The organism is Stieleria bergensis (assembly GCA_007745635.1).
GTDB classification, from domain to species: domain Bacteria; phylum Planctomycetota; class Planctomycetia; order Pirellulales; family Pirellulaceae; genus Stieleria; species Stieleria bergensis.
The window spans coordinates 5,931,159-5,988,829 of record CP036272.1 but is presented as its reverse complement, the minus strand read 5'-3'; the positions used below and the strand labels follow the sequence as shown (position 1 = coordinate 5,988,829).

The window sequence follows — 57,671 nt, the reverse complement described above, 5'->3', positions numbered from 1 at the left end:
CAATAACGATACAGAGATCGCTCTGCCTGGACGACAGGCTGCAACTGGCTTTCGGGTCAATCCGGTTTCCAGGGTCGATCCCGGCCCTGACCAACAACTGTCTAGACCTGGCAGTAAACAGTCTGGGGTCGTGAGTCAGCAGCCGGTCGTCAGGCGTGCCACCTCACAGACGCGGCAAGATTTATTGACCGGTGATTGGACGATCTTCGCCACCTGTCGTGATGAACGTCCCAATGATTATGCGTCCATTGAACAGATCGAAAGTTCTGCTCAACAGGGGCGAGATTCAAAGCAGCAGTCAGATCCGAGCTGCCCTTTCTGTTATGGAAGCGAAAATCAGACACCCCAGGCGGTTTGGTCGGCCAGGATCGATCAGTCGGATCGTCGCGCTGAAAACGCTGGTGTCTTCGGTGTCGACACTCGGCTTTCACGCCCAGTGTTGAACGTGTTTGACGGTGAACAGGTCGGTTGGGACGTGCGAGTTGTTCCCAACAAGTTTCCTGCCGTCAGTGCGATGTTCGAAGGTTCGGGAGCCGTGGCGGATTCCAATCCGTTGTTCCCACGCAAGGCGGTCGTCGGCGCTCACGAAGTCATCATCGAGAATGCCTGCCACTCGGGTTCGTTGCTAGATGTTGATGCGTCGGCTGTCTTTGCAACGCTGGTTGCTTATCGACAACGAATCTCCCACTGGCACGGGCACCCCGGCATTCAGTACCTGAGTGTGTTCAAAAACTGTGGCCGTGAAGCTGGTGCTTCGTTGCGACACAACCATAGCCAGTTAGTTGCCACGAGTTTTGTTCCCAGCCGAATCGCTGCTCAGTTAGCCATTGCCCAACGCCATCACGCTCGGACCGGTTGTTGCCTGGGTTGCGACTTGGTCCGCGCCGAATTGCAGGAAGGCGATCGCATCATTGATCAGACTGATTCATTGCTCGCGTTCTGTCCTTATGCCAGCAAGCATGCGGGCATGATTCGCATCACGAGCCGAAAGCATCAGCCACACTTTGAATCCTTTGATGATTCCGAGTTAGATCATCTTGGAAGCTTTCTGCAGCGCGTCTTGCATTGGGTGGAATCAGCCTTTCCAGGCAAAGGTTATAACTACCTGCTCAACACCTGTCCGGCTGCCTCCACACAGCCCGAAGCGTTCCAATGGTCGCTGGATGTCTTTCCACGGCTGACCAAGGTTGCCGGCTTCGAATGGGCTAGCGATTGCATGATCAATTCGCTGCTGCCCGAAGTTGCCGCCGCTCAATATCGGCATCTTGCTAAGCAGGAAGACCCCCGCTCTTTCTAACGCCTTGGCGGGTTGAGAATCGACTCCAATGGCTGCCGGGTGTTGTTGCGCACTTTGGGGGGTCTGCTTCGCCTGGCCGGCTTTGGCGGTGAACTGATGGTGCGTGCGGGTGTTCCGCAGCCAGCATGATCTCGGTTGAAATGTTGGTGCCTGCCAGAGTGTCCTCCGCCGGGAGGCAAAATCGTGGCCTGATGCTGGCTGCCTGGGCTGGCTCGGATACCGCTCGCAGGTGAGGTTGGCGCGCGTTGGAACTGGAGATCCGGGGGCACTGCGTAAACTGCGAAGACTATGTGGTCGGGGGTTCATCATTTGCTGGTGTTAACCTGCAGATTCCCACCGTAATGACCACTCGGCAACTGCCTTTGGTTTCGTACAATTCCAGTCAAAGACTTCTAGACATTTCCTGTCTTTCATTCGACGAAGATTGCTTCACTATGTCCCCCTACGTACACCTTTGCTTGGTTCTCCATAACCACCAGCCAGTTGGTAACTTTGACGGCGTTTTTGAGCAGGCCTACCAGGACAGCTACCTACCTTTCCTGGACGTGTTTGAGCCTTTTGAGAAGCTGGCGATTTCGCTGCACACTTCCGGCCCGTTGATGACTTGGTTGGCGGAGCGGCATCCCGAGTACCTGCATCGTTTGCGTTTGTTGGTCGAAGCGGGACGGGTTGAGATTGTCGGTGGGCCGTTGTCGGAGCCCATCATGACGATGTTGCCCAGTCGCGATCGTGTGGGACAGATTCAAACTTACAGTCGCTGGCTGGAACAGCACCTGGGAGTGCGGCCGGCGGGGATGTGGATGCCGGAGCGCGTCTGGGAGTCGGCGCTGACTCGTGATGTGGTTGATGCGGGCATGGGTTACACCATCTTGGATGACTATCACTTCCGCGCAGCCGGTTTGGAAAACGAACAGCTCACGGGCTATTACATTGCCGAAGATGAAGGCCGCATGCTACGAATCTTTCCTGGATCGGAGCATCTGCGATACACCATTCCATTCCAGCCTGTGGCGGCGACGATTGATTACTGTCGTCAAGTGGCCGAGCGCGCGCCCGGTGCCGTGTTGACCTTTGGTGACGATGGCGAAAAGTTTGGTACCTGGCCCGATACCAAAGCACACGTTTACGATGATGGTTGGTTGCAATCTTTGTTTGAAGCATTGACGGACAATGCAGAGTGGTTGAACACGACGACGATTTCAAACGCGATTGAGAAGACACCACCGGTCGGCAAGGTTTACCTGCCCGATTGCAGCTATCGAGAAATGACTGAGTGGTCGCTGCCGGTTTCCGCGCAGGTGTTGCTTGATGATGTCAGTCATGAAATGGGATCCCACGCTCGCTGGGAAGACCTGAAACGGTTCGTCAGTGGTGGTTACTGGCGTAACTTCAAAATTAAATACGATGAAGCCAACGAGATGTACGCTCGGATGATGGACGTCAGTCGACGTTTGTCGGAGGCCGAGGCGTCTGGAGTGCCCACGCACCAGCTGGAGCCGATTCGTGACCAGCTTTACAACGGCCAGTGCAATTGCCCGTATTGGCATGGCGCCTTTGGTGGGATCTATTTGCCACACCTGCGCAATGCCATTTACCATCACTTGATCACCGCCGACAACTTGCTTTCCGAGTTGCATCTCAATGGTGACTTTGCGTCCACCGTTCATGCCACTGCGGATGACTACAACTTTGATGGGCTCCAGGAAGTGCGGTTAAGCAACAACAAGCTTTGCCTCTGGATCGCGCCCGGTCGTGGTGGGCGAATTTACGAGATGGATGTGCGTCAGATTAGCCATAATCTGCTGGCCACGTTGCAACGTCGTCCTGAAAGCTATCACGAAAAGGTCAAGACAGGCCCCAGCAATGATGGTGACGACGTGGCTAGCATTCACGATCGTGTGGTCTTCAAGCAAGAGGGCTTGGATCAGCGTTTGCAGTATGATCGCTATGCTCGCAAAAGCTTGATGGATCATTTTTACGACAACGAGGCAACGCTGGCAGACGCGGCTGATGGCAAGGCCATCGAGCGAGGTGATTTTGTTGAACTGCCATTCGAAACAAAGCTACGACGTGGCAACGATCGCGTGCAAATCCAAATGCGACGCGAAGGCAACGCCTGGGGCCAGCCAATCGTGTTGACCAAAGCGGTCACGATGGTTGCTGGAAGCGAGACCATTGAAGTCACTTACATGCTTGAAAATTTGCCTCAGGATCAGCAGTTCCATTTTGGCATTGAGCTAAACTTTGCGGGCTTGCCGTCTGGTGCCGATGATCGATACTTCAGTGATCAGGATGGTCAAGTGCTTGGCCAACTGGGCACGCGGTTGGATCTCAAGCAAGTCCAGAAGCTTTCGCTTTCTGATCGTTGGTTGGGAATTGATGTTGGTTTGTCAATCGATCAGCCAAGTGATCTCTGGGCCTTCCCCGTCGAGACCGTTAGCCAAAGTGAAGGTGGCTTTGAACTCGTTCACCAAAGCGTTTGCGTTCAACCTCACTGGTTGATTCAAGGTGATAAAGAAGGTCGCTGGGGCGTCAAACTGGAGATTCAATCCAGCTGCGTCAAAGACTCTGAGGTCGTAGAAGAGCAGGAAGTCCTGCAGTTGTAACGCTGGTCCTGTGAGTCACGGCTGCGTCACCGATTGCTGCGGTTTCATTCGCGGTAATGCTCTTTCGCTTTGCGTTTGTGTCAATGGCCTGCAGGGGAGCGTTGTCTTTGCAGTTGCCTGCGGTTGGCGTAGCCAACCCCTTTCACCCTCACCTCGCTTAGGCTCGACTCTCCCGCAAGCGGGAGAGTTCAGTCACCGTTCTTATTAGCTGCTTTAGCGATTGCTGCGGTTCTTGCTAGGTCGCGGTTGATGCATCATGGCAGGTCCAAATACTGGGCGGCTTCATCGGCCCAGTTGGATTCTGGAGCGAGGTCGGCGATGCGTTTCCAGTGCTTCAAGGCGTCTTCTGATTCGCCACTGCGTTGCAACGTTCTGGCTAAGGTGTAGTGCACATCGACGTAGTCTTCGTGCAACGACAGGGCGCCACGCAAGGCGGCGACGGCGAGGTGAGTTTGCCCGAGTTCAGCCAGCACGGCACCTAAGCTTGCGCGTGCTTCGACAAAGTCGGGATCAAGTTCGATCGCTTGATAGTAGCGTTCTCTTGCGGCCACCAAATGATTCATGCGGTATAGCAGTTCGCCGATTTGGAAACTGATGTCAGCTCGTGCTCCATCGCGGCTCAGGATCGTGTGATAGATTTCAATGGCCGTTTCCAAGTCGTCATCATCTTCTGCGTCATAGGCAGCGATCATCAACGGATCTTGGGGAATGCTTGGCTGTTGGATTAGCATCGGCGGGCTCCCTGGCGGAGGGAATGCCAGCACGTTGTACTGGCCCGCTGTTTCGGCGAACCGTTCCCGATCGCCTTCGCTTGGCGGTAGCATGGCTTCAAAGTCAAACCGTAACTGACCGCCCGTTTCGACCAGTCCGTCGCCATGCCTTAGCAGCACCTCTTTGCCTTCGATCAAAATCGATAACTGATCCAACGGGCGCTGAATATCAGGCAGGACGTCGACCAGTTCAGACAAGCGGCGTTCAATCGTCCGAGCATCGGCGCCGGATTGAATCCAGGTTGCCAAGCGTTTGGCGGTGGCGACTTCGGTGTAGTCGTAATAGGCCAGTTTGTGCAGCATGGCTGCCGGTGTGATCAGTCCCAGCCGATGCCAACGACGGATCACGCGGACGGACACGCCCAAGAGATCCGCCAACATCGCGGGCGTTTGGTAGCGACGGACTTGGCAGTCAATGTCGACCAATCCTAGTCGCTGCCAGAGCTCGGCTTCTTGTAACAGTTGAATGTCGCCGCGTCCGGCAGCTTCAATCACGTCTTGCGGCAGGAGCTCTTGCTGGCTGATCAGCGGTTGATCGGCGCCAACGACAACCCAGTCAAGGCAATCGGCCCACGTGTTCATGGCGCGTTGGCCGGGCGTGTTTGTTGTGTCGCTTGATGCTTCCAGCGTTGGTGGCTCAGCGTGATGGTGGGTTGGGGGTGTTTGCGTTTCAGGGGATGCGGTTGAGGGTTGCTTCGCCAAGGGTTTTCGAGTGACTTTGCGTGGAAGTTCCACCACTTCCATCTGAAAGGAACGCAGCACGTTGGCAGCCTGCGTTTGGTTCATGCCACCAAACCGTCCCACCAACGCAACACGCAGGCCGGTGAAGTCTGACGCTTGAGTGGCCGCTGTTGGGTCACTGGATCGTGCATCGGTATCGATGTTCTCATGATCATCCGCTTGTAGATCAGTCCAGAGTGGATCGTGATCAGGATTGCCAGCCATTATGGGGAAAACAGAGCGATGCGATTCGGATTCAGTGGTACGAGACGTTGAACGGTGATTGGTCGCCCGGTCGTGATCCGATGGCAAGTCCGCTCCGGCGAAGGGAACCGTTGGAACGGTGCGCTCATCCGCTGTTTGGACTTCGTTAGGGTCTTGAGGATCGGACAAGTTTTGGCTCGGGCAGTTGCGGCGTTGGTTGTCGGGCGTCGATGCAAGCAGGTTCTCAGTGCGGCCATGGCGTGACTGCGTTGGACCGTCTTCGCCAGCACGCGTCGATGACTCACCCCTTTGGGCTGGCTCCTGTCATCTCAGGCCCCAATTATCTCAGGCGAGAAAGCAGTCGCACAGCGAAAACCCCAAGGATTCCTCACGAAAGCAACTAAAATGCCATCGATGGATGGTGCATTTGCCTTTCGTTTGCTTGAACGGGTGAACGAATGTCTTGCCGCTTTCGTAGCATGAGATCGGCGGGGTGTGTCTCCCTCGATTGTGTGGCTCTATCGCCGCTGGTTTCCAGGTTTGTTTCACTGCTGCCTTCTCTTTGCAATGCTAGAAGTTCAATCGCTCACCAAGCATTTTCAGGTCGGTGACACCACCATGACAGCAGTCGATGGTGTCTCGTTCAATATTGCTAGGGGGGAGGTCTTCGGGTTGCTTGGTCCCAATGGGGCTGGCAAAACGACCACGGTGCGGATGATTTTGGGTTTGCTTGATCCCGATGGCGGATGGGCATCTGTCGACGGCTTTCGTACCGCTGATCAACCCATTGCGGTAAAAAGCCGGTTAGGATTCGTTTCCGCCAGCGATGGAATTTACCCTTGGCTGACCGTTCGCGAGATGCTGCTCTATTTCGCCGATCTCTACGGCGTTGATGCAGCGCTGGCCAGTGAGCGCTGTGAACACCTCGCCGACAGAATGGACATTCAGCATTTGTTGGACCGCCGCGCGGGCGTCTTGAGCACCGGGCAGCGCCAACGGGTGACGCTGGTGCGTGGGCTGATTCATGATCCCCCGGTGATGTTGCTCGATGAGCCAACGCGGGGGTTGGACGTTGTGGGTGTGCAAACGATTTTTGAATACATGGAAATCCTTCGCGACGCTGGTAAAGCAGTCGTCGTTTGCACGCACCGGTTAGACGAAGCGGAGCGTTTGTGTGATCGGTTTGGTCTGTTGCACAACGGTCAGTTGAAGCACTGTGGATCAATGCAGCAACTGCGCGATGAAACCGGACGTCAGAACCTAGTAGATATCTTTGTGGACTTAATCGGGGACGGAGCAGGTAGTGTCGCAGTCGAGTGAACCCAATACTGATCAGACTTCTGATTCCTCTCCGTCTTTCGAATCCACGTCGGTTTCCAAAACAAGTGTCTCGCTGCGATCAAGCAGACGCCTGCTGCGGATGTGCAAAAAAGAGATGTTGGAAACGCTGCGCGATCGTCGCACGATGATCACGTTGGTGATGATGCCATTGCTGTTGTATCCGTTGCTGGGGATGGCGTTCAATCGGTTTTTGTACAACTACGCCGCTGGCGCTTCAGAAGAAACAGCGTATCGGATCGGCGTTGATACCGAGGCCGAAGGCGAAACATTATTGCGTTGGTTGGAGGATCCACGCAGTCAGCCACCAGAAGAGATTTTAAATGCCAGCGATGGGAAGCTGGCAAAGTTTAAGGTTTTGTTTTCCGGTGAAGCTGGCAACGATACACTCCAGAGTTTGAAAAACAACGAGATCGATCTGGCGGCGAAGGTCACCGCTGGTCAGCCTCCGCTACTGGAGCTAACCAGTTACGAAGGCGATGCGGGCAGTGCAGGAGCGCGTCGGATTCTTGTTGAGCGGTTGGAATGGCTGCGTCTGGCGTTGGCGGAGGAAGTCGCCAAGCAGGCCCAGGAGCAGTATCAACCGCCTGCTCAAGTCACGCTCGCTTCGATCGGCGAGCCAGCTGCTCCCTCTGCTCTGGGAACGGTGATTCCACTGGTGTTGGTTTTGATGACCATTACCGGTGCTGTTTATCCCGCGATCGATTTGACCGCAGGCGAGCGAGAGCGAGGCACGATGGAAGCGTTGATGGCGTCCCCCGTGCCGCGATCGTCTATCTTGCTGTCAAAGTACGTTGCGGTGGTAACGGTGGCCTTGCTGACGGCACTGGCAAACTTGGTTGCGATGTTCATGACGCTTTGGGCGTCGCAATTGTTGCCACTTGTGACGGGCCAAGAGGATGGGTTGCCATGGCTGGCGATGGTGCAAATCTTGGGCTTGTTGGTGCTCTTCAGTGGCTTCTTTGCCGCGGTGTTGTTGTCCTTGACCAGCTATGCTCGATCCTTCAAGGAAGCTCAGGCTTACTTGATTCCGATCATGTTGCTCTCCTTGACTCCCGGTGTCTTGTCGCTGATGCCGGGCGTGACATTAAGTGGCCCAATGGCGATTGCACCGCTGGTCAACATCGTGCTGCTCGCTCGCGAAGTCTTGCAAGGCACCGCTCAGGCTGGGCCCGCGATGCTGACGGTGATTTCCACGGTGGGTTACGCGTTTGCAGCGATTTCGATCGCGGCGAAACTGTTTGGCGGTGACGCCGTGAGCCGGACCAGTGGTGCCAGTATCGCGGGTTTGTTCACGCGTCCCGCTAACATGAAGTTGGTGCCGACAACCCAAGCTGCTGCGATGACACTGGCGTTGCTGGTCCCTCTGTATTACTTGTCCAGCAACTTCTTGGTGCAATTTGGTACGACCTTGGAATTGTCGTTGGCTAATAAACTGCTGCTCAGTGCGTTGGCGTTGATCTTGGCGTTTGGTTTGTTTCCTTGGTTGGTTGCTCGCTTCAATCGATGTCAGTTATCAACCACTTACCAGCTCAAGTCACCCTCGGCACTCTCCATCGTGGGTGCTGTTTTGGTTGGTATTGGTGCTTGGGGCGTGATGCAGGAGTTGTTTTTGCTGGCTGATGCGATGGGCATCCGTGGCTTGGATGACGAGAAGATCGCTCAGGCCAAGGAAACCGCCCGTCAGCTACAAGATGTGCCGCTGGTCATTTTATTGTTTGCCATGGCTTTGACGCCAGCGGTTGTGGAGGAGTTTTGTTTTCGTGGATTTTTATTCACCGCTCTGAAGCGTTTGATGACTCCATGGCGATTGATTTTTGTCACCGCTTTGGTGTTCGGTTTGTTCCATGTTGTCACTGGGAACATGCTATTGCCCGAGCGTTTTCTGCCCACCACAGCGATGGGCGTTATTCTCGGCTGGATTGCTTGGAAGACGCAGAGCATTTGGCCGGGAATCGTTGCTCACTTCTCGTACAACGGCTTGCTGATGACGATCGGCAAGTATCGTGACCAGCTCGATTGGCTGGGGTCCACCGACGGTGAAAGCAAGCACTTGCCAATGAGTTGGCTGATCCCGTTAGTGATTGTCACGATCGTTGGATTGCTGATCGTGCATGTCGCTTCAGTAGTCAAGTCCGACGCTGTCACACAGGAAGTTCATCCAGGGGCGTGATGCCTTGACCAGGCCAATGATCGTCTCGGTAAGGTCGCTGCCGGTGACTTGATCAAAGCTAAGAGGGCTCACCGCGATGAAGTCCTTTCGCCGTAAGTCCTCGATCAGCGGATGGTCTTTGGGGTAACCGCGAGGAGCCGTCTTCAGAGACTCGCCCACGATGGTGAAGGCATCGCGGAATCGCTTGGCATTCTTGGCTCGTTTCCAAACCGCAGGGTTGTTGACGATCGCTTCGCGAATCTGACGCAGTGGCTGTGCCGATGGCCGCCACAATCCAGCGCCGAAGAAGCATTCATTGACTTCCAGGTGGATGTAAAGTCCCGGTGCATGGATGTCAGCGGCAGACTCGTGACGAAGTGAGATGCCGACATTTGTTTTGTAGGGATTCTTGTTGCCTCCGAATCGCGTGTCTCGGTAAACACGCATGATCGATCCACCGTATCCTTTTGCTTTGACAACGATCAATGGGGCTGCTTTAGCAAGTGGCTTTTGCAGCGTTTCAAGCCAGGCGACGGCCGGATCAATGATCTGCTCACGGTAACGCGGCTTGTTTTCATTGAACCAGGGCCGGTTGTTGTTGTCTTCTAGCTCCGCCAGGAACTGAAACAGATCTTCACTAAAGTAGGGTGTCTTCATGGAGTTTGGCGCGGTTGCGTTAATGATTCATCCGTCATGAGTGTTTGCACCATGGCGCTTCCTATTTGCCGCTGGCCATGGATCGATTGACGCAATGGTTGCCGTTCTAGATCCATCCACAGCACCGAGCCAGCGTTTCTTTTGCAACCTTCATCGCGTTAGTCGTCATAGGGTTCGTACAAACGCGCGGCTTCTTGATGAGGCGCATCCCAGCCGAGTTCCTTCAGCAGGTCACGCCGCTTTTTTATATACCACTTGGCGTCAATGTAGTCTCGATTCGCCTCCAATAATTCTAACGCGCGGCCTCGATCGCCTGCGCGGCGCAGCATGCGATCATCGATCAGGATGAATTCATGGCGCTGTTTTTTGGTGATCTCGATCAGGCGTTGATAGGCAGCCTGCAATTGAGATTCGTAACGCTGTTGATGTTGGATTGGCCACCGATCGATGACATCGGGCAGTTCGCGATAGGCGAGTGCACGCGTTAGCCGATAGCGCGTGAAGGCCAGCGACCAACCGGCCTCCGTTTCAAGCGTCTGAAGTTCCGGCGAGAGTTTTCGAGACAGCAGGCCGTCGAGTTCATTGGCCAGCGGGATCGTCCGCTGCAAGTTCTCCTTGCGCAGCTCTCGTGTGTCAATGGCCAGCAATCGCGTTTGCAATTCGATCGCTTGCAACCAGTCATTGGCGGCAAATCCAGCGGGTCTTGGCAGCTTGCGAAGTCGCGGTTCTTCCTGAAGTTGATCGCGTTTGGATTGCTCAGCGCGAACACTCTGCATCTGTCCCGGTTTCCAGTCGGTCAGCCAGTTTCGGCGAGCCAGGATTTCCGCACGACCGGATGCCGTGGTCTCTCCGGCAAGTCGTTGTGTGAGCGCACTTAGCCGGTTGTGTCGCCATGCCTCAGCAGATTCCGGTGGGGGTTGTGACCACACGGAGGTCGGCGCACAGGCGATCCAAAGCAATATCCCCGACCACAAGAGCGTCTGCTTCAGGGAGTTTGGCTTCCTGCTTTGAACATGTTTGCATTTTGGTTGATGTTGCGTTTCCCCGGGTTTTCTCTGGGCAATCGCGATTTCATCGAACCGGGACTGGGTCCGTAGGGTGCCGTGCTTGCACGCGCCACTGAAATCGCAGCCCACCTTTGGGCCGCAATCACGTGGATTTTCCGCCTCCGCACCACCGGACTCAAAGATCTTCAAAGCAGTGGAGTTTAGATGCACCGGTTTCTGATTCACGTCGATCATTGATTGCCAAGTGATGGAAAAGCAGTTTCGTGCGTCTTTTGCAAGCCTGGTTAGGCGAGCTTGTAATAGCTTTCCCATCCCTTGCGTGGCGGATGCCCCTTCAGCAGTTCGTTGGCGCGAGCGTTGTTGGTGATCTGTCTGGTCTTGGTATCGAATTTTAAGTCATCGCCCAGACGCTGGGCGATGCAACCGAGCATGAAGACCTGCGTCAAAGGCCCGGAGATTGCAAACGATGAATTGCAGTACGGGTCTAATCCGGCGGCGGCCTTCAGGAAGTTGTCCATGTGATTGGTCGACGTTTCGCTGGTGGCGGACTTGGGCAAGTTCGCACTGGCTTCGGCTTGCTTTTTGCCGCCGACGATTTTCAGCGACCCCGAGTGAGTGCCGCCGACGAAGGTCAGGTCATCGCTATAAATGGCTTTTCCACAAGCAGGGATATTTACTCCCTCTTCGGTCGGTGGACGATTCTTTACGCCGTCGTACCAATTGATCGTCATCTCAGGCATGTTGGGGCCGCGTTCGGCAAAGTCGAATGCGATGGTTGTTCCATGCGGATAGATGTAGTCGTTTGGCTTTTCGATCTTTTCGGCACGAATCGTATGCGGCAAGCCAAGTTCAAGGAAGCGATGAATGGTGTCCAGGGTGTGTGGCCCCCAGTCACCGAATGCTCCGTTGCCGTAGTCATACCAGCCGCGCCAGTTGCCTGGATCGTATTTTCCGCTGTAGGCTCGTTTGGGCGCCGTTGCCGCCCAGACGTCCCAATTCATTCCCGCAGGCATGTTCTCAGCTTGGGGGAAGTCTTTGATGTCGCCCCAAGGATGCCAGCGCCGTCCCTTATTCATGCAAGCATCAACGCGGCGAACATTCTTGATCACCCCATTCTCGACCCACGATTGAAATTGCAAACGCTGACCGCTGGAGTGTCCCTGATTACCCATTTGGCACTTCACGCCATACTTCTTTTCAGCGGCAATCAACAACTCGCACTCTTCGAAGGTATGAGCCAGTGGTTTTTCCACATAGACATGAATGCCCATCGACATGGCTAACATCGCGATCGGAAAGTGAGCGTGATCAGGAACGCCAATCGTACAGGCGTCGATCTGATCGCCCATTTTCTCAAACAGTTCGCGAAAGTCATCAAAGATCACTGCATCATCGCATTGACCTTTCATCTTGCCTTTGAAGCCTTCGGCGCGAGACGGAACGACATCACACAAGGCGACACACTGAGTCAATTCATGACGAACGGCTTCTGATCCAATCGCCGCACCACGGTTTGCACAACCAATGACAGCAAGATTCAGTTTGTCGTTGGCAGCCACGGCGCCCTGTGCCGTCGCTGGCAGTATCGCCAGCGCCGACGATGCGACGGCGGCACGTTTGATCACTTGGCGACGATTCGTTGATGTGTTGGCAATGGGTTCGATCATGGTAGGCAGGTGTGAGAGGGGTAGGTGTGAGAGGGGTAGATTGTAGTTGAAATGAGTTCTGTGATCCGGTCGGTTTTCACCAGGTGAGGGAGTTGCACGCTGGCGATCAAGCGTGAGTGGCTGGGATTCACGGCTTGTCGAGTGATTCCCATTGGGGACCGGTCAGTTTTTCGTCGCGGGGCAGTTTGGCTCGTGGGCCGAGCGCCCGATAAATGGCTTTCATGGTGGCCGGGTCGGGTTTGACGGAACCTGGACGCTGGCCCATGGCAATCAGCATCGGCGTCCAGCCGTACTTGTTTTTACGATCCCAGATCTCTGGATCGGCGCCAAGTTCTGTTACCAGTGAAACCATTTCCGGAGACAAGCGATACGCGGCGGCGTGCATGATCGATTCACCATTGTCATCGACATGATTAATTTGCAGTCCCAAATCATGGAGCGAGAGGACGGTTTGGCGAATTTCCGCGGCGGTGCCTGGATGTTCTCCAACGTGATGATTTCCAATCCCGGCCGCCGCCAGCAATGCCGTGCAGCCGTCTGCATTGGTCAGGGTTGGATCCGCACCAAGTTTTAGCAGTGTTTTCATCAGCGGCAGGTCGCAGGTCTGGCTGGCCAGTAAGAACGGCGTTGCACCTCGGGTGCCAAGTCGTCCCTTGGGCGTGCTGCCTCGTTTCACTGGTAGATTGACAGAGGCGCCCTTGTCGACCAATGCCTTGACAAATTGCAACGCAGAGAGATCGCCTGTGACTCGCGGAGGTGGGTCGCCTTCAGGGTTGTCACCTTTTTGTGGCCGGCGAACCCAGGCGAGTGCATGGAGCGGCGCGAATCCACTGGATTGATCATTGGGGTCGGCACCTTGTTCGACCAGTTTGAGGGCCAGTTCGTAATGTGCGCTTTCGACCGCCAGCATCAACGGCGTCATGCCTTTGCGTGGGTTGCGACCAGACGAATTCTTGGGCTTCATCGGTTGATTGACATCGACGCCCAAATCACAGAACAACATCGCCGTTTCCGTGCAGCCTTGTCGGCAGGCAAAATGAAAGGCAGTGAAGCCGGAGCCGGTGGTCACAGAGAGATCTGCTCCGTGTTTGGCAAGTCGGCCGACCGCGTCCGCATTGCCGTATGCCGCCGCCCACATGATGGCCGTTTGACCGCTGCGTTGTTGTGCATCAAGATCACTGCCCTGTTCAACCAGCTTGTCGATCAAATCAGCACTGCCCTGCTTGGCTGCCAGCATCAAATAGGTCACGTTGCCAACATGCGTTCGTTCAACGTCTGCACCGGAACGCAGCAGTTCAGCGGCGATCGATGTGTGCCCTTGCGAGCAGGCAATCCAAAGCGGCGTGATGCCATACTCGGTCGCGGCGTCAACCGGGGCTCCTGCAGCCAGTAAACGCTTGGCCCAATGGATGTCTCCGTGTTGCACGGCCCAGTGCAAAGCCGTCATGCCGTCGGCTTGCTTTTGTTGAAGCAGTTGTTTCGCATCGCTTTGCTGCAAGAAGCGGTTTGCTAACGCATGGTCTTGCTGTTCAATGGCGTCCGCCAGGGGACTGATTGAACCAGTGTTCGAGATGGTCTGCTGTGCATCACAACAGAGGGTTGTCAATGATGCCTGTGAAAGGATGGCTAGGCATAGGCCAAGCCAAACGGTGATCCACCAGCGGCGAGTGTTCATGTGCGTCTTCATCGCAGGGAGGCTACCGCTAGAGAGAAACCGGGTCAAACAACTGATCCACGGTTCCTGTGCTGTCGGCAAAGGTTTCCAGTGGAACACCCACTTTGTTCAAGAGTGTTAAGTGCAGGTTGGCCAGTGGCTCCGGCGAATCGTATCGAATGTGTCGTCCGCCTCGCAGGTTGCCAGCTGCACCACCGGCAACAATCACAGGCAGGTTGCTGTGGTCGTGCCGGTCAGGGTCACCCATGCCACTGCCGTACATTAGCAAGGAGTGATCCAGTAGGTTGCCGTCGGCCTCGGGAGTGTTTTGCAGCTTCTGCAGAAACTCAGCAAACAAGGAAACGTGGTACTGGTTGATTTTCGCGACCTTTTCTAGCTTGGTCGGATTGTTGCCATGATGAGTCACCGGATGGTGGGGATCAGCGACTCCGATTTCAGGATAGCTTCGCGTGCTGGCTTCACGTGCAAGTTGAAATGTCGTGATCCGTGTGATGTCACCTTGAAAGGCAAGCAGTTGTAAGTCGAACATCAGCCGCGCGTGGTCGCGATACGCGGCAGGCACGCCGACCGGTCGATCGAGGTCCGGCAGCGGATGATCCATGGCGTTGGCTTCGGCTTTGGCAATCCGTTGCTCGACTTGACGGACGCTTTCTAAGTAACGATCGATTCGCTCACGGTCCTGTGAACCCACACGAGACTTTAAACGCTTGATTTCACCGACCACGGAATCCAACAGGCTGGCGCGGTCACGCAAGCTGGCGGCGCGTTGCTGTGGAGTTCCCCCGTCACCGAAGAGGGTTTCAAAGACCAATCGCGGATGCGCTTCGGCAGGCAGTGGCGTCGTAGGTGAAGACCAGGAAAGATTGTTTTGGTACACGCAGGCATAGCCATTGTCGCACTGGCCGACGGTCGAAAGCATGTCCATCGACAGTTCCAAAGAAGGTAGCTGGGTGTGCTGGCCGATCTGTTTGGCAGCAATCTGATCGACCGTGGTGCCCAGTCGGTAATCGCTGCTCTCGGTCAGCTTTGCTTTGGCTGCACTCAAGAACGCGCTGTTGGATGTGGCATGAGAGCCTGGGTAGGCATTCTGTAAATCCATCCCCGTGATCACAGCCACTTGTTGCTTGACAGGTGCCAGTGGCTGCAAGCTGCGCGGCAAGTTGTCCAGTGACTCGTCTTGTGGCGTCCAGTGGGCGGGGTTGAATCCCATCGGAATATAGACGTACGACAAGCGGCGTAAGTTGTGTTTGGCGGCGGCGGTTTTTTCACTTGCCGTGGCACTGGGGATCATCGCATCGAGCAACGGCAACCCAATGCAGGCTCCGGCACCTTTTAGGGCGGTTCTTCGCGAGAGCGCTATCCGTCTGAGAGGACGCCCGGTCGCCGTGTTGGCGTCATACGCAGCCGTGGCTTGAGCTTGCTTGGATGGAGGTCGTTTGGACATCAGTGCAGTGACTCTTTGGTTCGGTATCCGAAGGGTTGACTGGTGACGATTCCCGTGATCAAGTCCTCAAACCGGTAGCCTGTGCTGGCGGCCTGTTGAACAATCTTGCGAACGTCAGCCGCGTCGCGATGGTCTACGCCGCGGCCCAATCCGTAGGTTAGCAATTTTTCGACCAAACAGCGAACAAAAGGCTGCGGGTTGTGCAACAACGCATGCTCAAGGTCCGCCACACCGTCAACTTCGTTGCCGTCGGGAAGAGTGCCCTGGGAATCAATGGTTGAGTCCAGGTTGAAGGCGCGCCATCGTCCGATCGCGTCATAGTGGTCGAGTGCAAATCCGATCGGGTCCATCAGTCGATGGCATCCAGCGCAGGCTTCGTTCTGGCGATGCTGGGCGAGTTGTTCTCGGAAAGTTGTCGCCGTTCCCGGTTGGTTTTCCTTGATGGTCGGCACATTCGGCGGCGGTGGTGGTGGAGGCGTGCCCAGCAGATTTTCCAAAATCCAGTTGCCGCGAATCGTCGGTGACGTGCGCGTTGAATAGGAGGTCACCGCTAAGATGCTGGCGTGACGCAGCAAGCCGCCTCGCGGTGAATCTGCTGGTAATTGAACTTGTCGAAAGTGGCTGCCCACGACACCCGGGATTTCATAATGCGTCGCCAGTCGCTGATTGAGAAACGTAAACTCGCTGTCAATCAATGACGTCACTGGTAGGTTGTTTTGCATCACGTGCCGAAACAGCCATTCGGTTTCTTGGCGCATCGACCGCCGAAGGTTTTCGTCGAAGTCCGGGAATAAACGCAAGTCGGGTTTGACGGCGTCGACGTTGCGCAGATACAGCCACTGGGCAGCGAAATTGTTGACCAGGGCTTCGCTGCGTGGATCGGCTAGCATGCGTTTCGCTTCGGCCGCCAGTTGTTGCCGGTCAGAGAGTTTGCCTGCCTCTGCCAGTTCAAGCAGTCGTTGGTCTGGCCCACTGCTCCAAAGAAAGAATGACAAGCGCGAGGCAAGTTCAAAGTTGCTGATCGGCGCTGGCTTGTCGTCGCTGGCTGCGGATTCGATTTTGAGAAAGAAGTTCGGATTCACCAAAATGCTCGCCAAGCCGCGTTCGATCGCTCGTTCGAATTGTTGTTGCCACAGTGGCGTCCCGTTGATTGACTGCGCAGGTGCGGCGGTAACCGTCGCATCGCTACTGGTGACCGTGGGTTTGAGAGCTTCCTGAAACAATCGCATCGGGACTGCCAAGTCTGCGTCGTCGATCGGACGCCGATAGGCTTTGAAAAGCAAGTTGCGAAAGTTCGTTTCCGCTGCGGCCTGCTGTGATTCAATGGAATCGTCTTTCGGGATGGCGGTGAAGATCTTGCGTCGGCTGCCAGTCGATGAAAAGTGTGTGCTTGGTTGCTTGGCAATCGCGGTCGCTGCGGGTTGACTGCCGTCTGTGGTTTGTTGATCGCCAGGGCTGAGTGGTCCATAAACTGTGACCTCAAAAATGGCTGGCTGTTGACGCGGGTGTCGGTGGCGATTGTAAGAGGCTTCAAACGGTTTGCGTTTAATCTCCAGTAGCGAGTCGCCTTGGTGGACAAAGGTCACGCCTAGATCGTGCATTCCGGCAGTCACGTGTAGGTCCGTGTTCAGGTTCGCATCGACCTGTGTGAAATCATTGCGGCCTTTGGGCTTTTCAACCTGAAAACGGTGACGCCGTTTGTTGTCGATCAAGATGTCTAGTTCGTGAGTCCGGTACAGCCCTTCGACTTTTTCATCACGGTCACGCGTCAAGCGAACCGAGACGCGATAGGTGCCGGTTTCTGGAAACGCGTGTTTCAGATTCAATCCACCCCGGGTGCCCAGCGGCAACGGGGACAGATGGTATTCTTGGGTCAAATCAGCGGGCAGGCGGATCGTCCAGCCGGTTGCAGTGCCTCCTTGGCGGCCCACAGCAAGTCGGCTGACGGCTTCGGCGGCGCTAACATAGCGATGGATCAACGCAGGAGATAATTCGCCCACGGTGATGTTGTCAAAGCCATGGCTGGATTCATCTTTGGGCAGCCACTGCGTGGCATCAATCTGAATGTCCAGCAAGTCACCGATGACGTTGGCGTACTCGGTTCGTGTCAGCCGTCGAATGGTGTCAACGTTGGGAATGCGAGGCTGTTGCCGATGAAGCTGATCGAGTCGCCTGGCAATCGCTGTGCTCACACGCTGGTATTCACTTTCCTCGGGACGCTCTGCATCGGGCGGCGGCATTTGCCGGGTTTGCAGCCGGATCAGGATTTGTTCCCAGTGCTGACGGCCGTCCAGGTCGTTGGCCGTTAGCTGGCTGAAGTCACTGTTCCCGAGGTTCAATCCGCCCGCAGCGTCGCTCTCGTTGTGGCAGTCCAGGCAATACGTTTGGCTGAACGCATTGAGCGACGCCGGCTGATCGGCATCGGTCGGGCGACCGGCCAGTGCAACGAATGCAAGGCCAAGAAGCGATGGGCCAAGAAGCGCCAAAAAAGATCGATCGAAGCCAGGCACGCCACGGGGGCGGCCCGGCTGGAGCGGGCTGGAAGTGATCACGATAGCTAGCCAAAATTTCAAGGGAAAGCGATCGTGCTATTGTAACCGAACGCTTAGGTGCGGATGTTCCCGTTTCCCTGCACCACATATTTATACGTGGTCAATTCGGTCATCCCGCATGGTCCGCGAGCATGGAACTTGTCCGTCGAGATGCCAATCTCAGCACCCAGGCCGAACACGCCGCCGTCGTTGAAACGCGTGCTGGCGTTGACCATCACGGCCGAGCTGTCCACGCCGGCGGTGAATTGGTTGGCCGCCGCCAGTTGAGCGGTGATGATCGCATCGGTGTGGTGCGATCCATAGCGGTTAATGTGTTCGATGGCGGCATCGATGTTGGGCACGACTTTGATGCTGATGGTCGGGCCCAGGTATTCTGCGGACCAATCGTCGTCCGTCGCCGGGACGCTGTGATCCAGATGCTGTGACGCGAGCTCATCTGCGCGAAGTTCGATCCCCTCGGGCTTTAATGCCTTTTCGATCGCCGGCAGTGCTTGGGCAGCGATGTCTTGATGGATCAGCAGCGATTCGCAGGCATTGCAAACGCCCATTCGCTGGCACTTGGCGTTGTGAATCACCTTGGCTGCCATCTCTGTGTCGGCTGCCTGGTCCACGTACACATGGCAATTGCCGTCGTAGTGTTTGATCACCGGCATGGTGGCTTCAGCGGTCACGCGGCGAATCAGTCCTTCGCCTCCGCGAGGGATGGCAACGTCGATCAAATCACCGAGCGACAGGAATTCTCCAACCGCGGCGCGGTCGGTGGTCGAAACCAATTGCACGGCATGTTCTGGAAGCCCCACTTGGGCCGCAGTCTTTGCCAGCACATCGACAATCGCTTGGCTGCTGTGGATGGCCTCTTTGCCGCCTCGCAAGATGACCGCATTGCCGCTCTTGACGCAGATCGCTGCGGCGTCCGCAGTCACATTGGGACGGCTCTCATAAATGAAAAACACCACGCCCAGCGGGACACGCTTTTTGACGATCTCTAAACCGCCGGGCCGAGTGAAACCAACGAGCACTTGGCCCACTGGATCAGCCAGCATGCAAATCTCTTCTAACGCCGAGGCGATGCCGTCGATGCGAGCTTCGTCCAGTCGCAAACGGTCGACCATCGCATCGGTCAGGCCGTACTGTGGCGCCATTTCCAAATCACGCTGATTGGCAGCGATGATCTGCTGGGCTGACTGACGCAACGCAGTGGCTGATTCGGTCAGCCAAGTGTTCTTGATCTCTGTGTCCAAGGTTGCCAATCGAGCAGAGGCTTGGGCGGCCTGTTCCGCGGTTTGCCGGCAATAAGCTGAAAGGTTCGCTTGTGTGGGCGTGGGAGCAGATTCAGTAGACATGTTGATTTCGGCGACAAAGGGAATGTTGCAACGGGCTCAATTGGCCGGTCGGGTCGGGAAAGGCAAACGCTGGGCTGAACCCGGCTGCTGCGATTGCCAGACTGCTGCGATTGCCAGGGCGATTGCAGCCGCCTCGCGCGGGAGCCAGGTGCCGGCAAAGCGGACCCGAACAGACCGACCGCGAAGGCTTAAAACATAACGACTGAACCGGGAATTCCCTACCCTCAGACTTTTTCCGCCCGCTTGCTTTTTACCGCCAGGCCGGTTTCACCGGGGGCGAACGTTGACGCCGGCGGTCAATGCCGATACGGTTTAGTCTTGGCAACCAGCTTTGGTTTTGCTGCGGAGCGGCCCTGTTTTTCAGACGGCCCTGCTTTCTTCATGGCCCGGCTTTCCATTTGCGGAGTGACGGCCTTCGACTTCGGCGGAGATTATGCCCGAACTAAAAATGCTATTTCTTGGCGATATCGTCGGCAAACCGGGCTATAGCGCGGTGCTGGAAAACGTCGCGCGCATCCGCGACGAAATGGATTTGGATTATGTCGTCGCCAACGCTGAAAATGCTGCCGATGGATCTGGCTTGATGCCCAAGCAGTTCGATCAGCTCATCGATAGCGGCATCGATGCGGTCACGCTGGGAGATCACATCTACAAACGCAAAGAGATTCTCAGCAGCCTCCAAAAAAGCGACCGGATCGTCCGCCCGGCGAACTACCCCGAGAGTTCCACGGGGCGTCGTTGGACGATCATCAAACGCAGTGGACGGGCACCGCTGGGAATCGTTTCCGTCATGGGGCGAGTCTTCATGCGGCCGGTCGATTGTCCGTTCGCAGCGCTCGATCAAGTGCTGGAAGAAATGAGCGATCAGTGCGAACACATTCTGGTCGATGTGCATGCCGAAGCCACCAGTGACAAGCAGTGCTTGGCGCGGTACCTCGATGGTAAAGTCACCGCCGTCTTGGGAACCCATACGCACGTGCCCACAGCAGATGCAACCGTCTTGCCAGGTGACACCGCGTTTCAATGTGATGTCGGCATGTGTGGCCCTTACGAAAGCATCATTGGTCGAGACATCGAGCGCGTGACGCATACCACGCGAACCGCTGAACCCTGCCACTTTCATGTTGCCACCGGAGACGTGCGCTTGTGCGGTGCCATTGTGACCGCCGATCCTGAAGGACGCGCCACCGGAATCGAACGCTTTGAGAAACGCGTTGTGGTTCACTAGATCGACTGGCTTGGATCGACTGGGGTTTGCCCGCTGGCAGGCCGTAACACTCCGATCGGTGACAGAGTACGGTGTTGGCGGGCGATCCGGCGCCGTTAAAGATTCTGATGCAGGTTTGCCCTCAGCGGGGCTTTTCATCAGCGACAGCCAGACCTGTGGGGGTCAAATCGAGGTCAATCACCGCTCTCTGGAACATCACCCGCGGCGAGCGTTGGCGCCGCAAATCGCCCATCGATGGGGTCGCTCGATTCGGCAACCAGCCAACGCTATTTAGCGCGGACGGCCAAGCAATTATTGATCCGCAGGTCACCGGCAACCGTTTTCACGGCTTCCTGAGCCAGTTGCTTGTGGTAGAAGCTGCGAACATCGCCGTGTAGACGCAGTTCGTTGCTGTCTTCGTCCACACGCAGTTGTCTGAGTTCATAAACGGAGCTCTCGGCCAGGACGGCCGATGCTGCATCAACGATCGGGTGTGGTTTTGTCAATTCCATGATCTTAGACCCAAAGGATAGAAGGGCGAACCTAAGCGTTATGTGTTGCGCCTCTAAACTATCACACACTGTTAGCGTCTTGGCCACATGGCTTTGCTGAAAAACAGACCCTGCCACAGGAAAATGTTGCCGCTGGTTTAGCCATCTTCCCAATCGCTCCCCGCTCAACTCCGGCACGCACTCACTGCATGCACATCAGCAGATTGTGGCGCTCGCATTGCAATCACGGGCCTGCCAGAGCGGGAGCGCAACCTGTAAACAGTTTTTTGCTAGCAAAGGAAAAGCAACAATCATCGTTTTTTAGTTAATGTCTCAATCGATCTTGACCGAGCGCACGGGGGATCTTTATTGTCTGCCTCGTCGCCAAGAGAGTCTTTGGACACTTCGTGGTGAGAGAGATTTGATGTAGCCGTTTGGTTCTGCACAGGCAGCTTGCCAACCATCGCTTCGATGTAATCGAGTGGTGTTGCAAGTTTGCTGCGAACGCAACGAGTGAACCAACCTGAAGGAACAGGTCAGTGGTTGCCGTTGGGCGTCTAGATGAGATTTCGCACGCGTCCGCCGGGTCGCAGCAAGGATGCTGCGAGTGAAGGCGGGCCAACTTGCTGGCCGGATTGCCTCTCGAGCAGTGACGGTTGGGTAAGCGTGGGATTTTGTTTGTCAATCACGCACATTGATTGATCGTTTTCCACAAAAACATCACTTGCTTTCAAGTTTGTGCATTTGACACAATGCGAGAGCAAGCTGAGTTGCCGGTTTGATGAAATCAAATGGGCAACCGCAACAATCCACCGGCTCCCGGTCCACACAAAACGTTATCCTCCGCCCCCCTAGGATCTCGTATTGGACCGGGGGCTTTTTTTGTTTCCGCACTTGATCGTGCGGATCAAATTTCGGGCGGGAGCGGTGATTCAGGATCTGCTGCTGAAGGGGGCGTTGCGGCAGCGTTGGGCGTTGGGATGAAGCGATAGCCCGCGTCGCGAATGGTCAACAGATGGACTGGCACAGCGCTATCGGGTTCGATGATTTTTCTCAGCTGGGCAATCGTCTGGTCAACGGCTCGGGTTTGTAGCTTGCCGGAGATCTCCCAGACTTCAATCAGTAGTTCGCTGCGTCCGATCACGCGATCAGGGTTTTCGGCAAAGTAACGGAGGAGCCGAAGTTGCTTGGGCGTGATGGCAACCGGTTTCCCATCCACAATGACCTCGTGGTTGAGGAAATTTGCGTGCACGTTGCCAAAGGATGTCGTTTGCAAGGCGGCAGTGGGTTTTCGGCTATGGGCGTTGCCGGAACTGTTTTGTGGGGTTCCGATCGCCGCCAGTTGCAAGAGGTTTTTGACTCGGCTCAGCAGTTCGTCCAGCTCGAATGGCTTGTTCATGTACTGGTTGGCGCCGGCGTCAAAGCCGCGTGCTCGATCTTCGGCCAGTGTCCGAGCGGACAGCATCAGCACCGGCGTGTTCACTCCAGCATCACGAATCGTTTCACAGACCGTGTAGCCACTCATTCCAGGCAGCATCAGGTCCAAGATGATCAGGTGAAAGTTGTCGTTTCCCGCATCGACTAAGCGTAGCGCGGTGGGGCCATCGTTGACTAACGTGACGCGATAGTTTTCCGCTTCGAGGTTGTACTTAATGCCGACGCCGAGGTGTTTCTCGTCTTCGACAACAAGGATATGTTCACGCATCGCGGTTCGTGGGTTTGCCAGGTTGTTTGTGCAGAGGGGTTTTGTCAAACGGATTGACGTTCAGCAGTAGGGGGCATCGGTTGCCCAGTCTGCCGGCGCTGTTTGTTCACTAGCTTGTCAAATCTGGATCGCTGTTCGCTGTCTCGTGAGGCTCAGGTGGCGGTTCTGCATGGCGCAGTGTGACTTCAAAAACAGTTCCGTCGACGCCATCAAAATCGGTGCGGCTGTAGATCCGCACCGCTGCTCCCAGGGTTCGGCTGATGGTTCGCACCAAGTGCAGTCCCAGGCCGGTGCCAGGTTTGCTGCGTTGGAGTTCGCTGCCGATGCGCACGAAGCGTCCAAAGATCTTGCGACGCATATCGTAGGGAATTCCTTTGCCATTGTCAGCGATCGAGACGATGACTTGGTCCTCTTTGGTTCTTGATCGCCTGATCGAGGCGACCACATTGGTTGGGTTTCCGCCATATTTGATCGCGTTGTCGATCAGATTTCGAAACAGAATTTCTAGCTGAAGGGCATTGCTGTGAATCCAGGTGGGGTCGCCTTGCAGGTCCACGGTCGACTGGGCAACGCGGTAACGCATGCAAGCGGCTTGAGCACATTGCTGAATCAGTTCATCAAGGCGGAACACCTGTTCGTCGTCCGATCCTTGCCCTCGGTCGACCAGCGCCGTGTCAAGCAAGTGGTCGATCAGCGCATCCAGACGCTCGATGTCTTCCAGCATGATTTGGTAGAAGTCTTGCTTTTGCGCTTCATCAATCGAGTGCCGTGACACCGTCTGCAAGTAAAGCTTGATCGAGGCCAGAGGACTTTTAAGTTCATGGGTGACCGAGTCGATAAAATTGCTCTGACGCTGGTTGAGTCGAAAGGCTTTGACGGCCAGAGCAAGATAGAAAATCACGCCAACCAAGATGGTGATCAGCAGCAGGCTGCCGATCACGAACAGTGTCCAGAAAACAACGCCGCCCGGCGTTTCGTCGAAAATCCCTAGAAAACTGAGCAGTGCCCAGATCACTCCCAGGGTCACCACCAGGACGATGAGTGTGACGCCCAGAGTGACGGGAGCCTTGATGGAGCGACCTTCGAGCATGCGATTGTGAGGGGCAGGGAGAATTGCGGATCCAGGCGTGATTCTGTCGCGTGAATCGGTCGGGGAGCTGCTGTGCTGAGCAGTTTCCTGGCCGTGCGGTTCAGAATAGCCGAATTCCGAGATGGCGGTAGCGGCTCGTTTTTTTGGAGGCTTGGGTAGCCCTGGGGGATTGGTGGGTTTTCCGGGGAGGGCGTGTCACCCGCTCCACGGGCGTAGGTGCGTTTCCGGCAACGTTCAGGGCTGCGAAATGTTCTCAGGAAAAAAGTGTTTTTCCCTGTTGCTGGTGGTGACTGGCGTCGCGTTGCACGACAATAATAGAATTAGGCGGGTTCAATTCCCATAAGGATTAGCGCGGGTCGGATTTGATGAATAGTCACCTTCAAGAAGTTCGGATTTCGGAGCAGGCGTACCGTCAAGTGAATCTTGATGCTGCCCGCGCCGCGGCTCGTCAACGTTTCTGTCCTGAGCAAAGTGAAGTGATGCGTGTGCGATGCATCGATCATCGGGAAGAAACGGAACAAGAGTACGGCCACCAGTTATGGTTTTTTGAAGGTCATGGTGTCGATCCGTCGGAGGGATCGTCCTGTGTCTACGGCGTGGTTGAATACCAGGTTGAATACGGATGCACGGAGCTGGTTGAAAACCGTGTGTTTCAAACCACGCAAGAACGCGAGCGTTTTCGTAGTTTGTACGAATGTGAAGTGATCAAGGTCGATTGGCGCGGCATTGTGTTAAAATTGCTGGCTGCTGGTTTGATGTCAATCATCTTCTTTCTGGCCTACACACGGTTGATTCAGTCTCTTTGATCCACTGTCGGTGTAGCGCAGCACTGGATTGACCTGATCAGACCATCTCACAGGGATCTTTGTTTCTATGGCTGCTTGCTAAGTAGCTAGCTTAGGTGCCGCGTGGTCTTTTGCAGTGGAGCATCTATGCCAGGGTCGGGGTTGAGCAATGGGACATTTAACGCTGGGAAGTTGAGCGATGAGGATTCGCTTGCAGCCGATTCAGATTCGGTCGTCAATGTTGATGATCTAAAAAAGACCTATCACAGTTACACCTGGCGTGGTCGCAAGCATGTGCAAGCGGTTCGCGGCGTCTCGTTGCAAGCGCAGCGTGGGGAAGTGTTTGGATTGCTGGGGCCCAACGGAGCTGGCAAGACCACGTTGATCAAAATGTTGCTGGGCGTGATTCGTCCTTCCGCCGGACGAGCGACGGTGCTTGGGCAATCCATTGGTAGTCCAGTCGCACGTTCACGTGTGGGTTATCTGCCTGAGTCCTTGCGTGTTGATCGACATCATACCGCTCGATCGGCCTTGCGTTACTACGGTCGGTTGAGCCGCATGGACGCTCAGTCGATCGCCCGGCGCAGTGATGAACTGCTTGAGCTGGTGGGTTTGCGGGGGCGCGATCGCGAGCCGGTCGTGCGGTTCAGCAAAGGCATGTACCAACGCCTTGGCTTAGCTCAAGCCTTGTTGCACAATCCGGATTTGTTGGTCTTGGATGAGCCCACCGACGGGCTTGATCCGGTCGGTCGAAATGAAGTCCGCCGAGTGATCGAGCGGTTGCGTGACGCGGGCAAGACGATTTTTCTAAACAGTCATATTCTTCAAGAAGTCGAACTGGTCTGTTCGCGAGTGGCCATCATGGCGGCCGGGCAATTGAAAGCCATCGGGGCAATCGATCAGCTGGCCGACCAAGGGCAGCATCGCGTCACCATCGATGTGCTTCAAACGGCAAACGCTGCTGCCGCACCCCACAGCACCAACGCCGCACCCCACAGCACCAACGCCGCACCCGACCTGAGCCCCAATGCGGAACCACCGTTGCAACTCTTCGATCAACAGGGACAGTTGATTGACCTGGCTGGTTTTCCCACGCTGCAGTTCACTCGTCAGCGTGTAGCGGTCCGATTGGCGATGGAGTATGAATCGCAGGCTCAGATTGATCAGTTAGTCGATCGGCTGCGCCAGTCAGGTTGTTCGATTGTCGGTTTGTCGACCGCAGGCGAATCACTTGAACAAACCTTCATGCGTTTGGTCGGTCCAGCGGTCGGCAGCGATGTTTCAGAGGAAAGTGCTGTCGACAGTCTAGGCTCCGTTGATGGGCAACGGGAGACTCAGTCGCAAGCGATTCAATCGATGGCAGTTCAGGAGGCGGGGGAATGAGACCTTATCTTGCGGTGGTGATGGATTCGTTCCGTTCCGCTTTTGCCTCACGCATCCTCTGGATTGCCTTTCTGGCCATCTGGCTCTTGCTGGCGGCGCTGGCACCGATTGGTTTTCAAGAGGTGTACACGACTCGGTTTCGCGGGGAGGAGCTTTCAAATGGGACGCAGCTCAAAGCCATGTTGGCCCGCGGGTTGATTGATCCTCAAGAAGAGGGCACCGCGTTAGGTCGGTTGTCGGCTGCCATGCCTGGCAGTTTGAAGAAGCAACTGCGAACCGTGGCGCGACAAAACACGCCGATTCAAAAGTGGGCCTTGGCAGACGGCCTGAATCGTGCACTCGATGACGAGAGCTGGTACGACCAGGAAGCCTGGCAAGGCACCATTCGCTTGACCGAGTTGAAGGAGCTCGACAAGCTTTCTGAGAAACAGATCACCGAGGACCAGCGGCGGCGGCGTGCGCGATTGCGCATTGAAGCAGCACTGCCCGGTGGGCTGATCCCACGGCCGTCGCGGTCGATCAATTTGTCCTATGCCGGATTTGCTTTTCCAGTTGATTTTCCAGTGACGAAGAAGCAGTTCCTTGTGCTGGTCAATCAGTATGTGATTCCCGTCATGATGGACTGGTTGCTCGGGTTCATTTTGGTGTTCTTAGGAATTCTGGTCACTGCGTCGATCATTCCAGAAATGTTGCAGCCAGGGTCGTTGCACTTGTTGGTCAGCAAGCCGATCTCGCGGTTTGGTTTGCTGATTGCTAAGTACATCGGCGGTTGCACCTTTGTGCTGCTGTGTGTGTGTCAGTTGGTGGTGGGTTTGTGGGCGATCGCTGCTTGGCGATTGGAGCTTTGGAACCCAGCGATCCTGTGGTGCATTCCGGTGGCAGTGTTTTTGTTTGCCGTTTATTTCAGCGTCTCGTTGCTGGCGGGTTTGCAGTGGCGTTCCCCGATTCTGTCGATCGGTGTGACATGTCTGTTCGGCGGATTCGTGTTAGTGGTCGGCATCTTTGGGGGCTACTTTGATCAGTTTGTAACGGGGCCAGAGCAGATCTCGTCGATGGTCAAGTCAGCCGACCAGTTGCTGGTGACCACCCGTGGGCGGCAGTTACGCGTGTTCAATGATCAGGCCAATGGCTGGGATGATCTGTTCGATAAAGAATCCGTGCGCCGGCGAGACTTGCTGGTTCGGCCGGTCGCGATCAGCGACGATGTGTTTGTGAGCGCCAAAATCAGTGGTGGGCAATACAACCTGTATGGCAACGGAACGCTGGAGATGCTGGTCTTGGATCGCCGTGCTGATTACAAGCCCATCCCGCTGTTGCCAGTGCCAAATGGGACGCGGCAATTTCTGGTGTTTGGCGATCAACTGTTGGCCATGAATAATGCCGGCTTATTGGCCACGCCAGTATCCAGTGTGCTGCAGCGGATTGAAACCGAACGCGCTCGGCTGGACGATCAGGGCGATGATTCAGAGTCGGAGGAAGAGGCCGCTGAAGCGAACTCTGAAGTGACCGATCAAGACCTTCAAGCGGTCAACCAAATGGAACAACTGGCGTGGACGCAAGACTTGGTCGGCAACCTGTTTCGCATGCAGGGAGGTGCTGTGGAGGAGTTCCAGCCCATCCTGCCAGAAGAAATCCAGTTGGTGGAACCCTTGGCGGCGACGGTCGCTGCAGGCGGCAAGTGGTTGGTGCTGTACAGTCGGGGCCGGCTGTTCTGGTTCGGGCAGCCCGCACCCTCGTCGGATCAAACGACGCTTGAGTTGATCGGGCAGTTAGAACTCCCCGGCAGTGACGCGGCGCGAACGCGTTTGGCTGCCAGTGGTCAGCAAGTGCTGGTTGCTCGCGCTGATGAACCGGTGCGTTGGTTGGACCTGGCCAGTGGTAAGCTGGTCGGTGAAATCGAAGTCGGCAGTCGGGACTCAGTGATTGATGTTTCGACGTTGGCCGACAAGCCAGTTGCGGAAAATGATGTCGCCTCAAGCGGGCGGTTTGCCGTCCTGACCAGCGATGGCACGCTGCATCTGGTCGAGCGCCAGGGGGACGCGTTGGCTGCCCGAACCTTGGGGCTTGATGACGTGCATTCAATCGATTTTGATTCTGACAGCCAGCGATTGTTGGTCGCACATGACATTGATCAAGTGGAGATTGTCGCTGTGGCCAGCGATGGAAGTCTCCTGTCCGACCGCTCGATTCGTGCCACCCCTGCCGGATGGCGAAAAGTGGACAGTTGGGTGATGGAGCCATTGCGGACACTCACGCCACAGACCGGTGAGCTGAGCGAGACCGTTGCTGGCTTGGTCAGTGGACGAGGCTCGTCAGCGATCGAGCGAGGGTTTGGCGATGCGGAGGTTCGGCGTTACCGAATTTGGCGGCCCGTGCTCAGTTGTGGCATGTTCATTGTTGCCATCATGTCGCTCTCCTGCTTTCTATTCGTTCGGCGCGATTTCTAGACACACCTGCGGCCATTGTGTCAGCCAACGATTGTCGTACATCGGCCAACCAGTGGGCGACCGTTGGGCTGTTGCGTTGGCATGCTGCGATTAGGGGCGATTGGGGCGCGATTGCAAAGAAAAAACTCTGTGGTATTCGCCAAGGCCGTCACCATTGCCTGGGGCCTGGGCTAAGATGTTGGTTTCCGAACGAATCGTCCCCTGTCAATTTGCCTGCTGATGCCCGTCGGGCGTTGGTTGTTTGGCAATGTTTTTCAAGCAGTGGTTGCCAGGGAGGCGATTTGAGCTGATGTTCACTCGCGTGTTTCCTCACGAGTCACTTTCCGGGACGCGACCTTGTTGTCGCCTCCCCGCCCCTTCCTGCCAATAATAGCAAGTACACCATGAAGTTGAAATTGTTAGGACGTTTGCTTAGTGCGTCTTCTCGCGCAGCCTTGATCGCAGGGCTGACTGTTGCTTCGGTCGCCGTGGGCGGTTCGATGGCTCAGGCTCAGGATTCCGATGGCTTTCGCCCCTTGTTCAATGGGAGCGATTTGGACGGCTGGCATGCGCGTCCACACTTCAGTCCGATCAAGTTTGCCGAGATGTCCGACGCGGACCGTGAAGCCAAAAAGCAGGCTTGGATGGCGGACGCTGAAAAGCACTGGACGGTCGAGAATGGCGAATTGGTCAACGATGGTCATGGTGCCTACTTGGTGACCAATGATGACTTTCGTGATTACGAATTGCGTCTCCAGTACAAGACCGTTGCCCGAGCGGACAGCGGGATCTATTTGAAAGGCACTCCACAGGTGCAGATCTGGGATTACACCGATCAAGGTAAATTCAAGCTCGGTGCCAACAAAGGCAGTGGTGGTTTGTGGAACAACAGCGCTGGTGCTGACGGGAAGGATCCTTTGGTGCTCGCTGACAAGCCCTTCGGTGAATGGAACGATGTTCGCATCGTTCAGGTCGGCGCGCGGACGTCAGTCTGGCTAAACGATAAACTGGTCGTCGACAACGCCACGATGGAGAACTTCTGGGATCGCAAGAACCCGCTGTTCGTCAGCGGGCCAGTGGAGCTACAGACGCACGGCGGCGAAATCCGCTGGCGAAACGTGAAAATCAAAGAATTGTCTGCCGATCAAGCCAACGAGTGGCTGGCAGGAAAAGGGGACGAAGGTTTCGCGACCGTCTTCAATGGCAAAGACCTTGCTGGCTGGACCGGTGCGGTGGATAACTACGAAGTGGTTGACGGCGCGATCCGCTGCAAAAAAGGAAAGGGCGGCATGCTGCTGACCGAACAGCAGTACGGTGATTTTGTCGCTCGCGTTGAGTTTCGTTTGCCAGCCGGTGGTAACAATGGCTTGGCCATTCGTGCACCCAAGTCAGGCGACCCTGCCTACCAAGCGATGTGCGAATTGCAGGTTCTTGACAACACCAGCCCGAAATACGCCAAACTGGACGATCGTCAGTATCACGGTTCGGCATACGGCATGGCAGCCGCCAAGCGTGGTTTCCAACGCCCTGTCGGACAGTGGAACTATCAAGAGGTCACCGTCAAAGGCAGCACCATTCGTGTGGAGCTCAACGGCACGGTGATTTTGGACACGGATCTGTCCAACGTGAGCGACTACATGGCTGGTCGGCCGCACCCTGGCAAGGATCGCAAAGAGGGGCATTTCGGGTTTGCCGGTCACGGAGATGCGGTTGAATTCCGCAATGTGAAGCTGAAATCGCTCTAAGTTGATGACGCCGATTTTCCGTCTGCCAGAGCGGCTTTCTCTGGCCGACGGGTGGTTGTGAAAACGCTGTGAATTTGCTAAGCTTGGCGGCTTGCGCGAGCCCGAATTTTGCGGGTTTTTTGCAGCGTTTTTTGCCTTTTGCTAGGACACCACGTTGGCAGACGATAACAACGAAAACGACGGACAGGGTCAACCTGGAGATAACCAGGATTCTCAACCCCCCATTGACCCTCCCGGTGGGCCCGATGCGGCGGCAGGCGGTGCAGACGACGGCGGTGATCCAAATGGCGATCCAAACGCGGTTCCAAGCGGCGGTTCTGACGGCCGCAGTGTCGTTGACATCGACGGTGGGGCCGGCGCCCTGCGGATGATCGACCTGCCGATCGAAGACGAGCTCCGAGAGAGCTACCTGACGTATGCGATGAGCGTCATCGTCAGCCGAGCCCTGCCAGACGTCCGCGATGGGCTCAAACCCAGTCAGCGGCGGATTCTGGTCGCCATGAATGACCTGAATCTCGGCCCCGGCAGCAAGCGTGTCAAATGCGCCAAAATCAGTGGTGACACCTCCGGTAATTATCACCCACACGGTGAATCGGTGATCTATCCGACGCTGGTTCGGATGGCTCAAGAGTGGAACATGCGTTCGCTGTTGATCGATAAACAGGGGAACTTCGGTTCGATCGCCGGCTTGCCACCGGCTGCGATGCGGTACACCGAAGCCAGACTCTCGGCTGTCGCTGCGACAATGCTGGATGATTTGAAGCTCGATACGGTGGACTATGTGCCCACCTATGACGAAGCTCGCACGGAACCCACCGTCCTGCCCAGTAAGTTTCCCAGCCTGTTGATCAATGGTTCTGGCGGGATCGCGGTCGGGATGGCCACCAGTATCCCACCTCACAACCCTACCGAAGTCTGTGACGCGGTGATCCGGTTGATTGATCATCCGGAAACCACCATCAACGAGCTGTGTCAAATCATTCCCGGTCCTGACTTTCCCACCGGTGGCACGATCTGCGGCCGAGCGGGAATCATGCGCGGTTACAAGACCGGTCGCAGCACCATTGTCTTGCGTGCCAAGACAAAAATCGAAGAGATGCGCGGCAATCGCTCACGCATCATCGTTTCAGAGATCCCCTACCAGCAGTACCGTGACCGAGTCGTCGAGAAAATCGCCGCTCTGGTCAACGGAGATCGCATCAAAGGGATCTCCGGAATCCGTGACGAGTCTGACTTGAACGAACCGGTTCGTCTGGTCATTGAACTCAAACGCGGTGAAGATCCTGAAGTGATTCTGAACCAGCTGTATCAGTTCTCGCCTTTGCAAGACACCTTCTCGCTGATCTTCTTGGCGCTGGTCGATGGCAAGCCTCGTGAGCTGACGCTAAAAGAAATGCTGATGGAGTTTCTGCGGCACCGTGTCACGGTGATTCGCCGACGAACTCAGTTCTTGCTGGCCAAAGCGCGGCGTCGCAAGCACACCGTCGAAGGCTTGTTGCTGGCACTGGCGAATATTGATGAGATCATCCGAACGATCCGCACCAGTCGCACTCAACCCGAGGCCAAGCAACGCTTGATGGGGATTGAATGCCCCGCCTCGATGTTGCAGCGAGCCCTGGGCGATGAAGGGTTCAAAGAGTTCCAGCTCGAACGCGGTGAATCAGATGCCTACACGCTGACCAGCGTGCAGACCGACGAGATTCTGAAGATGCGTCTGGGGCAGTTGGTTAACCTCGAACAGGAAAAACTGACCAAGGAACACGGCGAGTTGCTCGAAGAAATTCGTGATTACCTCGATATTCTCGCCAGCCAAGAACGTGTTTACGGAATCATCAAGGATGATCTCGAAGAAATCAAACGCCGCTTTGGTTCCCCACGCCGAACCGAAATCAGCGGCGAAGAACTCGGTAACTTTGACCTCGAAGATCTGATCACCGAAGAAACCGTTGTCGTTTCCATTAGCCATAACGGATACATCAAACGCACGCCATCGAGTGTCTATAACACGCAGCGTCGCGGTGGCAAAGGTTTGCGTGGTGCCAAGACCGATGGCGAAGATCCGATTGAACACCTGTTCGTTGCCAGCACCCACGCGTATCTGTTGTTCTTGACCACCACCGGCAAAGTCCGCTGGCAAAAGGTCTACGACTTGCCAGATATGGCTCGTGATGCCAAAGGCCGCGCAGTGGTCAACTTGCTGGCACTGGAGCCGGGCGAGAAAATTGCTTCCTGCCTAGCGATTCGAGACTTCAATCAGAAAGGTGCCTACGTCGTCATGGCGACACGCAGTGGCCTCGTCAAGAAGACACCGCTGGAGCAATACAGTCGTCCAAAACGCGGTGGTATCATCGCCATTAAATTGCGTGAAGGCGATGAGTTGGTTTCGGCCAACGTGATCGGCCCTGGCGATGAATTAATCCTTGTCACCGAAACCGGCATGGCGATTCGTTTCCGCGAATCAGATGCTCGTCCAATGGGACGCAATACCTCTGGTGTGAAGGGCATCTCGCTGATCAGTGATGATGCGGTCGTTGGCATGGTTGTCGCCGAACCGGAGGCCACGCTGCTGACGGTTTGCGAAAACGGTTACGGAAAACGGACGCCTTTCGGGGCCAATGCCGCTGCAGAGGATGCTGCTGCTGACGATGCAGACGGGGACGCAGGGTCCTCCTCGGCACGCTACCGGACGCAGAAACGAGGTGGCAAAGGATTGCGCGATATCAAGACCAGTGACCGCAACGGGAAAGTCATTGCCATCGCACGCGTCGATGATCAAGACGAAGTCTTCCTGATGTCCGCCAAGGGCAAGTTGCAACGGGTCGCTGCTGGCGAGATCAGTGTGATTGGTCGAAACACCCAGGGTGTCCGAATCATGAACATTGATCAAGAAGACCAGTTGGTCGCCGCCGTGCGAATTCCGCCTGAAGAAAGCACTGATGAAGAAGGTGCCGTCGAAGAGGCTCAGCCCGCGCAGTAGAGTTGCTGCCGGCCGCGCCAAGCAGCATTGACTTGAATCTACCTGTCCCATTTCAGGGAGAGTTGGCAGCGAGCGACGCTGGCCAAGGTTCAAGTCAACGTGTAAGCCTCAGCCAACCGAGAAACCGCCCCAGCGGATTGACCGCTGGCCGCCGCTTTATCATGCTTCTCAAGCGGCTTTGTCTCGGTGGCCCGTTGAGAGCCAAGAAGCCCAGCGGCGTTGCACTTCCGAAGCAGGCAGGAGTTTGGCGATTGAATCGCGGCGACAAACGCACGTGGTAGACACAACTGCCATTTGCCACTGTCAGCAAGCGCTAAAACAGCCTGTCATCGGCTGCATCAGCCGAGAGCTAAGCATTGGTGATTGAGATGGTCTTCAAACGCCGTAAAAAACGGCAGCGATAGGAACCGATCCTTCACTAGCCTATCGCCGCCAGTGCAATCCATTGCCCCATTGGATTGGAGCGTGGTCGCTGCATTCATTGCCACTTGCACGCCCAAGCGAATTCGTAGTTCGCTTAGTGCATTTTTCCGCAGGTGGATAAAAATGTCAATCTAGATGTACCCAACAGTTTAAAACTTTCGGCGATTTCTGAGTGCGCCGTAAAGAACTGCGGTTATTGCCAAGAAAACGAGTAGTGATTGTTTGGAAACGACATTGAAGTGCGCAGATACGCTCGCATTAGCGTGAAGGGAAAGCGATTGATGGAGCAAGTGCATCAGGCCATTGCAAAGTGGGCCGGCAAACAGTCCGCCGCGACCTGACGGGGCAAGTGGACTGTTCGTGTCCGGCTTGCCCGTTGATTGTCCGATGAAGTGTTACTTGATGGTCTTCAACCAAGCATCGTAGCGGTCTTGGATTGATGAAACCGAAGGCTCATCGCCTTCGGTGACGACCACGCGGTAATTCATTTCCAGCGGTTTGTCAGCGGTGAGCGTGGTTTTGAAGAATGTGCCAAAGCGCCCGTAGGGTCGTTCTGAGAACAGAGCGGGTTTGGGCAAGTTCGGGTTGTCGAAGTATTCGACGGTGTACCGCTGATCGCCCAGTTTGAAGGTCTCGGCGAACCAGTTCAAGTTGATGTGTGGTGGCGGATCACCTTTGTCGCCCACCTGGATCGCCTCGCGTTCTTGCGGCTGATCAGCGGGGCGCAGAAAGCGAGCCCCGTTGGAATCCGCGACGGCTTGGCTGGCTCGGAACTGGAACCCTGCGTGTTGGCGATCGCCGTTCAGAGAGATCGTGCCGCGTTGGCTCTCAAGTTTGGTCTGCCAATCGATCGTCATGCTGCCGGCGTCGTTCTTGCTGACCGTCACGGTGCGAGTTTCCTTGATGACGGGGGCTCCGTCGGGGTCATTCCAGTGGATTTCGGCGGTCATCGTGCCGTGGCTTGCGTCGGCTTGCTGATTCAGGAATTTGACATGTCGCAGGTGGGCGCCGCTTTTGCAGTGCCAGAAGTCGTACTGGGGGCCGTCGTCAATTTTGGTTTTGTTCCAGCCGACAAACAGTCCTCGGTGATGGGTGAATTTGCCGCCCGCACCTTTGGTCAGTTGTTCACCGGACCGAGGGCCAAAGACATGGTGGAACACTTTGTACGTGTCGTGAATCGCTTCGGGGCTACTTTGGTCAAAGGCAAACATGTACCGCAGCACGGGTTTGTCGTTGTAAATCAAGTCGCTGGTGTGTTTGGCTTCGTCTGTTTTCCAGGAAAACGCCTCTTCAGCATTCAGATTGCCAAGGGGGGCAAAAGCAAGTGTCGCCAGGGCCATTAGGGCTGGCAGAGCATTCAAAGAACGGCGCATCATGATTCTTCGCAGGATGGGAGGGGGGCGGGACGCAGAGATTCAATGCCCTGCACTGGCAAATATCATAGACCAAATTCGCCCCGGTTTCGGCCCTGCTTGGTGAGTTTCGACCCCGGCTACACTGCCGTGGCAAGCTGTGAAGGAATTTCACGCCAGCGGTCAGTTCGTGGCGGGGATCAATCGGTGCCCCGATGCCGTTTCAGAATGGGAAGAAGACCGGAATCAGTACCATGGCGGTGCTAAAGACGATGAGGGTCAGGGGCAGGCCAAAACGCAGGTAATCACTGACTCGATAGCCACCAACGGTGTACACCATCAGATTGGTTTGGTAGCCAAATGGCGTCAAGAAACTGGCCGAAGCGGCGATCATCACGGCAATCACAAACGGTGCTTGCGAGACGCCCAAGGCCTCGGCGGCACCCATCGCGATCGTCAGCATGATCAGGGCAGCGGCCGTGTTGGTGATTAATTCGGTGCAGATCGCGGTTGCCAAGTAAGTGATCGCGAGCGTCCAAAACGGTTGGTTGCCCGCCAAATTGATCATGCCGGTGGCAATCGCGTCGGCGGCTTGGCTGGTTTCCATCGCGTTGCCAATCCCGATCGTGGCTCCGATCACGATCAGGATCCGCCAGTGGATGGAGCGTCTTGCTTCGTTGGCGGTGCAGCAGCGTAGGGCGACCATGGCGATCGCTGCGACCATCGACGCCGCCAGAATCGAGGTGATGTTCAGTGCCGCGACCAAGGTCATTGCAGCCATAATGGTCAGCGCGATCCAGGCCCGTTCGTGACGGCGGACGGTGTCACCACTGACTTGGCTGACTAAATAGAAGTCACGCAGTTCTTTGGCGCGGTGCATAAACGAAGGTGAGGCTTCCAGCAGTAGCACATCCCCGTTTTCAAGCCGAACGTCACCGATCTTGCCTTCCAATCGGCGATTGCCTCGGGCGACGGCGACGACCGCAGCGTTGTAGTTGCTGCGAAAGCGGCCTTCGCGAATGGTCTTGCCCAGCAGTGCGCAGCGCGAACTGACAACCGCTTCGATCAGCGTCCGCCGCCAAGCGGGTTCTTCTAGCTTGCGACCTTGGTCATCGGGGGTCAGCAACCCACGGATTTTTCGCAGGTCAACGACCGAGTCCAATGCTCCCACCAAGATCAATGCGTCTTCGCCTTGCAGGACGGCATCAGGCTTGGCGGGTATGACTTGATCGCCACGCTGAATTTCAGCGACGTAAAGGCCGGGTAGGTTGCGCAGTCCAGCGGCTTCAATCGTCTTACCCACCAGTGGGCCGGCCCCATCCACCTGAACTTCAACGGTGTATTTTTTGGGATCATCGGTGGCGCTGACCGCTGCGCGACGATCGGGCAGCAGTTTGCCACTGAGCAAGATCATGTAGGCCAGCCCCAGGATCGTTGCCGGCACGCCAATCAGCGCGGGCTGGAAGAAGCTGATTTCTCCGCCGTAGGCCGCCGCGTATTCTTTGCAAACGATCAAATTCGTGCTGGTGCCCATCACGGTGCACATGCCGCCCAGGATCGCGGCATACGAAAGCGGTAGCAGCAGTCGCCCAGGGCTAATCCGCAGTCGTTTGCAACAGTCATCAATGACCGGCATCAACGCAGCAACCACGGGGGTGTTGTTTAGAAAGCCGCTGACGGAGGCAACTGGGATCAGGATCCGCAGTTTGGCACCGGTTTCGCTCTGGGCCCGATCAAGCAGCCAACCGGTGGCCAGCTTGGTTGCCCCCGTTGCCTCCAGTCCCGCCACCACTGCAAACAAAAGCGCAATCGTGATCAGGCCTTCATTGCCGAACCCTGCGACAGCCGTCGAAGTCTCCGGGAGATGGGTTGATCCGGTCAGGTTCTGAACCACGATCAAGATCGCCAGGCCTGCCAACGCCAGCACATCGGTGGAAGCCAGCCGAGCGGCAACGCTCACCAGCAGCCCCAAAGCGATGGACAGTGATAGCCAAGCTTCCCAAATCATGCCAGTGAGTCAACCTTGTGTGGTAGAGTTCCAGTGCGGTGAAATTCCAGTGTCGTTGGAAACACGTTCTCGCAGCCCCAGTCCTGTGAATCTGTCCGGTGAATCTGTCCATTCGTGCCGAGAATCTGTCCAGCAGCATCAAACGATAAGACGCGGGGGCAATTTTGACAGTCGATGATGAAAAATGTCGGACAATTGGCCCGAAATTTCATGGCACTGGCTGCCGCAAAACCTGGATGCGGTATTGTCTATTCGACATGAGCATTACAATCGCTATCAAGCGAGAAAACGCGACGTTTCCTTTCATTGAGGGATTGGTCACCGAATGACCCTGCCGGAAAAGCGATCACCGATTGACGAACTGCGACTGCGCTACGAGGAGCTAGCGGAGCTGGCCGGGTCGCTGGCGCACGAGATCAAGAATCCAATCTCGGTGATTCATATGAACATCGATTTGCTCGGTGAAGACCTGGAGGAATTGAACGCACCGGAAACGCGGCGTGCGATGGAACGCGTGCAAATCGTCCGTGAGCAGTGTGAGCGGATGCAAGGGCTGCTGCGAGATTTCATGAAGTACACGAAATTAAGAGATATCGATCTGGTTTCGGGTTCGCTGAATGATCAGGTCGAGGCGGTCTTAAGAGCCTATTCGGCCGAAGCCAGCCAACGCGGCATTGAGATCAAACGCTATCTTGACGGTGATCTGCCCTACATCGCCTTGCATAGTGACTCATTGCAAGCCGCCCTAATGAACTTGGTGAAAAACGCCATGGAAGCGACCGATCGTGGTGGGCAGATTCTTGCCCGTACCTACGTGACCAAATCAGGCGTCGCGATGGACTTGATCGATACCGGACGTGGTGTCGACAACAACACCATCTTGCACATGTTTGAACCGTTCTACACCACCAAGGAAGGCGGCAGTGGATTGGGTTTGCCGACCGCACGCAAAACCATTGAAGCACACGGTGGTCGGATCGGCGTGCAAAGCGAAGTGGGACAGGGCACTAAGTTCACCTTGGAGTTCCCCGCTCTGCGACGAATCGTTTCCGGTCTGAATGAGACCGAACAGGATCAGCCCGCAACGTAACTGATCTGATGGACATCCACCCCTTCGTTCGAATTCGCCGTGGCGCGATCTCCTTGGTGGCGATCGCGATTCTCTCGGTGCTGGGATTCCGCGTCTTGGCCGGCTATGGCTGGGTGGAGTCGGTGTGGATGATGGTGATCACCATTTCAACGGTGGGCTATGCCGAACAGAGCGATCAGGGCACGCTGTTTCAGCTGTTTTCCATTCTGGTGATTTTAGTTGGAACCACGGCCGCAGCTTACACCTTCACCGGTTTCGTTCAGTTGGCATTGCAGGGCGAATTAGATCGAGAATTTGGGCGACGAAGAATGAAAAAAGAAATCGCGAAGCTAAAACAACATACCATCGTTTGCGGTTTTGGTGGCAGTGGCCGAATCCTGGCACAGTACCTCGAGAAACGCAACGACAACTTTCTAATCATCGAACAAGACCCGCTGGCGTTCCAGCAGGCCGTTGAATATGGCTACACCGGAATCCTTGCCGATGCCAATGACGATGAGACGCTGGTCAAGGCTAGTGTGACCGACGCCAAAGCCATTGTGATCGCTTTGGGATCCGATGCCGCCAATGTCTTTGTTACGCTCTCTGCTCGTAACCTTTGCCCCAACGTGCGCATCGTCGCACAGGCCGAACAGGAAAGCACTGCCAAGAAACTCTGGCAAGCCGGTGCCAATGAGGTCGTGATGGGACACCAAATGGTTGCCCAATACATGTCCCGGTTGATCACCCGTCCCGTTGCGGCTCGCTTCTTTTCATCGCTAAACAGTCCCGAGTTTCAAGACTTGATGCTGGACGAATTGATCATTCCCAAAGGCAGCGCGCTAGAGAATCAATCCATCGCTCAATCACGCATTCGTGATCAGCATCAACTGTTGGTCGTGGCGATTCGTGATGACGAAGACCGATTGCACTTTAATCCGCCCGGCCATCGCAAGCTGCAGGCGAACGAAACGCTCGTCGTGATGGGCAACCAAGATGATGTCGAAGCGTTTCAAGAAACGTATCAGCTGGTCGAGGTGAACACTTGATCTGCGAAGGCTGAACCAAGTTGATGCGGCTGCTGATGGTTCGTCGCTCGTTAACACTTTTCCAACAAGCAATCGACATAAGCCTCAATGCGGCGAATGTTATTTGCCACGTCCACCGGCTCATGTTCTTTGACGGCGTCTTCACAGCAGCGAGCGATTTCGCTCAGCTGTGGCAAGCCAACCGTGCCGCCCGAGCCCTTAATCCAGTGAGCTTGCTTGGCGATCGTTGGCAGATCACCAAGTCGCAAGGCTTGGTGAAGTTCAGGCATCTGCAGGTGCACTTTTTGAATCAGTTCAACAGCGTATTCGCGAAGCCAATTGTTCGGTAGATCGGCGACGGCCTTGTCGCTATTTCCGGTAAAAAGCAGTGTTTTTGTTGACGGCAGAGTCACAGCACGTTGTCTCCCAGTAGGCTCGTCATCGCCTAACGCAAGCGTTAAGAAAGCAAGAGTCACGACGGAATCAAACGCTACGCTACTCTGCCCGGGAAGGGGGTGGCAATCCGCTAACCGCGATGGTATCGATGCTCTGATGTCCTAGTCGTAGCGAATCGATCAATCGTTCGACCGCTGGAGCAAAGATGTCCTTAAAGACATGCAGAAAGCCATTCAGGCAACTCTGTCAAAGAAGGCGGCCTGCCCTTGGGGCCAATGGCTTAGGCTCTTCGGACGACCACATGCGACCCTTGTTTGTTGACCACTTTGACGTTCGTTCCCTGGTCGATGAAATCGCCATCACTGACCACGTCAACGAACTGATCGTTGAATTGAATTTTGCCACTTGGGCGTAGCGGGCTGACCGCCTTCCCCGTGTCGCCAACAGCAATCACTTGCCAGCCGGGAACGTCATTGGTCGGGATCGCCGTTGCCTGGGCAGCGTTCAACGTTGGGGGTGCCAGAGTCAAGCGACTTAACCCGGGGATCGAACCGATGTATTTCGAGATCGCGATCAGCGCGATGAAGAACCCTGTAAAGCCACCGAAGATCGTCAGTGCATCGCCGCCCATCGACATCACCTGCTCTCTGGTTTCCGGAATGGTGAATCGCTGCGATGCGAGCAGCAATCCAGCAAACATCAGCAACATGCCTGAGATGCCTGCCACACCAAAGCCGGGCACGACAAAGATCTCCAGCAAGACACAGATCACCCCCAAGCCGAACAACGTCACCTCAAGCCATCCTGCAGTGCCGCCCAGAAAGCGGCTCCAGAAGAACAAGCCAAAGCAAGAAATCGAAATGATGCCACCGACGCTCATCCCGGGAGCGCTCAGTTCAAACAGCAAGGCAATCAGTCCGACCATGATTAATACCACCGCCATGAAGCGTGAATTCAAAATTGGAATCACGTAATCCATGGTTTGGGTATCGTTCTTGACGATGGGCGTTTTAAGATTCAACTGATTCGCCAAGCTGGCTTCATTGACCGCAACGTAGTCGGCAAGACCGAGTTCCACAGCGCGCTGCCCGCTGACGAATAGGAATCGATCTTTCTCGGCGTCAGGCAGTGGTTTGCCCAGTTCCCATTGATCGGCATCATCCATCAGTTTGTATTCTTTGTCACTGATGTAACGCAGCGTGCCGTCTTCTTTGTGTTGGGCGTGATAGACCAGCATGTCCTTGCTGGACATCTTTTCGACCAGCGCGACAGGGCGGCCGTTCGCCTTGGCAATCGTTAGCACTTTGGGGATCAAACTATTGAGCTTCTCGGGAACATGGCGGAACTGTCCGCTGGAGTCCATCGTGATCATGCCTGCGTCACCAATATGTGCTCCCGGACGCATGGCGATGACATCGCAGGCAAGGCTGACAAAGGCGGCCGCGCTGATAGCGTCTCGCTCAATCCAGGCAACGGTTTGGATCCCTTCGGTCTCCATGATCAGGCTCGCCATTTTCAGGCTCGCGTCCACCTCCCCGCCCGGGCTGTCAATGTGAACGAGGATCACGTCGGGGTTTGCGTCAACGGCTTGCTGGAACTTGCACGCGAAGACTTCCAGCAAGCTTCGATCGATGGGACCGTGCAGCTGCACTTGAATTGCGTTGCGAGCCGCAGCCTGCTGATCAACAGCCGGTTTTTCCTGAGCCTCTGCGGTCTGAGTTCCAGCGACAAGCGAAAGAATGACCGAGAACAGGCAGGCCATCAAAACGCTGCCGATGTTGAACCGCAGGCGGGCTGGCATTGGCTGGTTGCAGAATCGTGATCTGATGTGATTCATTTGGCTGTTCACTTGAAAATGGTCAGTCCAGCGATTCCGAGCTGGCAAAAGAAGGAGCGCCCGCCCGGGGAAAGAGCCGCCTGTTGCATTGTAGGCAGATTTTTTGTCTGCGCAGGGCGATCGCTTCGGGCAAAAACGCATTAAATCTCTCGTTGAAACACTCGGTTCAGCGATCCTCCCGCTCTCGAACCCCTGGCCAAGTACGATAAGAGACGATCAGTGGACTAAAATGGTTTGCACAGAATTTGCAACTGGCATGCAATCCCCTTCCCCCATTCGAAAGAGTTTGAACGCATGAAATCGAAATCTCCCCTTGCACGCTGGCGCGCGCTTGCATGTCCAGGGCGCGCGCTTGCGTCTTTGACTCTGACCGCTGCTCTGTTTCTGGTCTTGGTTCTGCCAGCTCGGTCAGGGTTTGCTCAGCGTCCCAGTGACGCGCCCGTTGCGTCGATCGCTGGACAATCACTTGATGCCTGTGCCCAGGATTTGCAAAGCCCGAATCGAGTGGTGCGTTTAAGAGCGATTCGAACACTTGGCTTCTTTGGTCAACCGGCGGCCGACGCTTTGCTGGAGGCGCTTCAGCATGACGATACCGCCGTGCGTTTTCTGGCCGCGGCGCATGTTGGACGATTGGGTGGCAAAGCCTTGGAGCAAGCTCAGCCCCAGCTCGCTAAGCTGGTCGCACAGGATCAGCCATTGCCAGTGCAAATGTCTGCGGCCTACGCGCTTTGTGAGGCCGGTCAAACCAAGCAGTATTTGCCCGCCTTGATCACGGGGTTGCAACATTCCGAACGCGGTGTCGCCTGTCATGCAGCTGACTTGCTAGCGCGATTAGGCAAGGACGCGCAAGGGGCTCGATCAGCACTGCAGGACGTCTATGCCAGAAACAAGCCCGGCGTCAAAGGGGGTGATTATCACTTGGGCGGTGCGGCCAACAATGCCCTGCGTCGCTTAGATGCCAAATGATGCTCGTCTGGTGATCCAGTCACGGATTGAGTGTGCAGGTCCTTGCGTTTTCTCGCATCGATCCTTTCCCGCGTTCATTGGTTCGGTTTTATTGTTATTGAGTTTCCAGACATGAAGAACATCTGTTTCAAGCCTGATGGCTTGCTGCTTACCTTGATCATTGTTTTCAGCCCCTGTTGGGCTGATGGCACGACCGCGAATGCCGATTCGCGTCCCAACATCGTATGGATTAGTTGCGAGGACATCTCGCCGAACCTGGGTTGCTATGACGATCCACACGCCATCACGCCTCACTTGGATCGCTTGGCAGCTGCCGGCGTGCGATTCGATTCAGCGTTCACCCCGGCGGGTGTTTGCGCGGTGGTGCGTAGCAGTGTGATCACGGGCATGTACGCTCCGTCGATCGGTTCACAGCACATGCGTAGCAACATCATTCCTCCAGCGCACGTCAAAACGCTTCCTGAGATGTTGCGAGCGGAGGGGTACTTTTGCACCAATCGCAGCAAGACGGATTACCAGTTTTCGCCAACGCCCGCAATGTGGGACAGACAGGGGAGCAAACACCAGGATTGGCGCGAACGCCCTGACCCCAAACAGCCCTTCTTTTCGGTGATCAACCTGACTGTTTGCCACGAAAGTCAAATTCGTCATGGTGAAAAACGCCATCAACAAGTGATTCAGCAGATTGGAAAAGAAAACCAACGCGATCCAGACGCTGTGGCAGGGACTTTGCCTGAGTACCTGCCTGATACTCCGGCGACTCGCAAAAACTGGGCATGGTATCACGACAACATCACCTTGATGGACAAAATGGCCGGCGAGGTCTTGGACCGTTTGGAAGCGGATGGTTTAGCTGACAACACGCTCGTCGTGTTTTGGAGCGATCACGGCATGGGGATGCCACGCGGTAAAAGGTGGATTTACGATAGTGGAACACGGATTCCCGTGATCATGCGCTGGCCCGATCATTTGCCCGCTGACTCCGCGCGTGAAGACCTGGTCAACACCGTTGATTTAGCACCCACCATGTTGTCCGTTGCTGGAATTCCCGTGCCCACACACATGCAAGGCCGCGTGGTGATTGGGGCCGACCGGCAGGACGAGCCGCCTTATCTATTCTTTCATCGCGATCGGATGGACGAAGTCTATGAGTTGCAGCGCGGTGCTCGCGATCGTCGCTGGAAGTACATTCGCAACTATATGCCCGAGCGAACGTACGCGCAGCGAATTGATTACATGGACGCGATGCCAGCGATGCAGGACTGGCGCAGGCTGAACGCGGAGGGAAAACTTTCCGGCGGACAAAAAAATTGGTTCGCAAAAGAAAAACCTTTTGAAGAACTTTATGACTTGGAAAATGACCCCTGGGAATTGAACAACCTGGCAGGCACGAGTCAGTATGGTGAACGGTTGGCCCGGATGCGGGGGGCGACCGAGGATTGGCAAGAGCGCATCGGGGATACCGGGATGATTCCCGAAGCCGTTTTGATGGACGAAATGAAGCTCGCTGGAGTGACACCGCAGGTCAGTAAACCCGTGGTGCGGATTGTTGGCGGGAAAGCTGCCATCAGTTGCCAGACCGATGGTGCATCGGTGGTTTATCGTTGCCGCAGCGCCGGTGATGGTTGGGAAGATTGGAAGCTTTACGTGAAGTCCGTTGACTTGCAAAAAGGTAGGGAAATTGAGGCACTTGGCTGCCGAATTGGTTATCGAAATAGCCAGCCAGTCCGCCAGTTGGATGAGTGAAAATCTGCTTGATCAAAGGCCTGTCAGGCCCATGGTTCATTTTCATTTGGGACGCTTGGGAGTACAATGCACGCATTCACAAGCGACGAGACTTGTTCGTCTTATTGGTAGAACGGCCAGCATATGGTATCGTCGTACTCGCATGACCACTGATGGGTGGTTTCAACGACTCGCCGCTCGGCGGAACGTTGGGGCAGCCTAGAAAGAATCATGCGATTCCGGGAAGATAAGGAGCACGTTCCCGCGGAGCCCCAATGGATGATGCGGGATCGGTAAATGCTCAGAGGCGGTTGGTTCCAAGCTTGTACAAAACTTGTAACAGGGCCGGCCAGAAGAGAGTGTCGATTCAATCTAGCACTGACTTAGCCTTCGGTTGTCAGTGACCTCGGTTTAACGACGCGATCTCAATCGGGCGCGATAGGTAGACATTTTTGTTTTTTGAGAGAGCTGTGCAGGCACAGTTGGTTTCGCTGTTGAATTCAACGTCGCTGCAGGCATGCTCGTTTCAGGTCCACTCATTTGATTCACCTAGGAGAATCTGAACTAATGACCAAGTGCAAGTTGGAATACATCTGGTTGGATGGCTATCAGCCCACACAAAGCCTGCGAAGCAAGACCAAGGTCGTCGAAGACTTCAGTGGTAACGTCGAAGACGCCCCCATGTGGTCCTTTGATGGTTCCTCTACCGAGCAAGCTCCTGGCGGAGCCTCGGATTGTTTGCTCAAACCAGTTAATGTGATCCCCGATCCCGGCCGCATTGGCACCGGTTTCTTGGTGATGTGCGAAGTGCTCAACGCTGACGGCACTCCACACCGTACCAACGGTCGCGCCACGATCAATGATGACGATAACGATTTCTGGTTCGGTTTCGAGCAAGAATACACCCTGTGGGATCCTGCCACCGATCGACCCATTGGCTTCCCAGCCGACGGTTTCCCCGGTCCTCAAGGTCCTTACTACTGCAGTGTCGGTACCGGCAAAGCAGTTGGGCGTGAGATTGTCGAAGAGCATCTTGAGTTGTGCTTGCAAGCTGGCCTCAACGTCGAAGGCATCAACGCCGAAGTGATGATGGGACAGTGGGAATACCAAATCTTCGCCAAGGGTGCCAAAGACGCTGGCGACCAAATTTGGTTGTCTCGTTACATCTTGGATCGTTGTGCCGAACAACACGGCATCGAGATCAACTATCACTGCAAGCCTGTTCAAGGTGACTGGAATGGTAGCGGCATGCACGCTAACTTCTCCAACGAAACCTTGCGCACCTGTGGTAGCCAAGAAGTTTACGAAGCGATCTGCCAAGCCTTTGAGCCACGCATCAAAGAGCACATCGACGTTTACGGTGCCGACAACGATCAGCGTTTGACCGGTCTGCACGAAACTCAGTCGATCGACAAGTTCAGCTACGGCGTTAGCGACCGTGGTGCTTCGATCCGAATTCCAATCGGGACCGTTGAAAACGGTTGGAAAGGCTGGTTGGAAGATCGTCGTCCAGCGTCCAACGCTGACCCATACATGGTTGCCAGTGCGATCATCGCTACCGTCAAAAGTGCAGCGGTTCCTGCCTAAGCAGAACCCCACTGAGAATCAAAATAAAACCCGGCGAGGTCATCTCGTCGGGTTTTTTTATTTATCAAACACTTCGCCACCAAACCCTGGCGAACGCCAAAACCGCTGATGGCAAAACCGTCGGGTGCCGTGCTTGCACGCATCAAAAAAAACGTGGCAACGCCAACCGCAGGCCAATGACAAACGAAACCGCTTCATCAAGCGGGAGAGTGTTGTTGATCGGGCGTGGCGAACGCCAAAACGGCTGACGGGGCTGCGGCTCACTGCCTGTCGGCATTCAGTTTGTCCGCGATCTCAACCAATTCGACAAACTCCGCCTTTAGCTCATAGCGATCTTTTTCCATGCTGCCCTTGGCGGTTCGGATCACATCCTTCAGGTTCCAGGTTCCCGCTTTGTTGGTGTCGCTCGACCGCAGGCTACGCAGTTGCATGCCAAAACTTGCCACTGAGGCAGCGAATCGAAAGTCTTGATCTGCATCGCCAAAGGGAACCACGACGGGGTTGACCCCGATTTCTAGCGTCTGGCCAGTGCCTTCGTCTGGTTGTTTGTAACTCAGTAGCACCGTCATGGCGTTGCCGGCATTCTGATCACTTTCCGGCGGTTCGGTTTCGTCCTCTGGAGGGTCTGATTCGGCTGGGGCAGCGTTTGCGGCTGCATTTCCGTCTGCCGTCGCTGGCAGGATCATCGGAGTCGCGGTTGGCTGATTGGGGCCAGTTGGGATCAGTTCGTAGAACGCGGTGACTTGATGTCCGGCACCAATGTCCCCACCATCTTTCTTGTCGTTGTGAAGGTCACCAGCAGCCAGCCTGCGGTTTTCGTATCCGATCAGGCGATACTGAGCGATCTGTTTGGGATCAAACTTGATCTGTAATTTCACGTCTTTGGCGATCGTCACCAGGGTTGAGTTCAGTTCTTTGCCGAGCACTTTGGTGGATTCGGCTTGTGAGTTGATGAAGGCGTAGTTGCCATTACCGGCGCCGGAGATTTTCTCCATCATGGCATCATTATGATTGTCCATGCCGAAGCCCAATGCGGTCAGAAACACACCGCTGCTGGCCTGTTCTTTGATCAGTGAGACCAGGGCATCGTCATCGGTCATGCCAACATTGAAGTCTCCGTCGCTGCAGAGGATCACACGGTTGACGCCGCCTTCGATAAAGTGATTGCGGGCGCTGTCGTAGGCTAGCTTGATACCTTGCGAACCATTGGTGCGTCCTGCGGCGGTAAGGCTATCCAGTTTGCTGATGATTTTCTCGCGTTGGTCGCCTTTGGCCCCGTTGATTGCGACTCCCGCTGATCCAGCGTAGGTGACGATCGTCACGCGATCATCGGGGCGAAGTTGCTTGGTCAATGACTTCATGCCAAACACAACCAGTGGCAGCTTGTTAGGCTCACTCATTGATCCACTGGTGTCGAGCAAGAAGACCAAGTTACAGGCCGGGCGTTGCTGGTTGCTGATTCGACGACCTTGAATGGCCACGCGAGCCAGTTGGTGACCGTCGTACCAAGGGCACTCGGCAATCGATACGTCAGCGCGGAAAGGATGCGGTTCTTGTTGCTGAGGCGCCTGATAGTCGTATTCGAAATAATTCACCATCTCTTCGATTCGAACGGCATCACGACGGGGGCGGGTGTGATGGCGCAGTAGCTGGCGAACTTTGGTGTAGCTGGCGGTATCAACGTCGACCGAAAAGGTGCTCTCGGGATGTTGTTTGGCGGAAATGAATGGGTTCCTAGCGATGTTGGCATAACGCGAACCGTCTGGGACCGCTTCGGTTTCTTGGCCCTCATCCTTTGATGCGAATTTGCGGTCATTGGCGTTGGGAGTGGAGGTTGACTCAGCGAAGTCAGCTTCCATTTCAGCGGTGCCGTTGCTGCGTTCCTCTGGCGTGGGCTTGATGGCACGTCGATTGACATTTTTGCGAATTCCGAAGGCAGCTTGTTGACCACTTTCCTGGCCGTTCTGGCTCTGTGTCGGTGCAGGCTGTTGTGCTTGTTGTCGCATCGCCTGAGGATCCGAGCCGCCGCCGAAGAGATCTTGGACCGTTGGAAGAGCATCGCCAGCAGGAACCGACGGTGGCTGAGCCTCAGATGGTTCGCCATCCCCAGGAGCTGCATTGGGCATCGGCAAAACGCTTGACCGTGGGCGCGTTTGTTGCAGGCTGTTCATCGCCAAGGGTTCGCGGCCGAGGGGCCTCGTTTCACTCTTGTCAGCTAACTCGCCAGTTGGTTTGTCAGCCGGGTTCCCTGCATCTGGCTTCATCGGGCCTGCGTCAGCAAAATTGGCCGAGCCGAAACCAGCCGAGCCAGAACCAGCCGGGCCAAGCGCATCGGCGTCACCGCGAGCCGGTTCCTTTTGAGTCGATTCGGTGGAGGTTGCTTTTTCCGTTCGACGCGGCGCGGCCATTCGGGCACCCATTGCTGGTGTCGGCGGTTGAGAGGCACGCGGGGCCTCGGTGTCTGCTTGAGGTGGCGCAGCGGACGGTTGGACAGCCATCGGTACCGCTCCACTGGGCGGCACGTTGCCAGGCAGATCAGCAGCTGGCATTGAACGCATCATCGGGGACACGGCAGCCGGTGCGGTCTTTGCACTGCGACTGACCGACTCTGTGTTGCCTTCGGGTTGGCCATTGCCGTCGGATTCTTCTGCCATGGTTTCTGTTGCCGCTTCGGCGGGCACGTTCAGCGATCGTGCGGCACCCATTCGCGCTCCGCCGAGTGCTGGTGGTTTGGTGGTCGGCTCGTCCTTCATCTCGCCGATCAGGCGTTCGTCCTCCGCGTCCAACGCAGTGACATCTGCCGCGACAGCTTTTGTGCTTGGCGCTTTCGTGTCGGCAAGCTCAGCACCGGCTGTTGACTCTGGCGGTGTTGCTTGCGGAGTTTCGTTTGCGCCAGCCGGAGGCGCGTTGCCTGCCAAGTCACGTGCAAGCGGTTCCACCGCCTGTTTGACGTTGTACTCGGCCATGTCAAAGTCAGTGTATCTGGGGGCAACATTCAGGACGATGATGATCGCCGCTGCGCTGGCCAGCAATGTGATCACCAGACGCAGGGCCCTGGAACGCCCGCGTGAGGAGGATGGTTCGATGTTGTTTGTCGGCGGTGAGTTGCCCCATTGAGTGGCTGCCAAGATGGCTTCTTTGCGCTCTGGCTCCAGCTTCAGCGGGCCCGCTTCACTGGAGCTGGGGACTGCGAACACCGATTCCAGTTCCGTTGTGATCTCTCGAGCTTGTTGCACCGCAAGTTGCAGTGCAGGATCGGCGTCAAGTTCGGCTTCAAAAGCTTGCAGTTCCTCGTCCGCCAGTTCGTGCATGACATAGCTGGTCACGCGGGGATCATCCCAAACGTGATCCAGAGAGTCGTCATTGAATTCGCGAGGTGTGTTTGGCGAATCAGTCATGATGAAATGCCTTTTGGCAACGAAAGATTGAGTGGTCGTGATTCCGGCGATTCAGTTCGCCGCTGCGTTGAAGTGACTGCGTTGAAGTGGTGGTGGCGCCGTCACATCGCCGTGCAAGCCGCTTTCAGTGATCGGATCGCGGCGTGCAAATGAAAGCCAACATTGCTGACCGAAAGTCCGGTGACTTCAGCGATTTCCCGGTAGCTCAGTCCAGCCTGAATTCGCAATCGCAACACTTCTTGTTGTCGTTTGCTTAAATTCTGGACCAGTGATGTCAGGCGACTGGTCTCTGCTTGACGCTGTTCGTCATCGGCGATCTGCGTCGCAGCATCGGGGCGGGGGTCAACCACGGGAACCTCCTGCATGTCTTGTGCGTGTGAGTGTTCGGTGCGGTGCATGTCAATGATTCGGCTGCGGCATACAGCAAACAGCCAGGGGCGAACGCGGTGCAGAACCTTGTCAGGATCCTGCTTACAGAGTCTTAAAAACGTTTCCTGAACCGCATCCTGAGCGGCTTGCCAGTCGCCACTTAGCATCTTGCCGGCATACGCTAGCAGGGACCGTTCGTAGGTCTCGATCAGTTGCTCCAGCTCCTCTGCTTGCCAGGGTCGCGATTGGGGGCTGGTCGCCGTGCTGGCGTCGTCGGTCGGTGGGCGGGAATTGAGCTGCGGTGAATTGTCGCCCAGGGGAGGGGCGGTTCCAGGATCAGCGATCGCCTGGCGCGTCGTTGACGTCGCTCGATCAGCGGTCGAACTGAGCCCGCCCTGGTCAGGCTGCGTACCCTCATCGCTGCCGGCATCTGGTGAAGATTGCGGCATCAGTGTGTCCATTTCAGTGGCCTTTGACGGTCGCTGCGGCTTTCGATCGGTCATGAAGTTCACGCGGAAAAATCAAAGCGGTCTGGAAGGGAACACGACGCCGGGGACTGTATCTTAGGTGCCAGGAGAAAAAAACTTCAGAATTTCGCAGTGGTTCCGCTCAGGAATTCGCGGTCCAACTTTCCCCGCAGGTCTGTGATTTCTCTTGACCCAAGAGAAGACCTGCGGGTATTAAACTGTCCCAGCCTTTCCCAAATTACCCAAAAAGGTGCAGGCAAGGCTGAGTGTTACAGCAAGGGCCGTCGCATGACGTTTCCGCAGGCTCATTGACGATGTGACACATCCCTATGAATCAATTGTGACCAAGGAAGGTTCCCTGATGACTCACCCCGCAGATAAAGTCCCTCTTCTAAATATCAACCAAGATAACAAACCCTTGCGGGACGACTTTGTTGAAGCTCTTTCATCTGTCGTTGATAGCGGACGCTTTTTGTTTGGCCCAGACGTCAAAGAACTCGAAAAAGAGGTGGCTGAACTCAGCGGTGCCTCACATGCGGTGGGATGTGCATCAGGCAGTGACGCGCTGCTGCTCTCGCTGATGGCGCTGGACATCGGCCCGGGCGACGAAGTGATCGTGCCCAGTTTTACCTTCTTTGCTTCGGTCAGCTGTGTGGTTCGCTTGGGAGCCACGCCGGTGTTTGTCGATATCTGTCCCGATACCTTCAACATCGATCCAGAAGGCATTCGTCAGGCGATCACCGCTAACACCAAAGCCATCATTCCAGTGCACCTGTTTGGCCAGTGTGCACGCATTGATGAAATCTGTCAGCTCGCCGAACCACACAACATTCCTGTCATCGAAGACGCTGCTCAGGCCATCGGCGCTGGCTACAAAGGTCGTCCCGCAGGTAGCTGGGGATTGACCGGTTGCTTTAGTTTCTATCCCACCAAGAATCTTGGTGGAATGGGGGACGGAGGAATGATCACAAGTAATGATGCCGACTTCGCTGATCGCTTGCAGTTGTTTGCCGGTCACGGCATGCGTCCACGCTATTATCACCAAGTGGTCGGAATCAACAGTCGATTGGATACCTTCCAGGCGGCAGTCTTGCGAGTCAAGTTACGGCACTTAGAAGAAGCAACTCGCTGCCGGAAAGCCATTGCGAGTCGCTATACCGAATTGTTTGAACAAAGCGGTTTGCTGGACGGTCAGCAAATCACTCTGCCAGCGATCGATCCAAATGCGGACCACGTTTGGAACCAGTATGGGATTCGCGTCAGCAGTGAGCGTCGCGACGATCTGCGAGCTTTTCTGGGGGAAAGTGGTGTGGGGAGCGAGATTTACTATCCGATTCCTGTTCACCAACAGGAGTGCTTCGCTGCTCTAAAGGTTGATGACAGTCAATTGCCGGAAACGATTCGAGCCAGTAAAGAGATTCTGAATCTTCCGATCTTCCCCTCGATGAGCGAAGCCGAACAGGATCGTGTCGTGGCAGTGGTCACGCAGTTCTACCAAAGCGGCCAGAAGCAAGTGGCTGCCTAGTTGCCGGCATCAGCTTTCTAACGAAGTCAATCCCACGCGAATGGCATACTTGGTCAACTCGGCAACGGAGTGAATGTCCAGTTTGGCCATGATCTTGTTGCGCATCGCGTGGACGGTTTTGGGGCTGAGATCATACCGTGCAGCGATTGCTTTGGCGTCGTTGCCTTCGGCCAGCAATTGGACGACTTCGCGTTCACGTTTGCTGAGCGAGATCAATACGCCCTGGTCGGAGATCGGTCCAGGTTGTTCATCGCGAACGTGCATGTTGACCACAACACCGGCAATCTCCGGGCTTAAGTAGATCTTTCCTGCCATCACCGTGTTGATGGCATTGATCAGTTCGTCAAACGCAGCGTTCTTGAGGATGTAGCCTGAGGCACCGACACGTAAGACTTCGGTGACAAATTCGGGGTCTGAATAGCTCGACAGGGCGACCAGTTTGGGTTTGGGCCAAAGGGTTCCCGAGAGGATTTCTCTGGCCGCATCGACCCCGTTTAAAACGGGCAAGGCGATGTCCATGATAATGAGATCAGGGCCCAGTGATTCGGCGGCTGTGATCGCATCACGGCCATTGTCGGCTTGGCCAATGATTTCGTAGCCGGCGTTTTCACTCAGGCAACTGATCAGGCCATCACGAAAAATTTGGTGATCGTCAACCAGCAGGATTCTCATTGTAGGGACTCCTTTTGCACGGAGTTTCGTCGCCCGGGGCTAGCTGAATCTGCCGGGCAGGGAAGACGCAACGTCACGCTGCTTCCCATCTCTGGTTCGCTGGCAACCAGCAATTCGCCGCCCAACCCTGCGAGTCGCTCGCGAATGCTGAACAGGCCATAAGTCGCATGGTCGCTCCTGTGATCATCGGTGTGGGGTTCGAACCCTTTCCCGTCATCAATGACGGTGATCGAGATCGTTTGTTCACGGCGATCGAGTCGCACGTGGATGTCCTCTGCTGAGGCGTGTTTCACCGAGTTATGGATCAGTTCGCGCGTGGCGTAATAGAGCAGGATCGCCAAATCAATCGGCAAGCTCCGCCAGTTGCCCGATGATTCAACCTCACAGTTGGGCGTCTGTTCTTCCGTGACCACACGAGCAACCGTTTTGATCGCCGCTGGCAAGCCCAGTTCGTACAGCACTGCAGGGCTCAGGTCAAAGGTCACCTGACGCACTTGTTTGACGATGCCTTCGATCAGTCGCAGGGCGCTACTTGAGTGAACGTTGCCACCGCTTGTTTCGCAGAGCTCCGCGAGCTTGCCAATGTGCATGCGAACCACCGTTAGGTCATGGCCGATGGTGTCGTGCAGAACTTGAGCCAGGCGTTGTCGTTCCTTGGCTTCGGTCAGGGTGACTTCTGAGGAGAGTTGTCGCAGGCGTTTGCGCGAGGCTTCAAGCTCGTGTCGCTGCTTTGTGCGAAGCGTGACATCACGAGCGATGGCAAGCAAGACCTTTTTGGGTTCAGACTCGACTTCGGTCACCCGGACTTCAGCGGGGAAGGTGACTTCATCGCGGCGCCGGAGCATGCCATCAATCTGCAACGGGGCGTGCTGGCCGGCCTGAGTCCATGGTTGTTTCAGTTCGCTTTCGGTTCGCTCAGTGATTTCGTGAACCTTCATCGATAGCAACTGGTCACGCGTGTACAGTAGGCTTTGGCAGGCACTCTGGTTGACGTCCAAAATGTTGCCCTGGTCATCAAACGAAAAGATTGCGTCAGCAGCATGGTCATACAACCTGCGCAGGTGCAGGTTGGCCGCATACAGTTCAGCACTCTTGGCTTCCAGTAATCCCTCGGCTTGTTCACGAGCCCTGCGCTCGCGCTGTGCCGCTCGTTGAAGTAGTTCAAGTTGCTCCATTGTCCTCGCCACGACGCAGTCTGAAAATGACCTCGTTGCCGTTTGCATCGACAACCTCGCGTTCAATCGTAATCGGTTCGTTGAACCAATCGGCACAGCCTTGCATCAGGCCCTCCGCTAAGTCCGGTAAACCGCGTGGTGATTTGTAACGCATCTCCAGCGATCCGTCAGGATGCTGTGTCGTTTCAAAGCTCGGTAATGTTGCTTCCGGATACAATTTCTTCACGTTGGGGTGGATGACTTGTTCCAGCGACGTCAGTAGTTCAAAACAATTTGATACTGAACCAACTTGTGCAGGATAGCGATCGGATAGTCGAGCGAATAAGTGTTTGCCAAAGGCATAAAGCAACTGATTGGCCCCCAGTGATGTTTCCTTGCTGAGCGCGGCGACAATGTCGTAAAGCTCTTGGTCGGCATAGGTGCCCACGGCGGTGTAAGCCCCATCAGATGGGCTGTCGACCGAAGCCAATACCGTTTCCAAAACCTCGAGTCCCATTTGCTCCTGCACCATGTCGATTAGCTCGACAAACACGACGCCTTTCATCGGTTCTTGTTCCTTGTTTTCGAACAGCGAATGTGTGGGGAGGTTTCTTTTTAACGGTTGATCTGGCAGGTTGACGTGAACCCATTTTCAACCTTTTCCCGTCGACTCTACCCCAGAATTAACTGTGACGTTGTGACCGTTAGAACTCCAGTCGGTGAAAGCTTCGCCTTGGGGGATTTCATCCTCGATCGCCTGTGTTCCATCAGGACAGATCATCCACGCTCCCATCAGCCGTTTTGGCGTTAGCCACGGTTTTGGCGACGACACGGCTGCGCAAAAAAACGGCCTCACGGCCGGCGGCTAATGGGACATCAGCTGTTTCGGCTGAAATCCGTCTCGTTGTGTGTTACGATGGTGTGCTGTCCGGCCAACGTGTCGGTCGTCCCCACCTCTCCCCTCCTCCTTTTCAGTGATGACCGTTATCGCTGCGCTTTCATGATCAGTCGTCTTGCGTTGTTCGTCGTCTTTTTGTTCGCGGTTTGCCACGGGACGTTTTCCACCGCTGATGCCGCACCGGGCCAGCGTGCCGCACCGGGCCTGGACTCTTTCTTGGCCAAGCATTGTTTGCGTTGCCATGGCCCGGATCGAGTCGAGCGTGACCTGCGGCTCGACACGCTTTCCCGTGACTTTAAACTTGGTGCTGATTCCCATTTATGGGGCGAAGTCATGGAGCGAATCAACTCCGGAGAAATGCCTCCTGAGGATGAACCACAACCGAGTGAGGACGAGATCGCTGCCGCAGTGGAACAGTTAGATCATGATCTTCAGTTGGGGCGGGATGCGCGGATGGCTGCTCGGCCCGCGGTGGCTCATTATCGACTCAGTCGCAAGGAATACCAAAACACGGTCTATGATCTTTTGGGGGTACGTTATGATCCCGCGAAACCAGGCGAGCTGAATGCTGATCCTCGCTGGCATGGTTTTGAGCGAATCGGTTCTCGGCTTTCATTGTCGCCCTCTCATGTCGAACGCTACTACAGTGCGGCGGAGACGGTGCTGTCGCGAGCGTTTCCGACTGAAGAAATCAGCCCACAAAAAGTGCGCAAGACCGCCGCCGAACTTCGTTACGCTGGTGGGAAACAGCAGCACGAGTACCTGAAGCGATTCGGGATCTCGCGTCCGCTCCGTTCACTGATTTTTCCCGGACGGTTGCAGCAAGCGTTTCGTCCCAATTGGTTTGGCACGATGGGGCCAGAGCGAAGCGGTCTGTATCGGGCTCGCATGCAAGTCAGCGGCATCCGTCCCCCTAACGGGCAAACACCACACCTGCGCATCGGCCCTCGAACCATTGAGGCAGCGAACGAAGGATTCGTTGAACTGGACGTGGTCGCCACCGAGGACAAGCCCGAGATCATTGAGTTTGAAGTCTTTCTGGAGACCCCAATCAATTTGGATTTCAACGTTGTTGTCTCGGAGATCATTTCTCGTGAAAAGGGCGGCCATCATCGCAATCAGCTTAGCAGCAGCAGTTACGTCTTCACGCACACCAGCGAAACGCAGTTGCTTAATCCGACCGGTCCCAAGTTATTTGACGAAGACAGCAACGGGATCTTTTCATTTGTCTTGCTGGATTGGATTGAGTGGGAAGGTCCGCTGGTTTCCCAGGCCGAGAAAGCGACTCGAGACGACGTCTTGCCGGCGGAATCGGCCAGCGACCCAGAGGTGGCCTCCCAGTTGCAACGCTTTGCCAGCCGTGCTTGGCGGCGCCCGGTAAACGTAAAGGAATTGACTCCGTATCTGGCCGCCTATCAATCTGAGCGTGACGCGGGTGCACAAGTTCGCACGGCGTATCAAGCGGCTATGTTAGGTGTGTTGACCTCGCGGCATTTCACCTATCTGGTCGAAGGCGATCCAGAACGCCGAGATCTGCTTACTGACTGGGAACTGGCTTCACGACTGTCGTATTTTCTGTGGAGTTCGATGCCGGACCAGACGCTGTTTGAAAACGCAGCCAATGGCCAGCTTTCCGCTGACGGTCTGACGGTTCAGGTCGATCGCATGCTAGCCGACGCCAAGCTTGATCGCTTTGTCGAAGACTTCCCTCGGCAGTGGTTGCAGTTGCACCGACTGGGTATGTTTCCACCGGATGCCAAGCTCTATCCGGACTATGACGTTTGGCTGGAAGAAAGCATGCGTGGCGAGGTGGTGCAGTTTTTCCGCCGAGTGTTCAACGAGAACCTCTCGATCGAGTCGTTCATTGATTCTGACTGGACGATGGCGAATCCTCGGCTCTGTGAGTTTTACGGATTGCCAACGCCGACCGCAGCTGGCTTTCAAACCGTGACTTTGCAGCCAAGTGAACAGCGCGGTGGTCTGCTAACCACTGGCGCAATATTGGGACTGACTTCCGATGGGACTCGGCATCGCCCGGTGCATCGAGGGGTTTGGGTGAGCGAAGCGATCTTTGGCAAGTCTCCTCCACCTCCGCCCGCAAACGTTGATCCAATCGAACCCAATCCCGTTGATCAACCCAAAGCAACTGTGCGTCAGAAGTTGCTCGCTCACGCTGAAAATGCCAACTGCGCTGCCTGCCATCGCAAGATCGATCCGCTCGGTTTTGCATTCGATCAGTACGATGCGATTGGTCAGTTTCGTACCCATGAACGAGTGCCCCAAGGAACGGGGGCAGAGCCTCTGGCCGATGCTAGCGGTCAACTGCCTGATGGGCGAACGTTTGCCAATGCGCACGAGTTTAAGCAATTGCTGTTAGATGACCGAGATCAATTCTTGCGTGCTTTTGTTGAACAACTCTGTACGTACGCGTTGCGACGAGTCATGACGGTCGATGATCAAGACGATCTCAATGCCATCGTGCAGCAAGCGAAGGCCGATGGATATCGGTTGAAAGACATTGTGCGCGCGGTCGCACTGTCGGATTTGATGAAGAAACGATAGTCACTTTTGATTTCAAGAGATTCCTATGAAACCTGCTTGGTCGATCGATCGCCGTCATGCTCTGCGTGGCATGGGCAGTTTTATCGCACTGCCGATGTTGAATTGCATGCAGCTTGCCAGCGCTGACAAGGCGCAACCAACGCCACGTCGCAGCGCGTTCATTTATCTGCCCAATGGAGTCAATACTCTGGAGTATCAGGTCACCGGCCAGGGCACCGAGTTTGACTTTTCACGCTCCCTTGCACCGCTGGAGAAACATCGTCAGGTCGTGACGCCGATCAGTGGCTTGCATCACCCTGGCGGCTTGGGGCAGCATCATAATTGTCAAAAGATCTGGTTGACCGGTGGGAAGCTTGGGCCTGCCGATCGCAATACGATCTCTGTTGACCAACAGATGGCAAAAGTCACCGCCCCACACACGCGATTTCATTCTTTAGAAGTTGCCAATAAAGGGGAGTCGCTGTCTTGGACCGCAGACGGGATTCGCTTGCCCGGAATGAGTCGCTGTGCACGTATTTTTGCGCATTTATTCGAAGAGCCAACCAGCGGCACCGAGGCTCAACGCCGCCAGCTGCGACGCAAAGGCAGTGTTCTCGATGCAAACCTTGAAGAGGTGCGATCATTGGAACGTCGGATGGGCAGCGAGGACAAAGGCCGGCTGGAACAGTATTTGTCAGCTGTCCGGGAAACAGAGATTCGCACGCGACGCGCCGATGCTTGGCTGGATGTTCCCCGTCCCAAAATTGCGAACAAAGATCGTCAGCGGACCAACAAGGATGTTCCGCAAACCAATGCTGGCGAATACTTTCGTACCGTCTACGACTTGATCGTGCTGGCGTTTCAGACCGATGCCACTCGGGTGGTCACGTTTAGTAGCGGCATGGAAGGCCAAGGTCTGGCAATTCCAGAGCTGGGGATTTCGCAGTCCCGGCACGAGCTTAGTCATCACAATGGTGATCCTGGCCACATGGAAAAGCTGACCTTGAGCGACCAG

Annotated in this window: 38 protein-coding genes (2 of these 38 cut by a window edge); 18 read left to right on the top strand and 20 right to left on the bottom strand. The window is 55.6% G+C overall.

Annotated features, from left to right (window positions below; genetic code table 11):
* Together SV7mr_RS21020 and SV7mr_RS21015 are read left to right on the top strand one after the other, a co-directional pair.
* Nucleotides 1–1,297, top strand: the 3' portion of a protein-coding gene (locus SV7mr_RS21020; protein WP_419187713.1) for a galactose-1-phosphate uridylyltransferase. Its footprint begins 227 nt before the window's first position; the window shows 1,297 of its 1,524 coding nt (coding positions 228–1,524); the start codon falls outside the window, past its left edge; its stop codon occupies nucleotides 1,295–1,297.
* 434 nt (nucleotides 1,298–1,731) lie between these two features.
* Entirely contained in the window at nucleotides 1,732–3,903 is a 2,172-nt protein-coding gene (locus tag SV7mr_RS21015) for an alpha-amylase/4-alpha-glucanotransferase domain-containing protein (RefSeq protein WP_145276386.1), read from the top strand.
* Between the two features lie 254 nt (nucleotides 3,904–4,157).
* On the opposite strand, the gene SV7mr_RS21010 is transcribed toward SV7mr_RS21015, so the two are convergent.
* Nucleotides 4,158–5,786 (bottom strand): tetratricopeptide repeat protein, encoded by a 1,629-nt coding sequence (locus tag SV7mr_RS21010; RefSeq protein WP_145276384.1) that lies wholly within the window; start codon nucleotides 5,784–5,786, stop codon nucleotides 4,158–4,160.
* A 378-nt stretch (nucleotides 5,787–6,164) separates the two neighbouring features.
* On the opposite strand from SV7mr_RS21010, the gene SV7mr_RS21005 reads away from it, so the two are divergent.
* Entirely contained in the window at nucleotides 6,165–6,917 is a 753-nt protein-coding gene (locus SV7mr_RS21005) for an ATP-binding cassette domain-containing protein (protein WP_145278816.1), read from the top strand.
* A 100-nt stretch (nucleotides 6,918–7,017) separates the two neighbouring features.
* On the top strand, nucleotides 7,018–9,108 hold the full coding sequence (locus SV7mr_RS21000; protein ID WP_145278814.1) for an ABC transporter permease subunit/CPBP intramembrane protease: 2,091 nt from the start codon (nucleotides 7,018–7,020) through the stop codon (nucleotides 9,106–9,108).
* Here the strand turns inward: SV7mr_RS21000 and SV7mr_RS20995 are convergent.
* From SV7mr_RS20995 to SV7mr_RS20965, 7 genes are all read right to left on the bottom strand, one after another.
* Nucleotides 9,058–9,744 carry a DUF2461 domain-containing protein gene (locus SV7mr_RS20995; protein ID WP_145276381.1) on the bottom strand — a complete coding sequence of 229 codons (687 nt, stop codon included), beginning with the start codon at nucleotides 9,742–9,744 and terminating at the stop codon, nucleotides 9,058–9,060. The genes SV7mr_RS21000 and SV7mr_RS20995 overlap by 51 nt on opposite strands.
* 158 nt (nucleotides 9,745–9,902) lie before the next feature.
* Complete coding sequence (locus SV7mr_RS20990) at nucleotides 9,903–10,673, bottom strand: hypothetical protein (RefSeq protein WP_145276379.1); 771 nt, start codon at nucleotides 10,671–10,673, stop codon at nucleotides 9,903–9,905.
* A gap of 362 nt (nucleotides 10,674–11,035) precedes the next feature.
* Nucleotides 11,036–12,418: a Gfo/Idh/MocA family protein gene (locus tag SV7mr_RS20985; RefSeq protein WP_145276377.1), complete on the bottom strand. Its 1,383-nt coding sequence runs from the start codon at nucleotides 12,416–12,418 to the stop codon at nucleotides 11,036–11,038.
* Nucleotides 12,419–12,545: 127 nt separating this feature from the next.
* Nucleotides 12,546–14,093: an ankyrin repeat domain-containing protein gene (locus SV7mr_RS20980; protein WP_419187712.1), complete on the bottom strand. Its 1,548-nt coding sequence runs from the start codon at nucleotides 14,091–14,093 to the stop codon at nucleotides 12,546–12,548.
* 28 nt (nucleotides 14,094–14,121) lie between these two features.
* Entirely contained in the window at nucleotides 14,122–15,537 is a 1,416-nt protein-coding gene (locus tag SV7mr_RS20975) for a DUF1552 domain-containing protein (RefSeq protein ID WP_145276373.1), read from the bottom strand.
* On the bottom strand, nucleotides 15,537–18,023 hold the full coding sequence (locus SV7mr_RS20970) for a DUF1592 domain-containing protein (protein ID WP_145276371.1): 2,487 nt from the start codon (nucleotides 18,021–18,023) through the stop codon (nucleotides 15,537–15,539). The genes SV7mr_RS20975 and SV7mr_RS20970 overlap by 1 nt, the downstream gene beginning before the upstream one ends.
* A gap of 119 nt (nucleotides 18,024–18,142) precedes the next feature.
* Nucleotides 18,143–19,432 carry a glutamate-5-semialdehyde dehydrogenase gene (locus tag SV7mr_RS20965; RefSeq protein ID WP_145276369.1) on the bottom strand — a complete coding sequence of 430 codons (1,290 nt, stop codon included), beginning with the start codon at nucleotides 19,430–19,432 and terminating at the stop codon, nucleotides 18,143–18,145.
* Nucleotides 19,433–19,880: 448 nt separating this feature from the next.
* Between SV7mr_RS20965 and SV7mr_RS20960 the strand changes: the two genes are divergently transcribed.
* Entirely contained in the window at nucleotides 19,881–20,660 is a 780-nt protein-coding gene (locus SV7mr_RS20960) for a TIGR00282 family metallophosphoesterase (RefSeq protein WP_419187711.1), read from the top strand.
* Nucleotides 20,661–20,926: 266 nt separating this feature from the next.
* Here the strand turns inward: SV7mr_RS20960 and SV7mr_RS20955 are convergent, their stop codons facing one another.
* The 3 genes from SV7mr_RS20955 to SV7mr_RS20945 all read right to left on the bottom strand — a co-directional run bounded on the left by SV7mr_RS20955 (nucleotide 20,927) and on the right by SV7mr_RS20945 (nucleotide 23,925).
* Complete coding sequence (locus SV7mr_RS20955; RefSeq protein WP_145276364.1) at nucleotides 20,927–21,151, bottom strand: BON domain-containing protein; 225 nt, start codon at nucleotides 21,149–21,151, stop codon at nucleotides 20,927–20,929.
* Between the two features lie 886 nt (nucleotides 21,152–22,037).
* Nucleotides 22,038–22,835 carry a response regulator transcription factor gene (locus SV7mr_RS20950; protein WP_145276362.1) on the bottom strand — a complete coding sequence of 266 codons (798 nt, stop codon included), beginning with the start codon at nucleotides 22,833–22,835 and terminating at the stop codon, nucleotides 22,038–22,040.
* Nucleotides 22,836–22,944: 109 nt separating this feature from the next.
* On the bottom strand, nucleotides 22,945–23,925 hold the full coding sequence (locus tag SV7mr_RS20945) for a sensor histidine kinase (protein ID WP_145276360.1): 981 nt from the start codon (nucleotides 23,923–23,925) through the stop codon (nucleotides 22,945–22,947).
* Between the two features lie 365 nt (nucleotides 23,926–24,290).
* Between SV7mr_RS20945 and SV7mr_RS20940 the strand changes: the two genes are divergently transcribed.
* From SV7mr_RS20940 to gyrA, 5 genes are all read left to right on the top strand, one after another.
* Nucleotides 24,291–24,731 (top strand): hypothetical protein, encoded by a 441-nt coding sequence (locus SV7mr_RS20940; RefSeq protein WP_419187710.1) that lies wholly within the window; start codon nucleotides 24,291–24,293, stop codon nucleotides 24,729–24,731.
* Nucleotides 24,732–24,902: 171 nt separating this feature from the next.
* The gene (locus SV7mr_RS20935) at nucleotides 24,903–26,093 is read left to right on the top strand and encodes an ABC transporter ATP-binding protein (RefSeq protein ID WP_419187709.1); all 1,191 of its coding nucleotides are present in this window, start codon (nucleotides 24,903–24,905) and stop codon (nucleotides 26,091–26,093) included.
* Nucleotides 26,090–28,540 carry an ABC transporter permease gene (locus tag SV7mr_RS20930; RefSeq protein WP_145276356.1) on the top strand — a complete coding sequence of 817 codons (2,451 nt, stop codon included), beginning with the start codon at nucleotides 26,090–26,092 and terminating at the stop codon, nucleotides 28,538–28,540. The genes SV7mr_RS20935 and SV7mr_RS20930 overlap by 4 nt, the downstream gene beginning before the upstream one ends.
* 479 nt (nucleotides 28,541–29,019) lie before the next feature.
* The gene (locus SV7mr_RS20925; RefSeq protein ID WP_473163695.1) at nucleotides 29,020–30,264 is read left to right on the top strand and encodes a 3-keto-disaccharide hydrolase; all 1,245 of its coding nucleotides are present in this window, start codon (nucleotides 29,020–29,022) and stop codon (nucleotides 30,262–30,264) included.
* A gap of 367 nt (nucleotides 30,265–30,631) precedes the next feature.
* Nucleotides 30,632–33,241, top strand: a complete 2,610-nt coding sequence (gyrA, locus tag SV7mr_RS20920; protein ID WP_419188491.1) for a DNA gyrase subunit A — start codon at nucleotides 30,632–30,634, stop codon at nucleotides 33,239–33,241.
* Between the two features lie 818 nt (nucleotides 33,242–34,059).
* On the opposite strand, the gene SV7mr_RS20915 is transcribed toward gyrA, so the two are convergent.
* Nucleotides 34,060–35,040, bottom strand: coding sequence for a DUF6807 family protein (locus SV7mr_RS20915; RefSeq protein WP_419187708.1), 981 nt, complete (start codon nucleotides 35,038–35,040; stop codon nucleotides 34,060–34,062).
* Nucleotides 35,041–35,239: 199 nt separating this feature from the next.
* Nucleotides 35,240–37,024 carry an SLC13 family permease gene (locus SV7mr_RS20910; RefSeq protein WP_145276350.1) on the bottom strand — a complete coding sequence of 595 codons (1,785 nt, stop codon included), beginning with the start codon at nucleotides 37,022–37,024 and terminating at the stop codon, nucleotides 35,240–35,242.
* A 325-nt stretch (nucleotides 37,025–37,349) separates the two neighbouring features.
* Between SV7mr_RS20910 and SV7mr_RS20905 the strand changes: the two genes are divergently transcribed.
* Nucleotides 37,350–38,114, top strand: a complete 765-nt coding sequence (locus tag SV7mr_RS20905) for a sensor histidine kinase (RefSeq protein WP_145276348.1) — start codon at nucleotides 37,350–37,352, stop codon at nucleotides 38,112–38,114.
* Between the two features lie 8 nt (nucleotides 38,115–38,122).
* A complete protein-coding gene (locus SV7mr_RS20900) occupies nucleotides 38,123–39,142 on the top strand; it encodes a potassium channel family protein (protein WP_145276346.1) in 1,020 nt (339 codons plus the stop codon).
* A 50-nt stretch (nucleotides 39,143–39,192) separates the two neighbouring features.
* Here the strand turns inward: SV7mr_RS20900 and SV7mr_RS20895 are convergent, their stop codons facing one another.
* The gene (locus tag SV7mr_RS20895) at nucleotides 39,193–39,534 is read right to left on the bottom strand and encodes an Hpt domain-containing protein (protein WP_419187707.1); all 342 of its coding nucleotides are present in this window, start codon (nucleotides 39,532–39,534) and stop codon (nucleotides 39,193–39,195) included.
* Nucleotides 39,535–39,797: 263 nt separating this feature from the next.
* The gene (locus SV7mr_RS20890) at nucleotides 39,798–41,354 is read right to left on the bottom strand and encodes an NfeD family protein (protein WP_419187706.1); all 1,557 of its coding nucleotides are present in this window, start codon (nucleotides 41,352–41,354) and stop codon (nucleotides 39,798–39,800) included.
* A gap of 360 nt (nucleotides 41,355–41,714) precedes the next feature.
* Between SV7mr_RS20890 and SV7mr_RS20885 the strand changes: the two genes are divergently transcribed.
* From SV7mr_RS20885 to SV7mr_RS20875, 3 genes are all read left to right on the top strand, one after another.
* Nucleotides 41,715–42,320, top strand: coding sequence for a HEAT repeat domain-containing protein (locus SV7mr_RS20885; RefSeq protein WP_419187705.1), 606 nt, complete (start codon nucleotides 41,715–41,717; stop codon nucleotides 42,318–42,320).
* Nucleotides 42,321–42,431: 111 nt separating this feature from the next.
* Nucleotides 42,432–44,066, top strand: a complete 1,635-nt coding sequence (locus SV7mr_RS20880; protein ID WP_145276337.1) for a sulfatase family protein — start codon at nucleotides 42,432–42,434, stop codon at nucleotides 44,064–44,066.
* A gap of 546 nt (nucleotides 44,067–44,612) precedes the next feature.
* Nucleotides 44,613–45,632: a glutamine synthetase beta-grasp domain-containing protein gene (locus SV7mr_RS20875; RefSeq protein WP_145276335.1), complete on the top strand. Its 1,020-nt coding sequence runs from the start codon at nucleotides 44,613–44,615 to the stop codon at nucleotides 45,630–45,632.
* A gap of 260 nt (nucleotides 45,633–45,892) precedes the next feature.
* Here SV7mr_RS20875 and SV7mr_RS20870 read toward each other — a convergent pair whose 3' ends face one another.
* Complete coding sequence (locus SV7mr_RS20870) at nucleotides 45,893–49,030, bottom strand: YfbK domain-containing protein (RefSeq protein WP_145276332.1); 3,138 nt, start codon at nucleotides 49,028–49,030, stop codon at nucleotides 45,893–45,895.
* Nucleotides 49,031–49,131: 101 nt separating this feature from the next.
* Nucleotides 49,132–49,902, bottom strand: a complete 771-nt coding sequence (locus SV7mr_RS20865) for an RNA polymerase sigma factor (protein ID WP_419187704.1) — start codon at nucleotides 49,900–49,902, stop codon at nucleotides 49,132–49,134.
* Nucleotides 49,903–50,227: 325 nt separating this feature from the next.
* Here SV7mr_RS20865 and SV7mr_RS20860 point away from each other — a divergent pair, with 325 nt between their 5' ends.
* A complete protein-coding gene (locus SV7mr_RS20860) occupies nucleotides 50,228–51,391 on the top strand; it encodes a DegT/DnrJ/EryC1/StrS family aminotransferase (RefSeq protein WP_145276329.1) in 1,164 nt (387 codons plus the stop codon).
* Nucleotides 51,392–51,400: 9 nt separating this feature from the next.
* Here SV7mr_RS20860 and SV7mr_RS20855 read toward each other — a convergent pair whose 3' ends face one another.
* Genes SV7mr_RS20855 through SV7mr_RS20845 form a run of 3 tightly spaced genes read right to left on the bottom strand, consistent with a single transcriptional unit; the run spans nucleotide 51,401 to nucleotide 53,782 of the window.
* Nucleotides 51,401–52,063: a response regulator gene (locus SV7mr_RS20855; RefSeq protein WP_145276327.1), complete on the bottom strand. Its 663-nt coding sequence runs from the start codon at nucleotides 52,061–52,063 to the stop codon at nucleotides 51,401–51,403.
* Nucleotides 52,060–53,250 (bottom strand): PAS domain-containing sensor histidine kinase, encoded by a 1,191-nt coding sequence (locus SV7mr_RS20850; protein ID WP_419187703.1) that lies wholly within the window; start codon nucleotides 53,248–53,250, stop codon nucleotides 52,060–52,062. The genes SV7mr_RS20855 and SV7mr_RS20850 overlap by 4 nt, the downstream gene beginning before the upstream one ends.
* A complete protein-coding gene (locus SV7mr_RS20845) occupies nucleotides 53,225–53,782 on the bottom strand; it encodes a heme NO-binding domain-containing protein (RefSeq protein WP_145276323.1) in 558 nt (185 codons plus the stop codon). Before SV7mr_RS20845 ends, SV7mr_RS20850 begins: the two co-directional genes overlap by 26 nt.
* 435 nt (nucleotides 53,783–54,217) lie before the next feature.
* Here SV7mr_RS20845 and SV7mr_RS20840 point away from each other — a divergent pair, with 435 nt between their 5' ends.
* Both SV7mr_RS20840 and SV7mr_RS20835 read left to right on the top strand, forming a co-directional pair.
* Nucleotides 54,218–56,677 (top strand): DUF1592 domain-containing protein, encoded by a 2,460-nt coding sequence (locus SV7mr_RS20840; RefSeq protein ID WP_145276321.1) that lies wholly within the window; start codon nucleotides 54,218–54,220, stop codon nucleotides 56,675–56,677.
* A gap of 25 nt (nucleotides 56,678–56,702) precedes the next feature.
* Nucleotides 56,703–57,671, top strand: the 5' portion of a protein-coding gene (locus SV7mr_RS20835) for a DUF1552 domain-containing protein (RefSeq protein ID WP_145276319.1). It continues 378 nt past the right edge of the window; 969 of the gene's 1,347 nt are visible here — the first part of the coding sequence; its start codon is at nucleotides 56,703–56,705; the stop codon falls past the right edge of the window.

Coding starts and splice junctions, on each gene's coding strand:
- SV7mr_RS20985 (WP_145276377.1), bottom strand. CDS start 12,418: ATGATCGAACCCATTGCCAACACATCAACGAATCGTCGCCAAGTGATC.
- SV7mr_RS20980 (WP_419187712.1), bottom strand. CDS start 14,093: ATGAACACTCGCCGCTGGTGGATCACCGTTTGGCTTGGCCTATGCCTA.
- SV7mr_RS20960 (WP_419187711.1), top strand. CDS start 19,881: ATGCTATTTCTTGGCGATATCGTCGGCAAACCGGGCTATAGCGCGGTG.
- SV7mr_RS20870 (WP_145276332.1), bottom strand. CDS start 49,030: ATGACTGATTCGCCAAACACACCTCGCGAATTCAATGACGACTCTCTG.
- SV7mr_RS20965 (WP_145276369.1), bottom strand. CDS start 19,432: ATGTCTACTGAATCTGCTCCCACGCCCACACAAGCGAACCTTTCAGCT.
- SV7mr_RS21000 (WP_145278814.1), top strand. CDS start 7,018: ATGTGCAAAAAAGAGATGTTGGAAACGCTGCGCGATCGTCGCACGATG.
- SV7mr_RS20855 (WP_145276327.1), bottom strand. CDS start 52,063: ATGAGAATCCTGCTGGTTGACGATCACCAAATTTTTCGTGATGGCCTG.
- SV7mr_RS20995 (WP_145276381.1), bottom strand. CDS start 9,744: ATGAAGACACCCTACTTTAGTGAAGATCTGTTTCAGTTCCTGGCGGAG.
- SV7mr_RS20900 (WP_145276346.1), top strand. CDS start 38,123: ATGGACATCCACCCCTTCGTTCGAATTCGCCGTGGCGCGATCTCCTTG.
- SV7mr_RS21015 (WP_145276386.1), top strand. CDS start 1,732: ATGTCCCCCTACGTACACCTTTGCTTGGTTCTCCATAACCACCAGCCA.
- SV7mr_RS20930 (WP_145276356.1), top strand. CDS start 26,090: ATGAGACCTTATCTTGCGGTGGTGATGGATTCGTTCCGTTCCGCTTTT.
- SV7mr_RS20945 (WP_145276360.1), bottom strand. CDS start 23,925: ATGCTCGAAGGTCGCTCCATCAAGGCTCCCGTCACTCTGGGCGTCACA.
- SV7mr_RS20955 (WP_145276364.1), bottom strand. CDS start 21,151: ATGGAATTGACAAAACCACACCCGATCGTTGATGCAGCATCGGCCGTC.
- SV7mr_RS20905 (WP_145276348.1), top strand. CDS start 37,350: ATGACCCTGCCGGAAAAGCGATCACCGATTGACGAACTGCGACTGCGC.
- SV7mr_RS20915 (WP_419187708.1), bottom strand. CDS start 35,040: ATGATGCGCCGTTCTTTGAATGCTCTGCCAGCCCTAATGGCCCTGGCG.
- SV7mr_RS20860 (WP_145276329.1), top strand. CDS start 50,228: ATGACTCACCCCGCAGATAAAGTCCCTCTTCTAAATATCAACCAAGAT.
- SV7mr_RS20865 (WP_419187704.1), bottom strand. CDS start 49,902: ATGACCGATCGAAAGCCGCAGCGACCGTCAAAGGCCACTGAAATGGAC.
- SV7mr_RS20845 (WP_145276323.1), bottom strand. CDS start 53,782: ATGAAAGGCGTCGTGTTTGTCGAGCTAATCGACATGGTGCAGGAGCAA.
- SV7mr_RS20880 (WP_145276337.1), top strand. CDS start 42,432: ATGAAGAACATCTGTTTCAAGCCTGATGGCTTGCTGCTTACCTTGATC.
- SV7mr_RS21005 (WP_145278816.1), top strand. CDS start 6,165: ATGCTAGAAGTTCAATCGCTCACCAAGCATTTTCAGGTCGGTGACACC.
- SV7mr_RS20975 (WP_145276373.1), bottom strand. CDS start 15,537: ATGTCCAAACGACCTCCATCCAAGCAAGCTCAAGCCACGGCTGCGTAT.
- SV7mr_RS20840 (WP_145276321.1), top strand. CDS start 54,218: ATGATCAGTCGTCTTGCGTTGTTCGTCGTCTTTTTGTTCGCGGTTTGC.
- SV7mr_RS20875 (WP_145276335.1), top strand. CDS start 44,613: ATGACCAAGTGCAAGTTGGAATACATCTGGTTGGATGGCTATCAGCCC.
- gyrA (WP_419188491.1), top strand. CDS start 30,632: ATGATCGACCTGCCGATCGAAGACGAGCTCCGAGAGAGCTACCTGACG.
- SV7mr_RS20950 (WP_145276362.1), bottom strand. CDS start 22,835: ATGCGTGAACATATCCTTGTTGTCGAAGACGAGAAACACCTCGGCGTC.
- SV7mr_RS20890 (WP_419187706.1), bottom strand. CDS start 41,354: ATGAATCACATCAGATCACGATTCTGCAACCAGCCAATGCCAGCCCGC.
- SV7mr_RS20925 (WP_473163695.1), top strand. CDS start 29,020: ATGGCTCAGGCTCAGGATTCCGATGGCTTTCGCCCCTTGTTCAATGGG.
- SV7mr_RS20910 (WP_145276350.1), bottom strand. CDS start 37,024: ATGATTTGGGAAGCTTGGCTATCACTGTCCATCGCTTTGGGGCTGCTG.
- SV7mr_RS20940 (WP_419187710.1), top strand. CDS start 24,291: ATGAATAGTCACCTTCAAGAAGTTCGGATTTCGGAGCAGGCGTACCGT.